Raw genomic sequence first — 55,182 nt, 5'->3', positions numbered from 1 at the left:
CCATCGCCACCGCTGGTTCCCGGCGACGGGCCGATTGATTTCGAACATCTCGACCGCATGACGTTCAGCGATGCTGGCCTTGAGCGGGAGGTATTGACGATGTTCTCGGCCCAATCGGCAAGACTGGTGCACAGGCTCACCGCCATGCCTGCGGATGCCGGCGCGCTGGCGCACACGCTCAAAGGTTCGGCCCGTGCGATCGGCGCTTTTGCGGTCGCCGACGCCGCAGCCCGGCTGGAGGCGGCAATCGCTGGTGGCTCCAACGCATCAGCGCCGCTCGCCGAACTGGATGAGGCGGTTGCGCAGGCGCGGGCAGCGATCGAAGCGGTTCTGCATCGTTCCTGATCGGAAAGCAGTCCGGATCGGCCAAAATCCCGGTAAAATGCTGCCTCAGGTTTTCGTCCCGACCGCTGGCGCTGCGCGGATCGACCCGTTATAGGACTGCCGGGACTCCTTACCTATTCCGGCAGCACGAGTGATCATGGCCAAAATCCACTTTATCGACCACACGGGCGAAAAACGAACCATTGAAGTCGAGAACGGCGCGACCGTGATGGAAGCCGCGATCCGCAACGCCATTCCAGGCATCGAAGCCGAATGTGGCGGAGCCTGCGCCTGCGCAACCTGTCACGTCTATGTCGACGAGGCCTGGCGCGAGAAGGTCGGCGCGCCGACCCCGATGGAAGAAGACATGCTGGATTTCGGCTTCGACGTGCGGCCGAACTCGCGCCTGTCGTGTCAGATCAAGGTGAGCGACGATCTCGACGGCCTCGTGGTCTCGACGCCGGAACGGCAGGCCTGAACTCCGGAAGACGTCACCGCGCGCATCATGTCGGTCTTGCTCCGCGGCGAATCCAGCGCTGAAAATTGGCCAGGATCTCCGGCGTCAATGGCGTTGGCCTGCGCGTAGCTTCGTCAAGCAGCACCGAAACCGATTGCGCCGATGCAACGCATTTGCCTTCGGAGAAAACCACCTGATCGAAGGTGACCGAAGTTCGGCCGAACTTGACGACGCCCAGTCCCATTTCGATCGTACCAGGCCAGCGCAATTCAGCGCGGAAATGCATGTCGAGCCGGACCATGATCCAGGTGACGCCGTCCGGCATCAGCCCGTAGCTGCGGTCCTTCATCAGCGTGACGCGGCCGGTTTCGAAATAGGTCGCGTAGACTGCATTGTTGACGTGCTGGTTGGGGTCGAGGTCGGCAAATCTCACATTGTCCGACAAGCGGTACGGAAAGTCTTCCAGACGCGGGGTTGCATCGGGACGCAAGTGGGCATTCACGGGGCCATCTCCGAAAGTCTCGTTTCGTTACAGCCCACTTGTCGAGTGACGGCAAGGGGTTGCCGCGGCCAGGAGCGCGATATTTGGCTTTCCTGTTGCCGCTGCCTTGGCTAGACAGATGCGGCATTTCGCCAGGTTCAACCGAAAAGAAGCTGAGATGAGCGAAGCGATCAAAACCGATGTGCTGATTATTGGCGCAGGTCCGTGCGGCCTGTTCGCGGTCTTCGAATTGGGCCTGTTGGACATGAAGGCGCATCTGGTCGACATCCTCGACAAGATCGGCGGCCAGTGTGCCGAACTCTACCCGGAGAAACCGATATACGACGTTCCCGGCATTCCCTTCGTCACCGGGCAGGGCCTCACCGACGCGCTCTTGGAGCAGATCAAACCGTTCGGTGCGACCTTCCATCTCAACGAGATGGTGGAGACGATCGAGAAGATCGGCGATCCGGTATTCCGCCTGACCACCGATGCCGGCAAGGTGTTCGAGTGCAAGGTGGTGGTGATTTCCGCAGGCGGCGGTTCGTTCCAGCCGAAGCGTCCTCCGGTGCCGGGCATCGAGGCCTATGAAGGCACCTCGGTGTTCTATGCCGTGCGCAAGATGGAGCAGTTCCGCGACAAGAGCATCCTGATCGTCGGCGGCGGCGATTCCGCGCTCGACTGGACGCTCAATTTGCATCCGATCGCCAAGCGCGTGACGCTTCTTCACCGGCGCGACGATTTCCGCGCCGCGCCGCACAGCGTCGAGCAGATGCGTGCACTGGTCGCGAGCGGCAAGATGGATCTGAAGATCGGTCAGGTGACGTCGCTCGAGGGCGAGGGCGGCAAGCTGTCCGCGGCGATGATGAAGGGCAACGACAACGCGGTCTCGAAGATCGAGTGCGATACGATGCTGCCGTTCTTCGGGCTGACGATGAAGCTCGGTCCGGTTGCGAACTGGGGCGTCGCGCTCGAGAACAATCTGGTTCCGGTCGACACCGCGGCGTTCGAAACCAATGTTCCCGGCATCTTCGCGATCGGCGACATCAACACCTATCCCGGCAAGCTCAAGTTGATCCTGTCCGGATTCCATGAGGGCGCGCTGATGGCGCAGAAGGCGCACCGCTACGTCTATCCGGACAAGCGGCTGGTGTTCCAGTACACCACCTCGTCGTCGAGCCTGCAGAAGAAGCTCGGGGTCCACTGATTCCCAAAGGGACGTTCGCGGAACTGGGGCGCGCGCGTGGCGATCGTCACTGGAACCCTCCGCGAAATGGCCTTAGTCTGCGGCCATTCATCTAGGGAATTGATCAGGTGATGACGATGCGCAAGCTGGCCGGATTTCAACTGATACTCCCGCTTCTGATCGGGCTCGTGTTTGCCGGTGAACTCGCCGCGCAGCCGGCCGAACCCTCAGCAGCCGGGCTGTGGGAGAAGGTCGAGAAGGGCAAGCCGGTCGGATGGTTTCTCGTCGTCGATCGCAACGGCGCTTTCGAGGGCGTGTTCGCCAAGCTCTTTTCCGAACCCGGCGATGCTCCCAATCCGACCTGCTCGAAATGCACTGACGACCGAAAGGATGCGCCGTGGCTCGGGCTCTCCTTCATACGGGACATGAAACGCGACGGATTGAAATACGAGAACGGCAACGTGCTCGATCCGCGCGATGGCAAGATCTACAAGGCCAAGATGACGCTCAGCCCCGATGGGCAGACGTTGACGATGCGCGGCTATCTCGGCATCTCCCTGCTAGGCAGGGATGAGGTCTGGACGCGCCTGCCGGATACGGCGCTGGCGCAACTCGATCCCGCGATCATCGCAAAATATCTGCCGGCGCAGGCCGCTGCGATGAAGCAGCCCACCGGTGCGGCAAAGACCCCCGCAGCGCCCAAGAAGACCACTGCGCCGGCACCGGCTCCTGCACCTGCGCGCTAATTCAATCCGGTTCTGCCTGGTGGGCGCGGCACGTCCGGCAAAACCGGTATCGGCTGCATTGGCTGCGATGTGACTTCAGGCACCGCCGCATCGAGCTGCAGCACGGCGGCGGCGGCCGGCACGGCGGCATCCGCCATTGCGGCGTGGCCCTCGGCGCTCGGATGCACCGCGCCGCCATAGACCGCGGACAAGACGCCCCAGGTCGCATCATGAATATCGGATGGCTGCTGCGATGCCGGCAGGCCTTGCGGATAGGTCATGGCGGCGAAGTAGCTGTCGTTGGCGTCGCGGATCCAGCGCGCGCGCGGCAGATAGGCGCGGTACTCGCCGGCGCTGCGGCCGCACAGCATCGGCTGGTTGGCGGCCGTGACGAGATCGGGATCGAAACTGTCGCCGGTCGCCGAGAAACATTGCCGGTCGAATTCGGGATCGCTTTCGGCGCGTGCGCAGAAGCCGTGGTTGGCAAAACTGGCTTGATGGCTGTCGACGAAGGTCATGCGGTCGGCGCGCGGATTGCGGCACAGGATGCCGCCTTCACAGAGCGCCAGCGCCCGCAACTGCGGCAGGAATTCGCTTTCGACGAAGTTCGACACGGCCGCCAGCCGCTGCGGCTGAGCGTTGAACGAGGGATGAATGTCGAAGCCGGCGCGTCCGCCGGGGCAGGGCGCGCCGCCATTCGACAGCGTCGGATTGGCGTAGGCGGTGTAGACCACCCGCGACAGGTCGCCGCCGAGAAGTGGCTTCAGCGCCTCGCGCAGCTTGGCAAAGCCCTGCGGCAGGTCCCGCGTCATCGCACTGCGTGCGTCGTCCACCGAGGCCATCACGCCGCTGCGCCGAAACAGCGCGCGCTCGGTCGCCGTGTCCACGATGACGTCGGCGACAAGGCCGGAAAAGTAGATGTCGTTGGCGCCGATCGACAACAGCACCAGGTCGAGCTGGCGGTCCGACTGGCGGCGTTTCGCGGCGGCGACGGCTTCACGCAATTCGGCCAGTTGCCCGTTGACGGTGCCCTGGCACGCACCGCCCGATTTCGACGGCAGGCAGTCGCGGGCGCGCTGCGAGCCGAACAGCCCATCGGCAATGGTGGCGCCCGTGCAGGCCAGCGGCAGATAGGTCACCGCGATATGCGGATATCGTACGGCAAGGGCCAGTGCGGTCCGGGTCTGATAGCTGTAGAGCGAACGGTGGCAGGCAGGGTTGAACCAGAGCGCGCTCTGCCGCTGCCAGACCGACAGCAAATCGGGCGCCTCGCACGCGCGCCCGCCCTTGTAGCCCGCGCGGCTCGGCCGGTAATATTGCGAGGCCGCTGTTCCGAGGTAGGAGCGGAAGCAAAAACCTTCATCGGCGAGCGCAATGGGACGGTCCGGATTTCCCTCGCCGGAAGCGATGCTGTCGCCGAGGCCTGCGATGAAGATGTCGCGCACCGCGATCTCGGTGAAGACGCGCTGAGTGCCCTCCGAGCTGGATACGTCGGCGGTCACGACTGTGGTGCGGCCGTAGCGGACCCGGAGATTGACCGGTTCGGCGCAGTCGAAAGCGGAAGTTTGCGGGCCGTCGCCGTCGTCGACCGTCCAGGCACAGGTCGCGCCGACCGGCACCGGGCCCGTCAGGCGGATAACGACCGGATGATCGATCGGCGTCAGATAGCTTTCCTTGACGTTGTCGCGCGTGCAGGGCTCGCTGACGCGGCCCGCAAGATCGATACAGAGCCGGTTCACGGTGTTGCGCGCCCAGCCGCGGCCGTCACTCTGGATCGCCAGCACCTGCTCCGAAGCCAGCACACTGCGGCCGCGTCCGCTTTCGGCATGCAGCAGGAAATCTCGCTCCTCGCGGAACAGGCGGAAGCGGTTACGCACCTCCCAGGAAATCTGCAGCGGCCCGTAGCCGCCGGCGGTCTGGGCTTCCGCAGCGGACGTGATCATTCCAATCAGCACGCCGGCAAGCAGCGCGGCCGACATCATCGAACGTAGGAGAATTCCAGCCATGGCGTCGTTTGACGTTAGTGGTAAGGCAGAAATAAGAGAATGAGGCAGCTCGGGCCCAAAACACCAGACGGCGCAGATAACGACGCCGTTACCAGCTTCAGGATTGCCGGCCGTTGATCGGTTGCCGCACCCTGGCCTTGGCCGTACAGGCTTCGCTGAGCCGGCGCCGTTCCTGCCAGGGCTGCACCACGCTGAGCCAGACTTCGCGCGTCCCCATGATCGAAATCGAGATGCCGAACGGGATCAGGAAGTAGAGGATCCGGAACACCACCAGCGTCGCCAGCAATTCTTCCCTGCCGAATTGCGGCAGCGCCACCAGCATCGCCGCGTCGAACACGCCGATGCTGCCGGGCGCATGGCTGGCAAAACCAAGCAGCGTCGCCAGGATGAACACCACCGCCAGCGAAACGAAATCGATGTGCGGCGCCATCGGCATCAACAGATACATCGCCAGCGCGCAGAAGCCGAGATCGACGACGCCGATGAGGACCTGCAGCAGTGTCAGCCGGGCGGAGGGCAACACGACCTTCCAGCCGTTCTGGCCGAGTTCGCGGCGGCCCTCACCCATCAATAGCCAGATGAAATAGGCGGCGATGCCGGCAAGGCAGCCGATCGCGATCAAGCGGTTCATGGCCGGCGGCAACAGGTCCATCGCCGACGCCGCCTCGGGATGCCAGGCCATGCCCAGGCCGAGCACGAACAGATTGCCGAGCCAGAAGGTGAGGCCCGAGAGGAAGCAGATTTTTGCGACATCGATTGCCGTCAGGCCGTAGTCGGAATAGATCCGAAACCTGATCGCGCCGCCGGTAAACACGGTGGCGCCGATATTGTGGCCGATGGTGTAGCTCGTGAAGCTCGACAGCGCGGCGATGCGATAGGGCACGTGCGTCTTGCCAATGGTTCGCAAGGCAAAGAAATCATAAAAGGTCAGCGTGCAAAACGCACCCGCCACGCACAGCGCAGCCAGCGCGATGCGATGCGGTGCGATTTCGGTCAGCGCAGTCAGAATGACCCCGGTGTCGACGCCCTTGAGGGTGCGCACCAGATGGGTGATCGCAAGAGCTATGATGAGAAGACTCGCGACGATTCCCAGCCGTTTCCAGCCGATCTTCTCCTTGAAGCCACGCCTGAGCGCGGTCAGCAGCCGATGCATTCATCCTCCCGGCGGGGCGGCAATACGTAAAGATGGGGCCTGTCACGACGGGTGACAGTCGACGGTCAGAGGCACCGTGCGCGAAACCCATAAGCCAAAACCAGGCCGTTGTGCAGCCCTTGACAAGCATGCCTTTTGGCGTCGTTCGCCGCCTTTGTCATACGCCATACATATGTCGCGACGTTAACGAATTTGAGTCGCAACGAGGTCCGTTCCGCGGGCGCTTTTTGCCGCGCCGTTCCGTCCGTTCCATCGCGGCGTTTTCGCGGCTTTCAGGAACGTCCTTTTCGCAGGCAAGTTAGCCTCCAAGCACTCAACATGAAGCGCGCGCCCGGCCAGCACGAGGCCTGTGCCTGCGTGTTCCCAAATGAAGGAGAACCGCAATGGGACTGTTCACGAAAGACATCAAGACGATGAACGATCTGTTCATCCATCAATTGCAGGATATTTACTATGCCGAGAAGCAGCTCGTGAAAGCGCTGCCAATAATGGCCGAAAAGGCTACCGACAAGCATCTCAAGCAGGGTTTCCTGAGCCATCTCGACGAAACCAAGACGCATGTTCAGCGCCTCGAAGAGGTATTCCGCATGCACGGCGCCGAGGTGAAGGCGGTCGATTGCCCGGCGATCGACGGCATCATCGAGGAAGCCGACGATGTCGCGGGCGAAATCGCTGATAAGTCCGTGCTGGACGCGGCCCTGATCAACGCCGCCCAGGCTGCCGAGCACTATGAAATCACCCGTTACGGCAGCCTGGTCGCGTGGGCGCGGCAGCTCGGCCGCAACGATTGCGCCAGCATCCTGCAGAAGACGCTCGACGAGGAAAAGACGGTCGACAAGAAGCTGACCTCGCTGGCGGAAGGCAAGGTCAATTTGCGAGCCGCAAGCTGATTCATCGCGCCATTGAGGCAAAACGCCGCGCCGGCACGTAGCTCGCGCGGCGTCTCCGTGCCGGCATGCCTGGCATGCCAAAAAGCGTTTGTTCACCATCCGCGCAATTGCGCCGCGGCGGTTACGCCAAATATACCAATAGGGATGCTGTTACAGGCCTTCGGGGGGTCTGTATGTACCGCGTCCTAACTTGCCTCACTTCCGAGCATGACTGGCGTCTGGTCGTGCTTGCTGGTGCCATTTGCTGGCTCGCCAGCGCAGTTGCCATCAGTCTGTTTCATCGTGCCAGGGCCTCGCGCGGCCGTACGCGCGCGATCTGGATCGGCCTCGACTCAGCGGTCGGCGGCTGCGGAATCTGGGCCACCCATTTCGTCGCGATGCTGGCCTACGATCCCGGCGCCGGAGCCGGATACAGCATTCCCGTTACGCTGTTGTCGCTGGTCTTCGCGATAGGCATCGTCGCAGTCGGTCTGTGCATTGCGCTGTCGAGCGCACGTTGGCCGGTGGTTGCGATTGGTGGCGCGGTGATCGGCGCGGGCGTCGCAGCGATGCATTATACCGGCATGGCCGCACTCGAGCTTCCGGCGTTCATTGTGTGGTCGCCCGGCATCGTTGTGGCCTCGATCGTGTTTGGCAGCGTGTTTGCCGCCATGGCGCTTCTTGTTGCCGTGCGTCGCGACAATCCCGCTCATACCGTGGGCGCCACGGGGCTGCTGACGATTGCCATCGTTTCGCATCATTTCACGGCGATGGGCGCCGTCACGCTGATTCCCGACCCGACGCTCGGGACCGACGGGCTGTCGATTTCACCGACCGCGCTTTCCTTCCTCACAGCGGTGGCGGCGTTCGCCATCCTCGGGCTGTCGCTGCTGGCGGCCATGATCGATCGCCGCGCCAAGGGCGAGCTGCACCAACAGAAAGTCCTGCTCGATACCGCGCTCGACAACATGTCGCAGGGACTTTGCATGTTCGATGCGGACGGCCGCATCCTGCTATTCAACCAACGCTACGTCGAGCTGATGGACCGGTCCGGCATGCCGCTGCAAGGCCGGTTGCTGATCGACGTTCTGCGCGAACTGAAATCGGTCGGCGAGTGGGACGGCGATCCCGATGAATTCTTCGCTGCGGTGGTAGCGGATGCCAAGGCCGGCAAAACCGTGACCAAGTCAATCGGCCGCAACGGACGTTTGCTCCGCGTCGTCGACCAGCCGATGAAGGGCGGCGGATGGGTCGCGACCTTCGAGGACATCACCGAATGGCAGGCTGCCCAGGAACAGATTTCCCACATGGCGCGCCATGACGCGCTGACCAATCTGCCGAATCGGAGGTTGTTCCGCGAGCAACTCGAAAAGGCGTTGCGGCTCGCCAAACGCAGCGATCAGCTTGCGGTGCTCTGTCTCGATCTCGACCACTTCAAGGATATCAACGATTCGCTCGGCCATCCGGTCGGCGATGCGCTCTTGAAAGAAGTCGCCCGCCGTCTCGGCGAATGCATCACCGAGAATGACACGGTGGCGAGGCTGGGTGGAGACGAATTCGCGATCGTGCAGTTCTGCAACGATTGCGACCCGTCCGCCGTTTCCTTGCTCGCTAGCCACGTGGTCGAGAAGGTTTCTGCGCCGTACGAGATTGCCGGCCACCACCTCGTCATAGGGGTCAGCATCGGCATTTCGCTGGCGCCGGAGGACGGCAAGAACCCCGACGAGCTCCTCAAGAAGGCCGACCTCGCGCTTTACCGCGCCAAGGAGGACGGCCGCGGCACCTACCGCTTCTTCGAGACCGGGATGGACGCCCGCGCGCAGGCCCGGCGGCTCTTGGAGCTCGACTTGCGCGCCGCGCTGCAGCGTGGAGAATTCGAAGTCTATTACCAGCCGATCCGCGACGTCGCCAAAGATGTCGTCGTCGGTTTCGAAGCGCTGGTGCGATGGAATCATTCGCTACGCGGCATGGTCTCTCCGGCCAACTTCATTCCGCTCGCGGAGGAAACCGGCCTGATCGTGCCGATCGGCGACTGGGTGTTGCGCCGAGCCTGCATCGACGCGGCCCAGTGGTCGCAGGATGTCGGCGTCGCCGTCAATCTCTCGCCGGTGCAGTTCAAGAATCCCAATCTGGTATCGACGGTGATGGAGGCGCTGAAAGCCTCGGGTCTTCCGGCGCACCGGCTCGAGCTCGAAATCACGGAATCGGTGCTGCTGCAGAGCAGCGAGGCGACGCTTTCGGTTCTGCACGAGCTTCGCGCTTTTGGCATCCGGATTTCGCTCGACGACTTCGGAACCGGATATTCGTCCCTAAGTTACCTGCGCAGCTTCCCGTTCGACAAGATCAAGATCGATCGCTCGTTCATCACCGAACTGGCGACACGCGATGATTCGATGGCGATCGTCCGCGCCGTGACCGGCCTCGGCAAGAGCCTGGGTATCATCACCACGGCTGAAGGCGTCGAGACCGACGCGCAGTTCGACCTCTTGCGGCAGGAGGGCTGCACGCAGGCGCAAGGCTATCTGTTCAGCCCGCCGCGTCCCGCTGCCGAGGTGGAAACGATGCTATCGAAGCCACGGGCGCGGGTCGTCGCTTAGTTTCTCGGGTCTTGCTTCTTTAAGCCTTGCGCAACGCAAAATGCGCGCCGCAGAATGCCATCAGGGCGCCGAGGCATAAGGCCGCAAGGCCGGCGAGCACGCCCGACACGGTCGAGACCGGGCTCCGCGCCGAGGCGGCTTGTCCGGCGCCGGCAACGATCAGTACGCCGACTGCGATCAGGAACTGTCGCATCCGCTGCGGAATTTGGCCCGAGGCCGCGCTGTGCATCAGGTTGGCGGTAAAATAGCCGCCGGAAAAGCCCACTGTCGCGATCAGCCACCACGCGATTGCCGCGCCCGCGGGCATGAATTCGCTTGTGTCGGTTCGCCACAGGCCGCCGAGATCGAGCCCGTAACCCGCGCCCAGCATGTGCACGGCCAGCGCCAGCAGCACTCCGGAAACAATCGCGCCGGCCAGGATCAGGCGACGCGGAAAATAAGTCGTATCGGCCATGGCCCGCTTGTAAGGTAAAGCCAGCTCGCCGCGCAAGCAGGCCGCACTCAACCGACAACGGGATTTTCGAATTGTCCCCTTCACCAACGGAACAGGCCACGACAGCAGGGGAGGGCACGCCCGGAACCCGCTATGTTTACAAGGCATCGCTGGTCGGATCGGCGCATGAATTCGAACTCAGGGATGAAGGGCTGTCGTGGCAGGCGAGGGGAAAGGCCGGGATCTGGCCGTACGCCGATATCGTGGCTGTGCGTCTCTCCTACCGGCCAATGTCGATGCAGTCGCGCCGCTTTCGCGCAGATATCGAACACAGGAGCGGCCAGCGCATCACCGCTTTTTCGACAAGCTGGCACACCGTCGTGCTGATGACGCCGCAGGACCGCGATTACCGCGCCTTCATCGAGCAATTGCATGCGCGCCTGAAGGCCGCGCGCGGCACGGTCGCGTTGGTCGGCGGCATCGGGCCGATGACCTATGCCGGCGGCTGTCTGCTATTAGCGTTGGTCGCGATCGCGATCGCAGGATTGCTCGCGCGCGCAGTCGCTACCGGTGAATTCGCGGGCGCCTTGTTTCTGGTCGGGTTCGCCGCCCTGTTCGGATGGCAGATGGGCGGCTTCGTCTGGCGCAACAAGCCGCGGCTCTACACCTTCGATGAGCTGCCCGCGACATTGCTCCCGCCGCCGCCTCGCAATCCCGCGAAATGAGGCGAAATGAAATGTGACTTCGCCGGACGCCTGACGCACGGCATCATGATCGGACCGTTTTCGTTAGCAGACGAACTGCCGTGACAGATCGAAACAGGCGATCGCCAACCGAGGCCGAGATTGCCGCGATCAACGTGCGGCATCTGATCGAGACGCCGTTACGGCCGGCCGATCTGCTGTTCGTATTCGGAACGCGCGTGGATGTCGAGGAGCGCGTCGATGAAGCCTGCAGGCTGTGGCGCGACGGATATTTTCGCTGGGCGATCGTGAGCGGCGGCGCGACGCCGGGATCGGATCTGTCGGAATGCGAGGTCATTGCGGGTGCCATGATCGCTCGGGGCGTTCCGGCCGACATCATCCTGAGAGAGGACCGCGCGATGAACACCGGCGAAAACGTGATCCTTTCGCTGCCGATCATCGACGCTGCGCTCGGCCTCGCCAACATCCGCAGCGTCATCTGCCTTGGCAATACCTGGACCGCGCGTCGCTATCCGATGACGCTGCACCGGCACTGGCCGGAAGCGGAGAAGATGCTGGTCATGGTCGACAGTTTCAAGACGCCGCGCGCGCTCTGGCACACCGACGCCGAATTCAGCCGCCGCATGCTCCACGAATGGGACAAGATCGAGCCGTACAAGGCGAGGGGCTTTATCGCGGAGTGGCCGGCAAGCCCGGCAGGCGACCGATAGTTCTACTCGGTCGTATCGACATCTTCTTTCGCCGTCAGCATTCCCGACAACGTGCGCAGCGCCAGATCGAGCTGTTCGGTGCTGGGGGCGCCGAGCGCCAGGCGGACCGCGTTGGGGGCGTGGCCTGGACTTACCGCGAAGGTGGTCGAAGGCGTCAACGCGATGTCGCGTCGGGCTGCGGCCGCGACGAATGTCTGCGAGCGCCAGTGCTGGGGCAAGGTCAGCCAGAGATGGTAGGATTTGACGTTGGCCTGAACATCGAATCCGGCGAGGTATTTGGCCGCCATCTGCTGGCGCCGTGCCGCATCGATGCGTTTCAGGCGTGACAGCTCGGCAACGGTGCCATCTGCCATCAGCCGCTGTCCGGCGGCAAACGCAAATCCCGAAGCCGTCCATCCGCCCGACCGAACCGCGGACATGACGCGTTCGCGCAGCCGCGGCGGCGAAACGATGAAGCCGAGGGCAAGGCCGGGCGCCACCTTCTTCGACAGGCTGTCGAGCGTGATGCAGCTATCCGGCGCGAGCGCGGCCATCGGGGTTTCTTCGTCAAGAAAACCGTAGACCGTATCCTCAATGACGGTGAGGCCGAGCTTCTCGACCACGCGCAGCAAATCGGCGCGGCGCGCCGCTGGCATGGTCATGCCGAGCGGGTTTTGAATCGTCGGCTGAACGTACAGCGCCGACAAATGCGCTTCCCGATGAGCCTTCTGCACGGCGTCCGGGCGAACGCCGTTCTCATCCATCGCAAGCGGCACCAGCGTCACGCCAAGCCTGACGGCGATGTCCTTGATGAACGGATAAGTCAGCGCCTCGACGCCGCAGCGGCCGCCGCTCGGCACCACTGCCGCTAGCGCAGCGGCGATGCATTGCCGCCCGTTCGCCGTGAAGACGAGTTGATCGGGGGCGGGAGACCAGTCCTCGCGGGAGAGAAACTCGGCGGAAATGGTCCGCGCCGCCAGCGTGCCTGCCGTGGTCGAGTGCCGTAACGCGAGATCGAGCACTTCGGGCCGCTCCAGTCCGGCCAGGCTTCTCGCGATCATCGCCGATTGCGTCGGCAGTATCGGATAGTTCACTTCCAGATCGATACGCGCGCCGCGCGGCTCTGCCGGCATGGCGATACCGCGCCGCGTCTCGCCCGAAACGAACGTGCCGCGTCCGACTTCGCCGACCACCAGGCCGCGGCGCAAGAGCTCGGTGTAAACGCGGCTCGCGGTCGAGACTGCGATCTTGCGCTGATAGGCGAAGCTACGCTGCGGCGGCAGGCGATCGCCAGGCTTGAGCGCGCCATTGGCGATCTCGGCGGCGACGGTATCGGCAAGCTTCAAATACTCGAACTTCGACATTATTGCACCGAGAGCAATGTTTTTCTTGCACCGAGAAATGTATCGGATCATTTTGAACCCATCAAGCCCGTGATTGCACTGAGAGGGGTGCAAGCAATCAGAACATCACACGGTGCAGGCGCTATCCGCAGCGTTTGCGCCCGCGGCAGCGCTTTGCCGCGCGAAAGCAAGGAGAAGAACGATGACGACGATATCCCACACGGCAGGTCAATCTGCGTCCCGAGCCTTCGCTGGTGGCTTTTTCCGCCTGCTCGGTCACTGGGTAGACGCCGTCGTCACCTACTTTGCGCGCCGCCAAGCCATCAAAACGCTCAGCGAGCTGGACGATCGCGCGCTTCGCGACATCGGTGTTGAGCGCAGCCAGATAGCGTCGGCCGTGCGCGGCGTCATCGATCCGATGTACGGGCGAATGATGTGAGGCGTCGGAATTAATCGCTGGTAGATCAAACGGCCCGGTCCATCGATCGGGCCGAATTTTTTGTCGGTCGCATGCGGCGCACGTCCGATCATTCAGCGTGACCAAAATAGCTCACTATCCGGAATAGAAAGGAAGCGGGTCATCATCTCCTAGGTTCGTAGGACGCGGATTTCGTGCGCGACCTCAACGAACAGCGCGGAATCGAACGAATCTGGAGATGGAAATGACTTGGAGGGAAAGCGGCGGGGTTTGTGAAGTCCACAATCTCCCATCGGAAATTAGAACAGGACGAGATCAGGTTGGGAGATGACGGCAGACCATTTCTGCCCGGACGCAAGCGACGTGAATGCTGCGGACCCGGCCCGTCCTACTTTGCATGGGGTTGTTTTCGATTTTTTGTGTCTGGGCCCTGCGGTGCAGCGCCGACGCGCATCTGCACGGCGTCCGGGATAGGAGATCGTTAGTGCTTTGCACTCCAACTAGTGGCGGACCACCAGCACCGAGCACTTGGCATAGCGCACCACATGGCCGGCGTTGGAGCCGAGAAAATAGGTCCGCATCGCCGGCCGGTGCGACGTCATCACGATCAGGTCGGCCTTGACCGCCGCCGCCTCTTCAAGGATCTCGTGATAGATGCCGCCTTTCCGCACTGCGGTGGAAATGCGCGGCGCCTCGATGCCGGATTCCTGCGCCACGATCGCGAGCGCTTCCTCCGAGGTCGCGCGCTGCTGGGCGTCGAAATCGGCCGGCACGTATTCCGCCAGCATCACCGGCGTCATCGGCAACACATTGAGCAATCGTACCGAGCCGCTCCAGGTTTGCGACAGCGTTGCGGCAGTCGCGATCGCGGGCTTGGCCAGATCGGTATCAGCCAGATCGATCGGCACGAGAATCGACTTGAACATCTGAGCCCTCCGCTGCAGCCCGTCCGGTTCTGATTTGTCAGAACCCGACTCCAGCCCTTTGTTTTGACGCGCTTTCTTCTACGCGAACTTGTTCTTAGTTCGCTTGAAAATTGCATCGTGGCGAGCTTAGCACGGGAGAGCCTCGATGTCCGCGCACCTCAATCGTCCAGCGCCTGCTTCAGCAGTTTCGGGCTGGTGAAGCGCACGAGCTTGCCGCGGCGAAACGCCACCTCGCTCCAGTCCTCGGTGGCAAAGTCGAGGATCGCCAGTCCCGCAGTCGGCAGATTGTCCTCGAGCGCCTTCTTCGCTGCCGCGTCGCCGCTGCCGGCGAGCATCAGCGCCAGCTCATGCATGCCGGGATTGTGGCCGATCAGCATCAGGCGCGTGGGGTCGGTGACCTCGGCCATGCGGATGATCCGCAGGAGCTGCGTCGGCTCGGCGCCGTAGAGTTCATCGAGCAATTCGACCTGCGGCTTCGGCGGCCGTTCCCGCACTGCATCCTTAATCGCGTCGCGTGCGATTTCCCAGGTCTGCCGCGCCCGCACCGCGGTCGAAACCAGAACTGCGTCGGGAAAAGGCGGATGCCGGCCGATCCAGGTTCCGATAGCGACGGCATCCCGCCGTCCGCGCTCGTCGAGTCGGCGGTCGTGGTCATGGCCCGAAGGCGCTTCGTGTTCGGTCTTGGCGTGACGCAGCAGCATCAAACGGCGCATTGGCGCGATCTCGATTCCGTCTTAGTCTGGACCAATCTACAAGCTCATGTCTGGGACGAGGTGACAAGCGCTGCAGCCGGCCGTAAGAAACGCTATGCCCGAGACTTTCTCAAGTGCGACCAACCGCCCCGACGACGGCCCTTTTCGCTCGCGTCTTTCGTTCGACCTCGATGTCGACATTTGCGTGGTGGGAGCCGGACTTGCCGGTCTTACGGTGGCGCTGGAGGCCGCGCGACGCGGCGCCAGCGTGGCCGTACTCGAAGGCCGGCATGTCGGCTGGAACGCGTCCGGCCATCAACTCGGTACGGTCATGCCGGGCTACAGTCTTCCGATCGGCGACCTGATCGAGCGCGTGGGCATCGAAGACGCGCGCGAATTATGGGCGCTGTCGAAGGAGGGCGCCGATTACGTTCGCGCCGCCGCAACCGAAGAGGCGATGCCGGGAATTGCGCTCACTGAAGGCGCGCTGGAGGTCTCCAACGTCGATGTCGGCGAGACGCTGATCAGCCGGCTGCAGACGCTGAGCGAGGATTTCGACACCGAAGTCGAGGGATGGCAGGTCGATCGCGTTCGCGATCAACTCGGGACGGCACGCTATTTCCACGGCATTTACTATCCGCGCGCGTTCCAGATCGACGGCCGCAAATACATCCATGGCCTTGCCGCGCAGGCAAGGCGGGCGGGCGCGCGCATCTTCGAGGATACGCCTGTCGTCAGCATCGATCCGTCGGGCATTCGCAAGCGCATCGTGACGCCGTCGGCGCGGCTGCGCGCCTCTCATATCGTGCTGGCCGGCAACGTTCATCTCGGCGCCCCGTTACGCCGCCTTTCGGAGACGCTGCTGCCGGTCTGGCGCTATGCCGCCGTGACAGAGCCGCTCGGCGACCGGCTCGGCGAGGTGATCGCCTTCAGGGGCTCGGTGGCCGACAGCGACGGCATCGATCATTTCCGAATCATCGACGGCGACCGGCTGATGTGGGCGAGCCCGGAAACCACCTGGGAAGCGCGGCCGCGCCGCTTTGCTCCCCTCATTCAGCGTCGCATTGCCACTATCTTCCCAAGGCTCGGCAAAGTCCCGATATCAGACGTGTTCGGCGGCGCGGTCGGGGTGACCGTGCACGGCATGCCGCAGATCGGCCAGTTGCGCAAAGGGCTGTGGGTTGCCAGCGGCTTCGGGCGCCACGGGCTGAACACTTCGGCAATGGCGGGGCAGGTCATCGCGCGCAGCATCCTGTGGGGTGAGGACCGGTGGAAACTGTTCTCGCCGTTCGAACTGGTCTGGGCGGGCGGCGCCACCGGCCGCGTAACCGGCCATTTGATCGGCCTATGGGGGCGGGGCCATTCCGCCGCGGCGGGCGCGCTGGCCCGTTACCGCGAAGGCGCCCGCGCCCGGGAACGGGTGCGCGAGGCGCGGTTGGCGGAGGCCAACCGGCAGGCCGGAACCAGACCGCCGCGCCGTCCGCCGGTCGCGCCGCGCCCCGTGCGTCCACAGTCGCCACGGCCGTCAGAGGCCCAGGACGGCGGGATGCCGGTCGCTTCCTCGCAGGAAAGTGAGAAGGTCCGGGATGGATCGGTGTAACTTCGGCGCTTCCGGGCCGTACTTGATGGCGAACCGTTAGGCCCGCCTCGCACGGAGAATTCCATGTTCGACCGCCGTATCCTGCTCGCATCCGTAGCCGGCCTGTTTGGCTTGGCCGCTTTCCGCTGGCTGCGCACCACGCCGGCGCAGGCCGCCGAGAAATTCGAGGTGGAAAAGACCGACGCCGAATGGCGCGCTCAGCTCACGCCGCAGCAGTATCAAATCCTGCGCAAGCACGGCACCGAGCGGCCGGGCTCGAGCCCGCTCCTGAAGGAAAAACGCAAGGGCATCTTCGCCTGCGCCGGCTGCGATCTGCCGCTGTTCTCTTCGGATACCAAATATGACAGCGGCACCGGCTGGCCGAGCTTCTGGCAGCCGCTCGACAATGCCCTGGGCAGGACCGAGGACCGCACTTTCGGCATGTTGCGCATCGAGGTGCATTGCCGCCGCTGCGGCGGCCACCTCGGACACGTCTTCGATGACGGGCCAAAACCGACCGGCTTGCGCTATTGCATCGACGGGTTTGGGCTGGTGTTCCACCCGGCCGGGCCGTCGGCATCATAGCGGCCGCCGCTCGGCAATTGTTGCCCGCCCGGCAAATGTGCCCCGGTCTTTGGACCGGGGCTTTTTTCTTAAATGGTTGATTTGTATCGGTTTTGTTGTTTGGCACAACGCTTGCGACATCTTCTCCCGACGCGGCATGGGTTTACGTGGACCGGCGAGCCGCCCGGATCGAATTTGGAGAAAATGTCATGGGTATCTTCGGCGCTCTCACCACCGCGGTCGGCGGTCTCCGCGCCAACTCCTACGCATTGGAAAACGTCTCGGGCAACATCGCCAACTCGCAGACAACGGCGTTCAAGCGCGTCGACACCTCATTCCTCGATCTGATTCCGCAGACCTCAGCGACCGCGCAACTCGCCGGCGGCGTCACCACGCAATCCCGCTCCACCAACTCGGTGCAGGGCGACGTGCAGACGGCCTCGGTTGCGACCTTCATGGCGATCAACGGCAACGGCTTTTTTGCGGTGCAAAAGCCCGGCAACTTCACCGACGGCACGCCGGTGTTCGACGGCGTCGACCGCTACACCCGCCGCGGCGATTTCCAGCTCGACAAGAGCGGCTATCTCGTCAATGGCGCCGGCTATTATCTGCAGGGCGTGCCGATCGACCCGACCACCGGCAACCCATCCGGCAGTTCGCCGCAGGTTCTCCGATTCCAGAACGACTTCCTGCCGGCGCAGCAAACCACCAGGATCGACTATCGCGCCAACCTCGCCAGCTATCCGCTGACGACCAAGCACGACGTTTCCGTTCCGGGATCGGAATTGATCGCGCCCGGGTCATACAGCGCCGGACATAATCCGCTGGCGCTCGGCACGCCTGCGGCGCCCTATACCGACGCCTCCAGAAGCGGCACCACTCAGAACAACAAAGCGACGCCGTCGGTTGCGAACACCGCGGCGACCTTGCTCAGCGGCGCGGCCGGCACCGACTCGATCTCCTCCAATTTCATTGCTGGCGACACCATTACGGTCAACGGCCAAACCATCACCTTCATGGCGTCGGGCGCCGTCGGCAACAACCAGATCAACGTCGACGACAGCATCGGCACCTTGCTGGGCAAGATCGACGCTCTCCAGGGAACGTCAGCCCCGAATACGGCCACGATCGCCTCGGGCTCGATCACGCTGCATTCCGGCACCGCCTTCAATCTCTCGGTATCGAGTTCAAACAGCACGGCTTGGGCCGCGCTCGGCTTTACCGGTACCGTGACGGCGACGCGCGGCGGCGGCGGCGGCCCCGGCACCGGTCAGGTCGTCGGCAACGACAATTCGACGTTCCTCGCCGAGTCGATTGCGGGTGGAGCGGTCACGACCTACGACATCTCGGGCGCGCCGGTGAACCTGCAGTTCCGCTGGGCCAAGGTCGACAGCGCTTCGCTCGGCGCCGGCCATACCGACACCTGGAACCTGTTCTACCAGGTCAATCCCAATGCGACCGGCACTCAGGTTGCGTGGCAAAACGTCAACACCAATTTCACCTTCTCTGCCTCAGGTCAGATGACGCCGGCGATCCCTTCGATCGAACTCACCAATGCCGTCGTCAACGGCGTCGCGCTGGGCAGTCCCGTCATCAACTTCGGTACCGGCGGCGTCACCCAGTTCGCGGACGCCAACGGCAACGTGCAGGTCAACCAGATCCAGCAGGACGGCTTCCCCGCCGGCCAATTGCAATCCGTCGGCGTCGGCACCAATGGCCGCATCGTCGGCAACTATTCAAATGGCCGCAACCTCGACCTCGCCGAAATCTCGGTCGCGACGTTCAACGGAACCAACTTTCTCAAGCGCGTCAACGGTGGCGCGTTCGAGGTAACCGACGCGTCCGGACAGGCGCTGTTCGGCAAGGCCGGAACGATCGTCGGCTCCTCGCTGGAAGGGTCCAACACCGACATCGCCGACGAGTTTACCAAGCTGATCGTCACCCAGCAGGCTTACTCGGCCAACACCAAGGTGATCACGACTTCCAACACGATGGTGCAGGATCTCCTGAACGTGCTGCGCTGATTGTGCGCGAGCCGTTCGCGATACGTCTTGAGATGGGCAATTAGTCATGGGTTTGAGTCAGGCTCTCTCTATCGCGATGTCCGGCTTGCGCGCGACGCAAGCCGCGATCTCCCTAGTGGGATCGAACGTCGCCAACGCGGAAACGCCGGGTTACGTCAGGAAGTCGATCATCCAGTCCGCTGGCGTGACCGGCGACTACGGTTCGAGCGTTCTGCTCCACGGCGTCGACCGTCAGCTCGATCAATATCTGCAGGCGGCGTTGCGGACGGAAACCTCCGGCGCAGCCTATGCCGATATTCGTTCGACCTTTCTCCAAAATCTGCAGAACGTCTACGGAAATCCGGCTGAAACCGGCACCATCGAAGATGCGTTCAACAAGCTGTTGACCGCATTTCAGGGTCTGTCCACCAGCCCGGACTCGCAGTCGGCGCGGATCGGCGCCGTCAGTGCCGCGCAGACGATGGCGCAAACGCTCAATGCGACGACGCAGGGGATCCAGGCCCTGCGCGCCAACGCCGAGATGGGCATCAACGATTCCATCGTGACCGCGAACAACGCGATGGCCCAGATCGCGTTCATCAACAATCAGCTCCAGAACAATGGCAAGACGGACGCGGCGACGGCATCGCTGCTGGATCAGCGCGATCAATACATCACCCAGTTGTCGAGCCTGATGGACATCAGAACGGTCGTCAACGACCTCAACCAGGTGACCGTGTTCACGAATTCCGGCGTGCAACTGGTCGGCACCGAGGCGGCGCAGCTTTCGTTCAATCCCCAGGGCACGATGACGCCCAACACACTGTACAATCCCGACCCGACCAAGAACAACGTCGGCACCATCACCATCAACTTCCCGCACGGCGGCAGCTACGACCTGGTGTCGACCAACTCGATTCGTTCGGGCAAGATCGCCGCTTATCTCGAGCTGCGCGACAATACGCTGGTGAAGGCGCAGGCGCAGATCGACCAGTTCGCGGCGGCGATGTCGAGCGCGCTGTCGGACAAGACGACGGCCGGTACCGCTGCTCCGGCGTCCGTGCTGCCGCAGGCCGGCTACGATCTCGATCTCACGGGCCTGCAATCCGGCAACGTCATCCACCTCAGCTACAAGGACAACACCACCGGTGTTACGCGCAATCTGTCGATCGTGCGCGTCGACGATCCGAGCGTGCTGCCGCTGAGCAATACTACGACCCTCGATCCCAACGATGAGGTGCTCGGCATCAATTTCGCCGGCGGCATGGCGTCGGTGGTTGCCCAGCTCAACGCCGCACTCGGGTCGAGTGATCTGCAGTTCTCAAACCCGTCGGGATCGACCCTGCGCGTGCTGGATGATGGCGCGCCAAACCGCTCCGACGTCCTCGCGGCGTCGGTCACAACGACCATGTCGTCGCTCACCAGCGGCAACCCACAGCTTCCACTGTTCACCGATAATGGCGGCCTGTTTTCCGGTGCGGTCACCGCCAATGGTTCGCAGCTGACCGGCCTTGCCGGCCGCATCAGCGTCAATCTCGGGCTGCTCGGCGATCCCTCGCGCACCATCGTGTTTTCCACCAGCCCGCTGACGCCTTCGGGCGACACCACGCGTTCCGATTTCATTCTCACGCAACTGCAGTCGGGGAACTATCGCTATTCGCCGCAGACCGGCATCGGGACCACCGGCGCGCCGTTCACCGGCACGCTGGTCAACTTCGCCAAGCAGTTCATCAGCCAGCAGGGCGAAGCCGCAACCGCCGCGAAGCAACTCGCCGACGGTCAGTCTGTAGTGCTGAACACCCTGCAGAAGAAGGTGACGGATGCCTCAGGCGTCAATATCGACGACGAGATGGCGCATCTGCTCGCGCTGCAGAACGCCTATTCTGCCAATGCGCGTGTGATGTCGTCCATCAAGCAGATGTACGACACGTTGATCCAGGCCATGTGAGGGTTTCATGTCTATCGATGGCGTTAGCGGCAGAACATCCTACATCGGGACCTCGATCCTCAATATCCGCAAGCAACTCGATGATCTGACGCAGCAGCTTGCCAGCGGCCGGGTCTCGACGACCTATGCAGGGCAGGGCGCCAATCGCGGCTTTGCGCTCAGTCTGCGCGCGCAGGTCAGCAGCATCGACGCGTTCAAGGACACCGCAACCAACGTCAACACGAGACTCAACGTCGTCAACCTGGCGCTGCAGGGATTGGCCGATATCGGCACGTCGGTAAAGAAAGCGGCCAGCACGTCGACCATCGTGCTCAACGACAACGGTCAAACCTCCGGTCAGATCACGGCGCAGGCGGCGTTCTCGAATGCGGTGTCGCTGCTGAACAGCCAGACGGGCGACCGCTATCTGTTTTCCGGACGCACCACCGACACATCAGCGACGGTGCCGGCCGACGTCATGCTCGACGGTGTGGGAACCCAGGCCGGGTTGAAGCAACTTATCAACGAACGCCGTCAGGCCGATCAGGGCGTCGGCAACATGGCGCATCTGACGGTCTCGTCGCCGCCATTGACGACCACCGTGACCAGCCTCGCCGAGGACGGTTCATCGTTCGGGTTGAAGCTCGGTGCGATCAGCTCGTCACTGACCGGAGCGACCGTGACGCAGCCGACCGGCGCGCCGCCGGCCGCCACCGTCGACCTCGGCGCCGTCAATCCGAATGATGGCGACAAGATCACGTTCAACTTCAACCTGCCCGACGGCACCACGGAGTCGATCGCGCTGACCGCGACGACCACCAATCCGCCGCCTGCCGGCTCGTTTCTGATCGGCGTCGATACGATCGCAACCACCGCGAACCTGCAGGCAGCGCTGACTTCTTCGATCCAGACGCTGGGCGACACGGCGTTGGTTGCCGCGTCCGCCATCGCGGCGTCCGACAATTTCTTCAATCCGTCCGCAACCGTCACCGGGAGCGCGGTCAACAACCAGGCCGCGGTGCTGGCGCCGATCACCGGTGCTACGCTGCTGTCCGGCCTGGCAGGAACGGACTCGCTGGCTGCGAGCTTTGCGGCCGGCGACACCATCACGGTCAACGGCACGCCGATCACCTTTGTCGCATCCGGCGCGACCGGCAACCAGCTCAACGTCACCGACAGCGTTCAGACCTTGCTGGCCAAAATCGATTCGATCACCGGCACCGGTACGCCGTCGACCGTCACCGGCGGCGTGATCGCGCTGCATGGTGGTGACGGCGCGAGCCTGACTGTTTCCAGTTCGAACGCGGCCGCATTTGCAGCGTTGGGCTTCAGCGCCACGGCGAGCGCAAATCCGGCGCCGCTGCGTGTGAACGGTCCGCCGTTTGCCACCGCCACCAATCTGATCGGCGGCACAACCGCCAACACGGTCTCGTGGTACACCGGCGAAGTCGGCACCGATCCGGCGCGCGGTACCGCGATCGCGCGCATCGACCAGTCCATCACGGTGCAATATGGCGCGCGCGCCAACGAACAGGCATTGCGCTACCAGTTGCAGAACATCGCGGTGTATGCCGCGGTCACGACCAATGCCGCTAATCCGAACTCGAAGGCGCAGGTGAATGCCCTGCAGCAGCGGATTTCGGCAAACCTGGCGCCGCAGAACGGCCAGCAATCGATCCAGGACATGCAGGCGGAGTTCGCCGGCGCTCAGAACGCCATCAAGGCGTCGACCGACCGCCAGACCCAGCTCAAGGGAATGGCGCAGACCATGCTCGACCAGATCGAGGGCATAAACCAGGACGAGGTTGCGACCAAGATCCTGGCGCTGCAGACCAGTCTGCAGGCTTCGTATCAAACGACGTCCATGCTCTACCAGACCACGCTGACCAAGTTCCTGCCGATCTGAAGAAAACCTGTTCGCTTCAAAACAAAAGGCCTCCTTACGGAGGCCTTTTACTTTGAGCGATGCGATGGCTACGCGGATTTGCGATCGGGCTCATTGGGCGATTGCATTTTCCGGGCACTTTCCAGAATCTGCTCTTCATGGCCGATCAATTTCTTCGCTTCCTTCAGCGCGTGGTAAAGATCGCCGTTCAGAGTGTAGTTGTTGATGCCCTCGATGAAGGGCCATGCGCTCGGCATTGTCGTGAGGATGTCGCGCACGAGGCTGAAATAGGTCGGATGGTGGGCCATCGGATCCGGCGATAGGTACATGAGCTGCACTGCGAGGTAGACCAGCTTGGCCGGCGTGTCGGCGGTCTCAGGTGTGAGAATATCTTTCTCGCGCAGGATCGGAATCCTGTCGCCGTCGATCAACAGCCTGGCGCGCTGGTCGGTATTGGTGATCACGCATGAGCCGATGATGATTCGCTCGTGCGGTTTGAGCTCGACTTTCAAGGCCATGCCTGTTCTCCGTTTGACGCTTTCGCCCGTTGTCGATTGCCCGCCGGCGGATTCGCATCCTTCCCGATGATGGTTAACCAATGGTGAACATGCGAATAGTGCCCATTTGGCGGGAGTTTCTTTCGCCCGACCAGTAGGAATACGGAGCAGATTCCAGCCCGGCGAATTAATTTCACCGGCTTCAACGCGGCCGGTGTCGGTCTCGCCAATTTCATCGACAACGCGGCGACTAACAATATCGTAGCCAACCCGGCCAGCGCTTCGACGTTGCTGCGCACGCAGGCGTCAGTCTTGGGTTCGAACCTGTCGATCGTGCAGATCCGTCACGAAACTTTTCCGCTCGAGAAGAAAAATCCCGGCATGAAGAAAAGCACCGAAGGTGAGAATTTGGGCTTCGATGTTAATTCCATCAGAACTTGATGGCCGGCATGCTGACGAAAATGTGGATTTCTGCCGGACTGCCGACACAATCGGTAACACCTGCTAACCATATTTAAAGGCGCAACCTGTATGAAAGTTGGGCAGTTTTTCTGCAGTCCCACGTCAACACGCTCCCATCGAGGTTAGTGAATGTCTAATGCAGCCCAAGCCTACGCGCGTACATCGCAAACGACGACGTCCCCCCGTGAAATTGAAGCGCAGGCGCTGCTGAAGGCCGCACGGCAACTCCAGGAAGTCCAGTCCAATTGGAATGGCCCTGATAAAGCCATGCACAACGCGTTGCTGTTCAACCGCCGGCTCTGGTCGATCTTCATGAGCGCCGTGGAAGCGAACGAGAACCCTCAACCGATCGAAGTGCGGCAGAACATCGCGAACATCGGCGTCTTCGTGATGAAGCAGACTGTCGACATGCAAATGAATCCGGATCCGGCCAAGTTGAAGTCGCTGATCGACATTAATTGCAATCTCGCCGCTGGCCTCTCCGGCCGCAGCTAACGGCCGAGTGTGCCAAGATGGCTGACCTCTGGAGCATCATATCGGCCAACTACAAGACGGTGGGATTGACCGTTCCGTCGAACACCCCCTATGTGCCGGTCGAGCCCACTCTGTACGAAGGCAACTGGACCGGAAAGTATCCCGACAACAAGACGTTCAAGATCACGATCTCGAACGTCACGGGCTTTCGCGCCAAGGTGCAGTACCAGAGCGGCGGCACCAACAAATTCCAGGAAGTTCTGATCAAGGACAATTCGTTCCGGATCGGCGATACCAAGTTCACGCTGACCGCCCTTGGGAAAGCCCAGATCAAAAACGTCGTCACCGATCCGTCCAGCGGCCAGACCTATCTCGACCAGGCCTACGCGTCGCGCTCCAGCTAATTCGGCTCGCTTCTTAGGCCTTCCGGTCGGTTGCGAGAAGCCGCGTCGGGGCGTCCTTGGTCAGGTCGAGCGTGTGGAAATAGGCCCGCCGGCGCAGCACGGCTTCCTCGGGAAACTGCTTCACGACCTGGCTCGTCTTGACGTCGACTACCTGATAGACCACGGCGCGCGCATCGCGGTCGATCACGACCTGGTTCGATACCGCAGGATTTGAAATAGAGACGCGGACCGCGGCGGAATCGGTGCTGGCGCGCGCGCTTGAGTCGACTGCCGAGACGCTCTGGCTCGCCGGCAGTTCGGTTGCGACCGCATGTTGTGCCGCCTCGCTGACGTGCTGAACGATCGGCGCGGCAACCGGTGCCCCCACCGGTTTGACGTTGAAATCTGTACTCATGGCAGCCTCCAGGCTTGCTGCGAGTCAAATCCAACCCCTCATCAATCGCAATATAGCCGGGCACCTCTCAACACGGTGTTAGGGAATACGCTGAATCCCGCTCTGATGCGGGCGCGCAAATTTAGTGAAAATTGTAGCGGACCGAAGATCGCGATCGCTTACAGCGAACGGCTGACCGAGAGCGGGGTGATGTTGCGCGGTCCCGGCGCGGCGCGTTGTCCCGAAGCGGTATAGGTATTCGGAATGTTCTTGCGCTGGATCTCGGCGTTGACGCCGCGCACGATGCCCTCCGATACCGCGTGCGCGGTCGCAAGCACGGTGAGGTTGATCTGCAGCATCGCGCGGAAGGTGTCGTGATGGCGGCGCAACGTCGTCAGCAATTCCGGCGATACCTGCGCCAGATATTTTTGCGCGTTCTTCAGATTCTCGACCGCGACCATGTAGCGACGCGACAGCTCGCCCTTTTGCTCTTCCAGCCGTATCGCCTCGCGCACGTTGCCGACACGAACCAGTTCAGTTTCGCGCTCGATGATGCCGAGCAGCCCGCTCATCACGTCCATCAGTTCTTCCGCGAGCTTGCGCGCCTCGGCTGGCGTGGAGATCGCTCTTGCTGGCGCGGGGGCCGGTGCGGGCTTGGCCTGAGGACGCTGATTCATGTCGGGGGTTTCCTTTGGATCAGCCGACGCGGTTGGCTTGCTGGAGGATCAAGGTGCGGAAGACATCGTTGGAGATGCCGATGCCGCCGGATTTGGCGAAGGATTTCGAATACTCGTCCGTCAGCATCGAGCGCCAGACGCCGGTGCCGGTCGTGTCACCGAACGGTCCTTCGCCTTTGACGCCGGTGGTCATCTGCGACAACATCGAGTTGAGGAACATCGCCTCGAACTCTTCGGCCTTGGCGCGTGTCTTCTTCTGCGCTTCCGGCGAAATCTTGGTCAGGGCGTCGGCCAACAGCGGGTCCTTGCGGCCGTTGATCAGCGAGATCTTGTCGTAGGAATTGGCGATGCCGTTCATCACATCACCTCGATGTCGGCCTGGATCGCGCCGGCGGCCTTGATCGCCTGCAGGATGCCGATCAGGTCGCGTGGGCCGATACCGAGACCATTGAGGCCGTCGACCAGTTGCTGTAGCGACACGCCGTCCTTCACGACCGCGAATTTCTTGCCGTCTTCGGAAACGCTGACCCCGGTCCGCGGCGTGACGACAGTTCGGCCGCGCGACAGCGGATTGGGCTGGCTGACTTGCGGGCTTTCGGAAATCGAGACGGTGAGATTGCCCTGCGCCACCGCGACGGTAGCGACGCGAACATCGCGGCCCATCACGATGATCCCTGAGCGTTCGTCGATCACGATCTTGGCAGCGAGATCCGGCTCGACCTGCAATTGCTCGATCTCGGTCAGGAAGGCGACGACATTGCCCTTGAATTCCGCCGGGATCGCCAGCTGCACCGTGGAGGGATCGATCGGCTCGGCGGTCTTGACGCCGAGGAAATCGTTGACCGCGGCCGCAATGCGCTTGGCAGTGGTGAAGTCGGCATTGCGCAGCGCCAGCCGCACATTGGGCAGGCGATTGAGCGCGAATTCGATCTCGCGCTCGATGATGGCGCCGTTGGGGATCCGGCCGTTGGTCGGCACGCCGCGCGTGACGCTGGCGGCAGCCCCTTCGGCTGCGAAGCCGGAGATCGCGAGCGAGCCCTGCGCGACCGCATAGACGTTGCCGTCGGCCCCGAGCAGGGGGGTGACGAGCAGGGTGCCGCCCTGAAGATTCTTGGCGTCGCCGAGCGCGGAAACCGTGACGTCCATCCGCGTGCCCTGAGTGCCGAAGGCCGGCAGGTTGCCGGTGACCATGACGGCGGCGACGTTGCCGGTGCGGATGGTGGCGCCGCGGATGTTGACGCCCATGCGTTCCAGCATCGCCTGCAGCGACTGCTTTGTGAAGGGAATGTTGTTCAGCGTGTCGCCGGTGCCATTGAGGCCGACGACGAGGCCGTAGCCGATCAACTGGTTCTGTCGCACGCCTTCGATATTGGCGAGATCCTTGATCCGCGACGTCGCGCCCGCGGACGAGGGCGTTAGCGCGAGCGCCAACAGCGCGGCGCAGGCCACCCAAATCAGTCTTGCTGAACGGATGCCGGGCATCCTGTGCTCCCCTCGAGGTCTTCCACCGGACCGCAGGCGCCACTCCCATGACGACGGTCCGGCATTAACTATGCGAGCGCCGTGCCACACTGCGTTTCCGATGCAATGCATTGATATTGCTGGATGTTCGTTGGAGGCGCGAGGTCGCGGCGGCTTCACCACGATGGGCGAAACTGCCGCATGTCGGCAGAATTTGCCGGGCCGTTTACGCGTCATTAACCATAAGAAGGCGAAGGTCGCTTTATTCTCAGGGCGAGATCACCACGATGCGAATCTACGGACCGAACGGCACCACGCTTGGATCGCCCGCAAGTCATACGCGGCGAACCAGTTCGACCGGCTTCTCGCTGCCGGAGACGCCGACCACGCCCGAGGAGCCGCGCGCGGCTGTAGCGCCCAAAGCCGCCGGTAACATAGACGCGCTGCTCGCCCTGCAGGGCGTCGAGGATCCGACGGAGCGCCGCAAGCGTTCGGTGGCACGGGGCAGGGGCGCGCTCGACGTGCTCGACGAACTCAAGATCGGCCTGCTCTCCGGCAATCTCGATGCTTCCACGGTGAACCGGCTGCGCGATGCCGCTGCCAAGCTGAAGTCGTCCTCCGGAGATCCCGGCCTCGATGCGGTGCTGGCCGAGATCGAGCTGCGGGTTGAAGTCGAGCTCGCGAAGGCCGGACAGTTCTAAGATTTTCTCCGCCTGTCCCGGATGATGTGGTGGATTGATTCACGCCGCCATATCCTTGCGCGCCGCGTCGTAACGGCGCTGCGCGTTCAGCACCTCCTTCAGGTTCTTCTCCGCCCAGTCTCGCAATGGATCGACCGCGTCGGCGAGCGTCGCGCCGAGCGGTGTGATCGAATACTCCACCGTGACCGGCACGGTCGCGATCGCTCGGCGTTTGATCAATCCGTCGCGTTCGAGCGATTTGAGAACCTGGCTCAGCATCTTCTGCGAGATGCCTTCAATGGTGCGGCGTAACGCATTGAAGCGCATCGGCTCGTGCCTGATGAGAAGCAGGATGAGTACGGCCCATTTGTCACCGACGCGATCGAGAATCTGCCGCGTCGGGCATTGAGCCGAATAGGCGTTCGGGGTTTTGGCGCTGGCTTTCACGGCGGTTACTCCGGCGTAATCAGGTGACCCAAAAGTGCTCTCTTAACACTTACATTCATTTCGCTATCTAGTCACCATTGGATACCACAATCGTCAATTCGCAGAGAGACCTCCATGAAAATCGTTGTCATCGGCGCGTCCGGCAATGCCGGTTCGCGCATCACCGCCGAACTCGCCCGCCGCGGCCACACCGTGACCGCCATCGCCCGCAATCCCGAAAAGATCGTCGCCCAGGCCAATGTCACGCCCACCGCAGGCGATGCCATGGACCAGGCGGGACTGGCCCGGCTGCTCGCCGGTCATGATGCCGCAATCAGCTCGATCCACTTTCTCGCCAGCGACCCGGCCAAGCTGATCGGCGCTGCCAAGGATTCGAAGGTTGGCCGCTACCTCGTGGTCGGGGGAGCCGGCAGTCTTGAAGTGGCTCCGGGCGTTCGGCTGGTCACTACCCCGGGTTTTCCCGTGGTATACAAGGCGGAAGCCGAGAAGGGCGCCGCCTTCCTCGATCTGCTCCGGGCTGAAAAGGAACTCAACTGGACCTTCCTGTCGCCCTCGGCCCTGTTCACCGCCGGCGAGCGAACTGGCAAGTTCCGCCTCGGGACCGACCAGCTTTTGACCGCTGCCGACGGCAAAAGTTCGATTTCCTTCGAGGATTTCGCAGTTGCACTCGCCGATGAGATCGAACGTCCCGCCCATATCCGCCAGCGCTTCACAGTCGGCTACTAGCGCCAGGCGGTCCCGATAACTTTGCCTGTGCAAGGCCTTGGGGGAGGTACCCCCAAGGAGACGGCCTATATTGTCTGTCACAACCCGCCGCTATATAAGGCCCGCGCGGACGGACAATTTTCCGCCCCGCCTTGCACGTGAAGATGGGCTGGCCTTGGAAAAGTTGAAGAATTATCGACCCTCCGAAAAAGAGCCTTTCATGAACGATCGCCAGCGCGAGTATTTTCGCGCCAAGCTGCTGGCGTGGAAGGACGAGATCCTGAGGGAATCGAAGATCACTCTGCAGACCCTTCAGGAAGAGAACGTCAATCATCCGGATCTCGCTGATCGCGCCTCTTCCGAAACCGATCGCGCCATCGAACTGCGCGCCCGCGACCGCCAGCGCAAACTGATCTCCAAGATCGACGCGGCGCTGCAACGCATCGAGGACAACACCTACGGCTATTGCGAGGAGACCGGCGAACCGATCTCGCTCAAGCGGCTGGAGGCTCGCCCCATTGCAACGCTGTCGGTGGAAGCGCAGGAACGTCACGAGAAGCGCGAGAAAGTTTATCGGGACGAATAGGGCAGGGCCTGGCGGCTGACCGCGAAGGGCGGTCAGTGCAGCAGCCCGCAACCATGAAAGCCGCCGCTGATGGACAAGATTCTCGCGGCCGCACAGAACATCGCTACCGCCCGCCGCAATCGCGCGCCGCTGGCTGCGCTGCCGCCTGAGCTAGCGCCCGCCGATGAAGCCGAAGGCTATCAGATCCAACGCGCCGTTCACGATCTGCTGCTACCGCAGACCGGCGCGCTGGTCGGCTACAAGATCGGCTGCACCAGCCCGGTGATGCAGGAATATCTCGACATTCCACATCCTTGCGGCGGTGGCGTTTTCGCCAAGGGCGTGCATGACTCCGGCGCCAAGCTGCGCTTCGGCGATTACGTCCGCGTCGGCGTCGAATGCGAGATCGCGGTGCGGCTGGCACGTAATCTCGCGCCGTCGGAAGCCCCGTTCACCGCGGAGTGGGTGATGGAGGCAATCGAGGCGTATCACCTGGCAATCGAGATCGTCGACGACCGGTACGTCAAATGGGAGACGATGGGCGCGCCGACGCTGGTCGCGGACGATTTCTTCGCCGCCGGCTGCGTGCTCGGCAAAGCGGTTGCGCGCACCAAGGCGCCGGACCTGCTCACAGCCAAGGGCCGTGCCGTCGTCAACGGCAAGGAGGTGGGCCGCGGCACCGGCGCCGACGTGCTCGGCCATCCCCACAACGCGCTGGCCTGGCTTGCCAATCATCTCGCCGAAGAAGGCGCGGGGCTGCATGCCGGGCAGATTGTTCTCACCGGCAGCCTTGTGAAAACCGTGTGGCTCGACCAGGGCGATTCCGTGAAGATGGAGTTGGAGGGGCTAGGGACGGTAACCGCGACATTTGCGTAGATCTCGTAGGTGGGCAAAGGCGCGTTTGCGCCGTGCTCACCATTTTTGTGTCGGTGGCCACGCGGAGCCTGTCATTGCCCACCCTGCAGTCCGAGTGAGAGTGATGGCTGAGAGCGTTCCGTCGGTTCTCGAATCCGAAGCGAGAGGCGAAATCGCAGACATTTATGCCGACATCCGCAAGGTGCTCGGCACCAGCGTGGTCAACCTGATCTGGCGCAATCTCGCGACCATGCCGGGCGCGCTGGAATGGACGTGGGCGACGGTGCGACCGCTCTATCTCGGCGACGCGCCATTGCATGCTGAAGCCATCAGACGAACGATCGCGCTGCCGGATTGGCCCGGCTTCTCTATCGACACTTTGCTCGCCGTCGGCGTGGACGAGACCGAACGCGCGCTGATTCGTAACGTGCTCGACAGCTATCAATATACCAATGCGCTTGCTCTCGTCGTGCTCTCGGCGTTGCTGGCGCATTACGAGCCGCGCGCGGCCGATGCCGCGACGGCCGCCGATAAGGCGCCAACGGCGCCCGGCACAAAAATTCCGGAGCTGCCGCCGATGGAGGCGCTGGACCCCGAGGTGGCGGCGCTGGTTGCCGAATTGAATTCCTTTGGAGAGGACACCGAACCGCAACTGATTGCGAGTATGTACCGGCACCTGGCGTACTGGCCGTCCTATCTGGCGCTGGTGCGAACAATGCTGGCGCCACTGCAGCGGGAAGGGCGGCTGAACGCGCTGACGCTTTCGACTCGCGCGCTCGGGCACGCGCATGGTGCGACTCTCGCAAAGCAACTGAAGCCGCCGGCGCCGCCGGACACGCTGAAGGGCGCGCTCGCTTCCTGCCGCCTGTTCGTCGAACATCCGATCGCACGGATGACAGGGCTTTGCGCCCTGATCCTGCGCGCGACGCCGGAGTGAGCATCAGCCGTCGGAGCACTTCAACTCGGACTTATCCCAGAATGATTTGATTGCATGGAAGGGGACGGTGACCCGTTCCCGAGCCCCCCTTAATCGCAGCAGGACATCGAAGCGGTCATCCCTTACGTTCAACTGCTCGAAGTCATTCTGCAGGATGATGGTCATATCGTCGGGATATTTCGACTTGAGGCCGATCGATAGTTTCACGCCGTCGGCGCCGGTGCGAAACGTGAGATTGACTGGCCGCTGCTCCGAGGCGAGACGGAGCGTCTCGGCGATCTTGGAACGCGCTGCCGGCTTGCTGCACGGCTCGGCGAATGCAGGCGAGGCCGGAATCAGGATCACGAGGAAGAGGAGCATGGCCCCACAAGCAATGGTCACACCCCGCACTTGCGGGGTAGCTGGTACGCCGCGACCTGTCGTTCCCATCACTGCGGTCTCTGGAATAATCGATCGCCTGCTTCTCGGGCGAATGATGACTGGGTGTTGCTCGCGTCCCCGCGGCTTGCCGGATCATGCTAACGGGTTCCCTCAAAAAAGAAAGAGGGAGCGGGAGCGCCAGATGCCCGCAGCGTCCGCCGTCCGTGTGTATTGGTAGTAAGCATACGGTAATCATCGCAGGTGTGGCGATCCACCGGCGGTGCCCTGCGCAATGAGTTTAACGGCTTGTATCGTGCTTTCCCCGGCCATGAATCCATCATGAATCCATCTTGCCATCGTCGCCTGCGAATTAATGGTTAACTAGAAACTTTGCCGGGCTCGGAGCACCTTCGCCGTTCGTCCGCGCGATTGCTCGCTCAGTTGATGCCGCCCTGCGACAAACTTGCGCACCCGAGGTGATGCTACCGGCGGTAGCCACCATGAAGGACGGCGCACAACGACCAGCAACTCCAGGCCCTCCTCCAAGGACGCCGGCACGCAGGGCGTGGGGACTGCAGGCGCCGTGGACAAGAAGGGCGATGCTACTTTCTCCGCGGGAACCATGAAGAAGTAACGTTCGGGCGGGAACGATTCCTGGCCGGGAAAATTATGCAATCGTGTTTTTGAACACGCGGCAATCTCTCAGGCTCTGGCGCAATCTTCCCCCCGAGAGGCGCCGGGGCCTGCTTTTTGGCTGACCAGTGGCCGATTCCACGCCGCGCGCTGTTTGATCGCACTGTTTGGCAGGCCGCATCGCTGTCACAGGCTGATGACGTAAGCGCTCATCGCCAGCAAAACGGCGACGCTGACAGCGATAACGATCAAGAAGAACTTTCCCATTGCTCCGCCTTTCGCAGATCACAACGCAAGGCAGCAGGAATGGTTCTCTGCTGACAGGCGAACGCAGGCCCTGCGTTCGCTGCTGTCAGGCAAAGAAAAGCCCGCTACTGAGCGGACCCCAATGAGCAACCACGATCAGATCGCGACGCCGTAGTAGTCGTTGACGGCGCGGGTCCGGGTCGGATCGCTCCAGTTCCAGGCGTTGTCATTGCCGTAATGCGGTGCGCTCTTGAGCTGCGCTTCCGTCACGCCGGTGACGTAGCCACCGAGCGAGGTATCGTACTTCAACGATTGCCAGGGTAGCGGATAGTGGTCGTCGCCGATACCGAGAAAGCCGCCGAAGGAGAGCACGGCGTAAGACACCCTGCCGCTCTTCTTGTCGATCATAACGCGCTCAATCGAGCCGATCTTGTTGCGATCGGCGCCATAGACTGCAGTTCCCTCGACCTTGTCGCTGCCGATCAGGTTGCCGGTTTCGTCTGCGTCCAGTGCCATCGGATTCTCTCCTGTTAGATGGATGAACGAAAAACGAGGGGCGGGGGGAGACGTTCCGGAGTATGGCAGCTACCCATCGACGCATCGATGTGGATATGGCGTGTCCAGGCGCATGTCGGTTTGCCCACAAAACCGACATCAGTCGGTCTGGTAGACATCCGCTAAGGGCCACTGACATCCTCGACGAAACCTCCTGGTTGTTCCCGGGAATGCAACATGCGGGTTTGATGGCTCTCGTGCGGGCGCAGCAACATTCGCCGAGGTCAGCGCTGCGCTTGTGCGGGTGGCGAAAAACCTGAATAATTTCCGTCGCTCCGACGCACGGATCGGAGGATTGCGGTTGCATGCCTGCAGCCGCTTGTTGGAGCTATCCACATGTCGACGCTCACCGCGCACGGCGCGTGCTTACTGTGGAAGCCGGAACTGATCTGGCTGAATGTCATTTCCGACGCGATGCTCGCCGGAGCCTTCTTTGCTACGGCGTTCGTCCTCGCGTTCTTCGTGTGGCGACGCCACCGCGAGCTTATGTTCCGGGGCGTATTCTTCGCATTCGCAATCTTCGTCGCGGTCTGCGGAGTGACCCGCCTGCTGTCGATCTACACAATGTGGGTGCCGGCTTATGAAATCGAGGCCCTGACCAAAGCTTTCCTGGCGCTGATCTCGGTCGCGATCGCGGCAGCACTACTGCTGCTGTTGCCGCGGATCCTGGTGCTGCCCACGCGCATCCAGCTTGCGAGCGCCTATGCGGCACTTGAGGAGGAAGTCAGGCAACGCCGCGAAGCCGAGGCCATGGTCAGGCGTTTTGAGGAGAAAGAGGCCACCGAATCCAAGGTTCGGCAAGCGCAGAGGATGGAAGCCATCGGCCAGCTCACCGGTGGCGTCGCGCACGACTTCAACAACATTCTGACTGTGATCACCGGGACCATCGAAATCCTCGGCGATGCGGTCAAGGATCGTCCACATCTCGCTCAGATCACCAATCTGATTAGCGGAGCCGCAGCAAGGGGAGCTGAGCTGACGAAGCATCTGTTGGCCTTCTCCCGTCGACAGCCGCTGCAGCCGCGCAATACCGATGTCAACGCGTTGGTGATCGATACAGCGAGTCTGCTACGACCGACCCTCGGCGAACACATCGAAATTGAATCGATGCTGGCGCACGATTCCGCGCCGGCCCTGATTGATCCCAGTCAGCTCTCGACCGCGATCCTGAACCTCGCCCTAAATGCGCGTGACGCCATGTCGAACGGCGGGAAGCTGACGTTAGAAACCAAGAATGTGGTGCTTGATGAGAACTACGCTCGCCTGAACAGCGAGGTTAGACCGGGCAACTACGTAATGATTGCAGTGAGTGACACAGGGGACGGCATCCCCAGCAGCCTGCTCGAAAAGGTGTTTGAACCATTCTTTACCACCAAGGAAGCCGGGAAGGGATCGGGGCTCGGCCTCAGCATGGTCTATGGCTTTGTTAAACAGTCGAATGGACACATCAAGATCTACAGCGAACAAGGCCACGGCACGACCGTGAAGCTATACCTGCCGCAGGCCACGGGTGGTGGCCCGGAGGCGCCCGCCGGCGAGACTGGCGGGTATGCGGGTGAACATGGCGATCAGTCTATCTTGATTGTCGAGGACGACCCGCTGGTTCGCGAATACGTCGTGGCGCAGATCACCCGTTTCGGGTTCCGCACGCTCGCCGCCGGCAATGCTGCCGAGGCGCTGGCAATCATCGATGGACCCGAACGCATTGACCTGCTGTTCACTGACGTAATGCTCCCCGGTGGAATGAATGGCCGCCAGCTCGCGACCGAGGGGGTCAAAAGGCGCCCAGGGCTCAAAGTGCTTTATACCTCCGGCTATGCGGAGAATGCCCTTGTACATCACGGCCGTCTCGATGCTGGCGTGCTGCTGCTGCCGAAGCCTTACCTCAGCGCCGATCTCGCGCGGATGCTTCTAACCGCGCTGGCATCGTGAGTTCTTCTGGTTGAGCAGGCGTTCCTTGACTTCGACGCACGCGCAATGTCAGGCGAAGGCTTCGGGCCGGCGCTCCGCTGATCCACACCCAAGCCCGTCGATGAAACCATCAGGCCTGGTTCTTAAATCGATCGGCGTTGCCGGCCGGCGAAGAGGCCGTAGACGAAGAGCACGATGATGGCGCCGACCACCGCACCGATCAGGCCCGCGCCTTCTCCGGGCCGATACCATCCGAGCGACTGGCCGAGGTAGGTCGCCACGAAGGCGCCGACGATGCCCAGTATGGTGGTGAGAATGAAGCCCGAGGGCTCTTTGTCTCCGGGCATAATGAATTTCGCAATCACGCCAGCAATGAAGCCAATGATGATCGTCCAAAGTATGCCCATCTCGATGCTCCCTGTTGTTTGCCTCAACGTCACGTCCATTAACTCATGCTGCGGGCAAACGGCCGTCCGGTGTGTACTTGTCGACGGCTGCCGGAAGCTCGCGAGACAATCTCGCCAGGATCTCTTCCTGCGAAAGTCCGGTCTGCTGTTCGAGTTGTGCCAGAACGTCGGACCCGATCGCTTGCTTCAGTTCCGGAGGCGACACATCCTTGTTCGGGCCTTGGTTGATCCAGGATTCGGCCTTGTCGCCCTGGCCGTTTTGCTTGAAACTTTCGAGCAACTCGCCGATCCCGCCGTTGAGCAGGCCGCCAACCCCGGCGCCGCCCAACATTCCGCTCAAATTGCCCAGCAAGCCGCCCGGCGGCTGCTGTCCCCCGCCTGTGTTCGGCTGGCCCCCAACGCCCTTGAGAAGTTCTGCCAATTTGTCGCGATTCTGATATCCCGCAATGGCGAGCAGCCCCAGTAGAGCAGTCATCGATGGCATTCCGCGGCCCATGATTAGCCTCCGTGCAGATTGGTTGCTGTCAGGAACGCCGGCGGGTAGGTTCGGTTCCAACGCGAAGACTACGAGGGGTAGGCGGCTTGCGCTGGAGCAAGCTCTAAGGCTCCTTGGATCACAAAGCGACCACGGCCTCCGCCAGGGGAGCTGACGGAGGCCGCGTTGATACACTTCATCGCGCCTAGGTTCGCGATGGAGTGTGGGAGCTCGGGAGAAACTAGAACGGCAGCAGCACGTCCATCACCTGTTGCCCGTAACGGGGCTGCTGCACGTCGGTGATCTGGCCGCGGCCGCCATAGGCGATGCGGGCCTGCGCGATCTTGGTGGAATCGATGGTGTTGTCGCTCTGGATGTCCTCAGGGCGGACGATGCCGGCGACGATCAGTTCGCGGATTTCGAAGTTGACGCGGATCTCCTGCTTGCCTTCGACCACGAGATTGCCGTTCGGCAGCACCTGCGTGACCACGGCCGCGACGTTGGTCTGCAACGCTTCCTGGCGGTTGACCGAGCCCTTGCCGTCGCTCGACGACGTCGAGTCCGTGGTCAGCAGGCGGCCGGGCAGGATCTTATTCGGCTGCGTGATCGTTTGGGCGCCGATGAAGTCGGTGATTCCTGAGTCTTCCTTGCTGGTGCGGCTGCGCTGGGTCTCGTTGGCGATGTTGGCCTTGTCGGTGATGTTGACAGTCACCGTCAGCAAATCGCCGACGCGCGCCGCGCGCTGGTCCTTGAAAAAGGCACGCGAACCATTCCGCCACAGCGAGTTCGCATTGTAAGACGCCTGCTCCGGCTTCGGCATCGGCATCTGCACCGGCTTGTAGCCGGGCTGCGTGGTCGGGTTTTCGATCTCCGTCAGCTTCGGCTTTTCGCCGATCTGCGAAAGACGGTCGATCGAGGAGCAACCGCTCGCCAGGGCGGCCAGCGACAGCATGACGCCGGAGAGAGCGAGGCGGTTGAGACGGGTAACTGACATTTACATTACTCGGCTTTTGGAGCGACTGGCGAACTGACGGTAGCTACGGCGACGGGTGCTTTGCCGAGCGAGGAGGTGGCATCGCTGGTCTGCGGCAGGCGAGACGCCGGCGGTGAGATCGAGACCTGCCCACGGCCAGTCACGGTGCCGGACACCGTGCGCTTCGACTGCAGGTTCATGACGGTGACGACGTCGCCTTCGGTGCCGCTGTCCAGCGCCTTGCCGCGCATGGTGAGGTAGATTCCGGGCGTCTCGTAGATCAACATGACGTTCTGGTCGCGCTGTACCAGATCGGGCTTGGCGAGATCTGCGGTCCTGATGGCCTGGCCGGCGCGGAGCTGGCGGCGGGCCTGCATGCCCACCGCGCGATCGCGCGCGGCGGCATCAGGGCCGACTTCCGCTTTCGGGCGACGCTCGATCATCACGTCGGACGATTTCAAGACTTCATTGCGCTCGACGTTGCGCGCCAGCACCGCGGCCTCGACGGTCTCGATCGCCGTGCCGGTAAAACGCAGCTTGGCGGCAGCGGCGCCGTTCTCGTTGGCGATCTCAAAGGTGACGTCGAAGCGGCCGTTGCGGTTGTCGTAGCGCACGATGGTCGCCTGGAGGCTACCGCTGAAGCCAGCATCCAGCCTGACGTCGCCGGGATCGCGGTCGAAGGTCATCGACAGATTGGCGGCGTCGCCGAGACCATTGCGGCGCTCCAGCGCGCGCGCAACTTGCAGCTCGATGTCCCTGCCTTCGAGCGTGCGGGCCAGACGCGTTACCGAAATTTCCCTGAGGTCGCGGGTATCGACGCCGATCACATGATGGGCACGAAGGGTGTTGAGCACCTGCGCTACCGGCAGCGAGCCGGTGGTGCCGAGATCCGGGGCGCGATAGATCGCGATCCGCGCGGCGCTGCCGGCGTTGTCGATCACGTCGCCGATCCGCACGAGGTCGCCCGATACCTGCACGTTGCCACGCAGCACGGGCGTGGCGATCACGTTGCGGTTCGCGAAGCTTTCCTGGGTCTGCGCGACAGCGGCCGTGCTCGATGCGGCGATCAGGGTGGCGGCGGCCAGGAGGAGGGCGCGGGCGATCATGACCAGTCCTTTAGCGGAACATGTTGGCGGTGGATTGCAGCATCTGGTCTGCCGCGCTGATGACCTTGGCGTTCATCTCATAGGCACGCTGCGCGGCGATCAGGTCGGAGATTTCGGTCACCACCTCGACGTTGGCTTGTTCCAGGTTGCCCTGCTGCATGTCGCCAAAGCCGTCGGTGTTGGCGATGCCGTCTTGCGGCGTGCCGGAGGCCGGCGTGTCGGTGAATAGATTGTCGCCGATCGGATTGAGGCCGGCCTTGTTGATGAACCGGGTCAGGCCGATCTGGCCGACGAGTGTCGGCGTGGTCGAGCCCGGCAGCATCACCGTGAGCTGACCCTGCGCGTTGATGGTGATCTGCGAGGAATTCTGCGGGATCGTGATCGTCGGCTGCACCGGGTTGCCCTGGGCGGTGACGACGCGGCCTTGCGCGTCCATCATGAACGAGCCGTCGCGGGTATAGGCATAGGTGCCGTCGGGCACCTGGATCTTGAAGAAACCTTCGCCGCGGATCGCGACGTCGAGGTCGTTGCCGGTTGGCGACAGTGTGCCCTGGCCCATCAGCCGCGGCGTGCCGACGGTCTTGACGCCGCCGCCGATGTCGACGCCGACCGGCAGGATGGTGCCCTGGTCGGAAGCCTGCGCGCCGACGCGGCGCACATGGTCATAGATCAGGTCCTGGAACGCCGCGCGCTGCTTCTTGTAGCCGGTGGTGCGCATGTTGGCGATGTTGTTGGAGATCACCTGAACGTTGAGTTCCTGTGCCGCCATGCCGGTCGCTGCTGTGTAAAGTGCGCGCATCGATCTATGCCTTAAGCGTTATGCCGGAACGTCGGCGAGTTTCTCGACTGCGGTTCGGTGCAGGTCGTGCTGCTGCTGCAGCATCGCCGAGATCTGCGTGTAGGTGCGCGTGATCTCGATCATGCGGCTCATTTCGTGGACCGAATTGACGTTCGACTTTTCGATGAAGCCTTGGCGCACCCGCGAAGTGGTGTCGGGCTGGGCGGCGACGCCCTGGCCCGCCGAGTAGAGGTTGCCGCCTTCCTTGACGAGCTTCTGCGGGTCGGCAAAGGAGACCAGCCGCAGCTTGCCGCGAATGGAGTCGATGCTGCCGATGCCTTCGAGGACCGTGATATTGCCGTCGGCTGCGATGTTGATCGCCTTGTCGGTCGGCTGGAACACGATCGGGCCGGAGGTCCCCAGCACCGGATCGCCGCTTGCGGTTACGAGCTGGCCCTGATTGTTGATCTGCAGGCCGCCGTCACGAGTGTAGCGCTCGCCGGCGGCCGTCTGCACCACCAGAAAGGCGTTGCCGTCGATCGCGACGTCGAGCGGGTTCTTGGTCTGCTCGGAGGGGCCGGCTGAGAAATCGTGGAAGGTGGCGCGGTCATGCACGAAGGAGACGCGGCGGTCGGCGCGCATGAAATTATCTTCATGCGCCGGCGAGCGCAGATATTCCTCGAACAGCGAGCGGTCGGCCTTGAAGCCCGTCGTGTTGATGTTCGCGACGTTGTTGGCGACGACATCCAACTGCCGTTCCAACGTCATCTTCCGCGAAAGTCCGACGAGAAGCATATTCTCCATCGGTGGTTCTCCCCTTGATCGATCCGAAGCAGGCTCTCCCAAGCCCGTAATCCGGATCCGTCGTAAACCTTTCGGCTCTCCCAAGCCGGCGGGTCCACGCCGTTTACTCAGCGAAAGCCGTGCCAAGTACGGAAATGCTGATTTTTTAAGGGGTTAGGCATTCTTCTGCGGGCGGAGGGGGCGGCAGAAAGGTCTTGTTGACCATGTTTGCCCGGCAGATTTTTCCCAGTTGGGCGCGAATGGAAAGGTTCCGTTAACCATTATTACCCTAGCGTTGCACGTGTAGAGGGCGCGTGTGCGCTGGCGGCTTTTGTTTCGCGTTGTGGGGGAATCGTTACCCAGGCTGGTGGCAACCGCGTTCGTTCCCAGATGGAAGCGGGCGGGGCAATGGCTGACAACGAGCAGGCGGAAGGCGCGGACGGCGCAGAAGCCGCATCGTCGAAAAAGGGCAAGCTCAAGCTGATCATTGCGGTCGCCGGATTCCTCGCTATCCTTGGCGCCGGCGCCGGCTGGTTCTTCCTGATGCGCGGCCACGGCGAGGAGAAGCACGCCGAAGCGCCGCCGCTGAAGCCGCCGTCCTTCATCGAAGTGCCCGATATGATGGTCAACTTGGTTGGCGCGCCGGGCGAGCGGGTGCAATATCTCCGCGTCAAGGTCGTTCTCGAGATCAAGGAAGAGAAGCAGGTCGAGGCGATCAAGCCGAACCTGCCGCGCGTCACGGATCTGTTCCAGACCTACCTGCGCGAATTGCGTCCCTCCGACATCAATGGTTCGGCGGGCCTGTTTCGTCTCAAAGAAGAACTTACCAAGCGCGTCAACAACGCGGTGGCGCCGCAGCAGGTGAGTGCCGTGCTGTTCAAGGAAATCGTCGTGCAGTGATGGGGCGGATTTAGCATCATGGCCGGCAACCAAGACCAGATGGACCAGGACGCCATTGCCGCGCAATGGGAAGCCTCGCTGGATTCCGAAGATCCCGCGGCGGCTGCGGAAGAGGCTGCCGCCAATGAACTCTCCGAGAGCATGGCGCTGCAATGGGCGGCCATGGTCGAGGATGGCGGCCGCGAGTTCGGCAACAAGAATTCCGGCGAGCGGGTTCTGTCGCAGGAAGAAATCGACAATCTGCTCGGCTTCACCGTCGGTGATGTCAATCTCGACGACCATTCCGGCATTCGCGCCATCATCGATTCCGCGATGGTGTCCTACGAGCGTCTGCCGATGCTCGAAATCGTGTTCGACCGCCTGGTGCGGCTGATGACCACGAGCTTGCGCAACTTCACCTCCGACAACGTGGAAGTCTCGCTCGACCGCATCACCTCGGTCCGCTTCGGCGACTACATGAACTCAATTCCCTTGCCGGCCGTGCTCAGCGTGTTCAAGGCCGAGGAGTGGGAGAATTTCGGCCTTGCGACCGTCGATTCCAGCCTGATCTATTCGATTATCGACGTGCTGCTCGGCGGCCGCCGCGGCCAGACCTCGCTGCGCATCGAGGGCCGGCCCTACACCACGATCGAAACCAACCTCGTCAAGCGGCTGGTCGAGGTGGTGCTTTCAGACGCCGAGCAGGCGTTCCGGCCGCTGTCGCCGGTGACGTTCTCGATCGACCGGCTGGAAACCAATCCGCGCTTCGCCGCGATCTCCAGGCCCGCCAACGCCGCGATCCTGGTGCGGCTGCGCATCGACATGGAAGACCGCGGCGGCAACATCGAACTGCTGCTGCCCTATGCGACCATCGAGCCGATCCGCCCGGTTCTGTTGCAGATGTTCATGGGCGAAAAGTTCGGCCGTGATCCGATCTGGGAAGGGCACTTCGCCACCGAAGTGGCGCAGGCCGAGATATCGGTCGATGCCGTGCTCTATGAAGCCGACATTCCGCTCAAGCAATTGATGAAGCTGAAGGTCGGCGACACGCTGCCGCTGGAGATGCGGCCCGATGCGCTGGTGTCGGTCCGCTGCGGCAACGTCACCCTGACCGAAGGGCGGATGGGCAGGGTCGGCGACCGCGTCGCCATCCGCGTCACCAAGCAATTGCGCAAACCGAACACCACCTTCGCGATGTTCGAGAAGGCCGACGAGCAAACCAAGTTGATGGAGGCACAATGAGTCATTTTCTTGGAATTGTGATCGAGAGTCTGGTGGCGGTTTTGCTACTGCTCACGATCGGTTACTGCATGCTGCTCAACAAGCGGCTGAAGCGGCTGAAGGCGGACGAGCATTCGCTGAAAGCCACCATCGCGGAACTGATCACGGCAACCGAAATCGCCGAGCGGGCGATCGGCGGCCTCAAGCATACCGTGCGTGACGTCAACGAGAATCTCGGCAGCCAACTCGCCGCCGCGACGCAGATGGCGGGGCACCTGAAGGGCATGCTCGCCGAAGGTGACGGCGTCATTCGACGGCTGTCCAAGATCGCGATCGCGGCGCGGCCGCCGCAAGAAGCCGAACCCGCAGCACCCAGGGTCTCAACAGCCAAGGCGCTAGCCGCGGCGGCTGAAGCATTCTCCGAACGCCGAAAGGCCAGTGGCCTCGCCGCATGAAGTCGTTTCGCGATATCCGTGTCATTCCGGTCGTGCTGGTCGCGATCTTCGGCCTTGCAGTGCTGAAGGTCGCCGGCCTCGTGATCGATGGCGGATACGTGTTCGATTATCAGGTCAGCCAGCCGGCCAAGCGCTCCTGGGCGCAGGACAATCTGGGCTACCCCGGTGGCTCGATATCGGATACCGCCGACATCACCGGTTCGGTTAAAAAGGAAGAAAAAAAGGAAGAGGCGCCGAAGCCGGCCGCGCCGGCTACCGAGGCGCCGAAGCCCGACGGCGTCGTGGTGTTTCCCGACCAGAACCCGCAATCGGTGTCGCCGTCGGAGCGCGCCATCCTGGAACGGCTGCAGGCGCGGCGCCAGGAACTGGAGCAGCGCGCGCGTGAAATCGAAATTCGCGAAAGCCTTCTGAAATCAGCCGAGAAGCGCATCGAAGGCCGCGTCGAGGAAATGAAGGCCACCGAGGCGCGGATCTCGACGGCGAGCGGGCAAAAGGCCGAACAGGACGCTGCCCGCTTCAAGGGCATCATCACGATGTACGAGGGCATGAAGCCGAAGGACGCCGCCAAGGTGTTCGACCGGCTGGAAATGTCCGTGCTCTACGAAATCGCCTCCCAGATTGCACCGCGGAAGATGTCGGACATTCTGGGTCTGATGCAGCCGGAAGCGGCCGAACGGCTGACGGTCGAACTGGCCCGCCGCGCCGCCGGCACCGATAAGTCCACGTCCACGGCCGAGTTGCCGAAAATCGAAGGTAAAATCCTGCAGCAAAGGCCGAACTGACGCAGGATGGCTGCCCGGCGAAGGATACTAACGCGTCCGGTCAGAATCTGCGCGGCCCTGACGAGACAAACGAGCGGTGGGCTACGGCGAGCGCGCCACGCTCGTTGGTTTCAAGGGCGATTTTCTGCGCCAGCATGACATCGCCGGCGACGAGGTCGCCATCGGGAACAAAGCACCATTTGCAAACATGCTGGCCGGTGCCGCTGATTTCCTCGATGTTCGTCTGCGTCCCATGATGGATCCGATAGCGCGTCCCGGTGTGGCTGCCGACGACGTCGAAATATCGGAATCGCTCGTAAGAGGCCCGCTGCTTCGGCGACAGCCAATCCTTCAAGAGCGTAAGGGCTCGCGCCTCAGTCTCGAAGCGAAACGATTTGCTGCAGGAGCCGGACCGCGCCACTGCCAGCGAAAGTGCCGACAGCAGCACCGTACCGAGTAAAGCCAGCACGAACGAGCATATCGCAAGGACGATCTGCTGGGTCACTGCCGTCAGCCGCCAACGAGACGCGGATAAAACAGCGTTTCTTCCGCCCTCGGATCGAAGGAGCGGATAACCCGTTGCTCGCCGGGTCCCGTTCGGACCGCTGCGGTAAATCCCGCGCCCGTCAATTCCATAAAGCGCCGCTCGGCCTTTTCGACCTCCGCGCGGTCATGGACGTCGAAAGTATGCCGGGTGTCGCCAGTACGATCCATCACGATCTGGGTTGCCATTTCACGCACTCCGAATTGGCTGCCTGAGGCAGGTTGGCGACCCGGGGGAGCGTTGGTTGATCGACTGCCGGCCCCGCTTCCCGGGTCCATTGTTTCCCTAAGACGGAACCGCTGATGTTAGTTCCAACGCTGCGTGAGATAAATAATGCAGCTCAATCATGGCACGGGCGTGATGATGAGCGCGGCGGCCCCGAGGCTCGCGACGTTTGAGCGGTGACCCCGGGAAAGGTCCGGATACCGACCCATTGTGATGTGTGATTGCTCGAGGCCGCAGTCCCATCGTCCCTTCAATGAAATCAATTGGTTGACGTTAACAAAGCCTTAAGCCGGCCAATCCAAGATTTAAACGTGCGGGCGAGAGCGCTTCGCCGAAGAATTCATTGAGGCACGAGATCTTCTGGATGGGGCGAAGGGCTGCCGCTGAAACCGGGTCGCCGGGCCGCGCATTGGCGCGGGCGGCGCGGCGTTGCCTTCACAACTATCTTGGCCAGCCCCTTGCTGTTGCTTTGTTATTTGCCGGCCTGACGCTCTCGCAGCCCTGCCGGGCCGATCCCGTGCGCGGGGAGGCCACGTTCACGTCCGGAGGTGGCTTCGCGCGGCTGGTATTGAAACTGGCCGAGGACGTCGAATCCGACGTTTCGACCGCGGGTTCGATCATTATCATCCACTTCAAGCGCCCGGTGGACATTCCCGTCGACAAATTGTCGGACGCCGTCCCCGATTATGTCGGCTCGGCGCGGCGCGATCCCGACGGCACCGCGATCCGGCTGTCGCTGGCGCGGCGGGCAACTGTCAACACCATGACGGCGGGGGAGCGGATCTTCGTCGACTTCCTGCCCGAGAGCTGGACCGGGCCGCCGCCCCCGCTTCCTGCCGCGGTCGTTCGCGAACTGGCGGACCGGGCGCGGGCCGCCGAACGCGCGCTCCGCGCGCAGCTTGCGGTGGCGTCCGCGAAAAAGAAGCCGCCGGTGCGTGTCCGCGCCTCGGTGCAGCCAACCTTCGTCCGCTTCGTGTTCGAGATGCCCGACGGCGTCAACGTCTCGTCGGTGCTGAACGATCAGAAGCTGACGCTGCAGTTCAACAGCGTGCTCAATTTCGACCTGGCGGATGCGAAGGTGGCGGCGCCGCCGAACATCGCCTCGATCAACCAGCGCGCCGACGTCGATTCTTCCGCCGTCGACATTCTGCTGATCGGCGAGGTCGACGTGCATTCCTTCCGCGAGGAAAAGAACTATGTGATCGATGTCGCCTTCCAGCAGCCGGAAAAGCCCGCGCTGGCCGAGCCGCAAGCCGCGGCCAAACCGGTCGTGCCGGCCAAGCCAGGACCTGCGTCGCGGATCGCGCGCGACAAGGCCCTGAAGGAATCGCCGCCACCACAGCAGCCGGCCGAGATTCCGCCCGTCACGTCGGAGATGATTGCCGAACAGGCCAGGATCGAAATCAAGCCCGCGCAGGTGAACGAAGCACCAGCCGCTGCGGAGGCCGCAATGCCCGGCGTCGAAAAGGCGCCGCCGGCCAATGGCAACGCTATTCCTCTGACCGAGGAGATCGCCGCTACACCGGAAAAGACGTCGCCCGCCGAACCGGTGCAGGCCGCCGCGGCGGAAGCGCCAAAGCCTGCGGCGCCCAAGCAGGCTCAGTCTTCCGTGGAGCCGCCGGAAAGTGGTGCCAAGGACAAGACACCCGCCGTCGAGGCAAGGCGTGACAGTGACGGCCTGCGCGTGACGTTCTCCTTTGCCGCGCCGACCCCGGCTGCGCTGTTTCGCCGTGCCGACACGGTATGGCTGGTATTCGACCAGACCAAGCCGTTCGATATCGAGCCGATCCGTAGCAAGGGCGGCGCCATCATCGGCGATGTCAGCCGGCTGCCGTTGGAAAAGGGCCAGGCCGTCCGCATCCGCCTCAACCGCCCGCAGATCCCTTCGCTCGAAAGCGAAGGGCGCGCCAACGGCGGCGAGTGGACGCTGACCTTCGCCGACCGCGGCCAGACACCGCCGCTCCCGCTGATGGTGCTGCGGAATATCACCGATCCCGCGCTTGCCAATGTCACCGTGCCGCTGGCCAATCCCGGCGCGATGCACCGGCTGGTCGATCCCGACGCAGGCGATACGCTGTGGGTCGTGACCGCGCCGCCACCGACCCGCGGCCTCATCAAGCGGCAGGATTTCGTCGAACTGTCGCTATTGGAATCGGCGCACGGCGTGGTGGTGCATCCGAATTCCGATGATATCAACGCCGAGGTCGGCGCCGACAAGGTGATGCTCGGCCGGCCCGGCGGATTGACGCTGTCATCCGCCGACGTCGCAGCCGAACGCGCCACCGCGGCGGTCAGGCCGCTGTTCGACGCCGATGAATGGCGCAAGAACCGGGAAGAAAAATTTCTTACCCGGCTGGATGCGCTGATCAAGGCCGCGGCCGCCGCGAGGCCCGAGCAAAAGACGCACGCTCGCCTCGAACTTGCGAACTTCTACATGTCGCGCGGCATGTATCAGGAGGCGAGAGGGGTGACCAACCTCATCCTCTCCGAAACCAATCCGGGGAACGAAGACGGCGCCGTGCTGATGGTGCATGCGGTCGCCAGCATCTTGATTGGTCATCCCGAGCACGCGCTGAAGGACCTTGCCAATCCGGCGATCGGCAACGGCTACGATTCCCAATTGTGGAAAGGGTTCGCGTTCGCCCGCCAGGAAAAATGGGTGGACGCGCGTGAAAAGTTCAAGAACGCCGAATTCTCGATCGCCGCGCTGCCGCTGGAACTGCAGCGCATCATCATTACCGACGCGATGCGGGCCTCGCTCGAGGTAAAGGATTATGGCGGGGCCTCGCGGCGGCGCAGCGAACTGGAAGTGATCGGCATTCCCAACGAGATGAAGCCCGAGATCGCCGTGCTGCGTGGGCGTCTTGCCGAGGCATTGGGGCACGACAAGGACGCGCTCGACGCCTACAGGTTCGCGGCGCAGTCCAGCGACCGGAAGGCATCGGCGGAGGCGAGTCTGCTGCAGACCCTGCTGCGGCACCGGCGCGGCGAACTCGGCCAGGCCGAGTTGATACGCGAACTGGAGACCTTGTCGGTGATCTGGCGCGGCGACGCGATCGAGTTGAAGGCATTGAACAAGCTGACGCAGCTCTATGCCGAAAATGGGCGCTATGCCGAGGCGCTCTCCGCCGCCAAGACCGCGACGAAGCTGCAGCCCAACTCCGAACTGTCGCGGCAGGGCCAGGATGCGGCGTCCGCGCTGTTCACGGACCTCTATCTCGGCCAGAAGGGCGACGACATGAAGCCGGTCGATGCGCTCGCCATGTTCTATGAATATCGCGAATTGACGCCGATCGGCCGGCGCGGCGATGAAATGATTCGGCGCCTCGCGGACCGGCTGGCCGCCGTCGACCTGCTCGACCAGGCCGCCGAACTGTTGCAGTACCAAGTCGACAAACGCCTGGAGGGCGCCGCGCGCGCGCAGGTGGCGGCCCGGCTTGCCATGGTCTACCTGGCCAACCGCAAGCCGGACCGGGCGATCACGGCGCTGCGCCTGACGCGGATCTCCGATCTGTCCGGCGAATTGCGTCAGCAGCGGCTACTCCTGGAGGCGCGGGCCCAGAGCGATGTCGGTCGCCACGACCTCGCGCTCGATATCATCTCCAACCTCACCGGCCGCGAAGCGATCCGGCTGCGCTCCGACATCTATTGGGCGTCGCGGCAGTGGCGGGAAGCTTCCGAACAGATCGAATTGTACTACGCCGACCGCTGGCGGGATTTCAAACCGCTGAATGCAGCCGAGAAGAGCGACATAATCCGTGCCGTGGTCGGCTATGCGCTGGCCGAGGATGCGATCGGCCTGGCCCGTTTCCGCGAGAAATACGCGCCCTTGATGACCGGCGAGGCCGATCGGTTCGCATTCGAGACCGCGAGCAAGCCGGCCGCCGCCAATAGCGCCGAATTCGCTCTGATTGCCAAGATGGCCGCCAGCGTCGACACGCTCGACGGCTTCATCCGTGACATGAGGATCCGCTTCCCGGATGCCACCGCCCGTGCGCCGCTGTCGCCGGAAATCTCCCGGGGCGAGCCGGTTCACACCGGCGCCTTGCCGCCGATTGCCGGCATCAGGCGGATCGACGCGGCAAGATAGCGCCGACTTCGTTCCCCCGGTGAATTGCTCGCAGTCTGAAGTCGGAGACGGCTTGCTCGCCCGAGCACCGATGCATTTTCTGTGGCGTGGACCCAATGCCATTCCGGCACGTTATCGCAGGGCAGGGTCGGTCGAAGCCAGCCATGGAAACACTTGAGGCTTATCTCGACAGGAAATACGAGGAAATCACGTTGCTGAACGGTTTCCTCGACACTCCTTTGGCGCTGCGGCATCCGACCTCGGTGGTCGAGGTGATTGAACAAAAATTTCACATCGCCGCAGCACTGAAGGCCCAGCATGCGCTGCACGATTGGGCGTTCACGGAAACAGCCTGGGCACATCCGGGCCGGCTGCGCGCCGGGCCGTTCACGTTCAGCTACGATTATCAGCGCGCAGACCTCGAAGTGCGCGGCCCATCCTTTTACGACCATTCGACATCGGCGAACCAGACCATCTATACGTCCTCGGGGATGGCGGCGATATCGGCACTGCTGCTGGCCTTCGCACGCTTGGTATCTGAGGCGGACATCCTGGTTTTGCCTGGCGCCTATGGTGAGACCCTGGAGCTGATCGAAAATCATGTACGTCAGTTTCGCTTGGTCCGGCTGAAAAGCTCTCCCGACGAGGTCGCCTTTTGTGCTGATCGACCGCGAATTCTTCTGTTCGATTCGTGCACGCCCGCTGCCGCATTCGAGGCGACCCTCGGTTGCGCAAGGCCGCGCCTCGATCTCGTGATTTTCGACACGACCTGCTTCTCGACGGGTTCGGGGCGGATCCGCCGGGTTGTGAACTGGGCGCGACGTTGGAAAGTCCCGATCGCGCTGGTGCGCAGCCATACCAAGCTCGACTCCCTCGGGGTGGAGTACGGCCGGCTCGGCTCGGCGGTTTTCGTCGCTTGCGAAGAGCTCGTCGCCCCGGCCAAGCAGGAGCGGCTGGAGGACCTCGCCAACGAAACGCGCAATGCCGTGCGATTGTTCGGCGGCGCGGCGGTGCCTGCGCATTTCCCGCCCTACGTCGGAACGAAGGCCTATCGGGCTCTGACTGACAGGCGGATGGCGGCCATTTTGCGCAACAGCAGGCGGACGGCGCGCCGGTTTGCATCCGGGCTTGCCGGCTCGTCGGCGGAGCTGCATTTCGCGCACGGTCTCTATGTCACACTGGCGCCGAAGCGAATGCTCGACGAGAAGCAGACGAAGCAAGTGGCGGCGGATTTGTGCGACGACTTGAGAAGTGCCGGATTGCCGCTGCGGCATGCGGGGAGTTTCGGCTTCGATTTCGGCGCAGCGGAGTGGTTTCGCGATACCTCATGCAATCGCCACGTGGTCAGGATCGCGGTGCCCGATCTTCCGACGCTGCTGTGGGACCAGGTCGCTCGAGCTGTGGTGGAATGGTGGTCGACGCACGAGGGGGAGCCTCAACAGCCATACCGCGCAGACGACCACGCCTATTCCCAATGAGCCCGAGGACGTAGCGATGTAGTGGATTTGGCCGCAGCTTCGGCCAATTTTTGACGTGTTGGCGCATTACGAAAGCTCTAGCGCCTCTTAACCCGCTTTCAGCCACGCCTACCGTTCAAAACAGATCGTCGGATGCCGTTGACCCGGGACAGAATTGTTGGACATGACAGAGAACGCCTTGCGTTCAAGTTCACCATGCTGAATGACGGCGAGACGGTCGAATGCCAGATCAGCGATGCTGCGATCGATGAACTCGGAGGTGTCAGGGGCACCGAGAGCATCGCAAGGCAGGCGCAGTTCGTGGCATTGCGGGACGCCGTGGAGGAGATCGCGTCCGATCTCTTCGACAAGCTGCCGCCCGTCAAAGGCCGCGTCATTCGGATATTCACCAAGCATATCCCGACACAGCCGGCTCCGGACAACTTGCCGGCCGGGCCGCCACCTGCTGCTGCGGCCGACGATCATCTCGGCATCAGTTCGTAGAGCTGACGCTCGATAAGCGACCGCCAAACGCCTTCACACCGTAAAAATTCGCCCCGGGTTCAGAATATTCTTCGGGTCGAGCGCGCGCTTGAGTGTGCGCATGGTTTCGATCTCTTCTTCGGTGCGGCTCATTTTCAGATAGGGTCGCCTGAGGATGCCGATGCCGTGTTCGGCCGAGATCGAGCCGCCGAACTCACCCGTGAGGTCGTAGACCAGCTTCTCGAACTCATCGTGCTTGTCAGGCGTATGTTCGTGATACACGCTGGGATGCAAATTGCCGTCGCCGACGTGCCCCATCACGATGGTGAAGGCTTGCGGATCGATCGCTTTGACGCGTGCATCCAGCGTATCCGCATATTCCTCCATCCTGTCGATGGCCACACTGACATCGAACCCCATCCGTGCCGTGAATGGAAAGCTGCGACCGAGTTCGACGCTGGAATCGCGGATGCGCCAGATCGCAGCCACGGACGCGTTCGAGGTCGAAAGCGTGGCGTCGAGGATCAAATTATCTCCCATCGCCGTCTCCAGCATCTTCTCGAGGCCGTCCCGAATGCGTTCAGCGTCGCTTCCTGAGGCCTCCAGCAGCACATAGAAGGGATGGTGGGTCGGCAGCGGGCGAACCACCCCCTTCACACGCTCGACGGTCTGGCGGTAGTAGGCATTCCACATCACCTCGAACGCGGTCAGATCGCCGCCGAGCGATTTTCGCGCCAGCTTCAGCAAGGCCATGACCTGGCCGAACGAGGGCAGGGCGCACAGCGCCACCTGCCGCTCCGCCGGCGCCGGAAAGACACGCAGCGCAGCACGCGTCACGACGCCGAGGATGCCTTCGCTGCCGATGAAAAGCTGCTTTAGATCAATGCCGGTGTTGTTCTTGATGTATTTGTGCAGCCCCTTCAGCACGGTGCCGTCGGCGGTGACGACCTCAAGGCCGAGAATCAGGTCACGCGTCATGCCGTATCGGATGACGCGGTTGCCGCCGGCATTGGTCGAGATGTTGCCGCCGATGGTGCAACTGCCGCGCGCACCGAGATCGAGCGGAAACATCAGGCCGTCCTGCTCGACACGCCCCTGCAGTTTTTGCAATGGCGTGCCGGCCTGCGCGATGGCGACGCCGGCGGAGGCATCGACCTCTTCGACGCTGTTCATGCGCTCCATCGACAGCACGATTTCGTTCGCATTCGGCAGCGCGCCGCGCACCAGTCCGGTCATGCCGCCCTGCGTCGTAACGGGGACGCCTTCGCGGTGACAGAGTCTCAGCAGCACGGAGACGTCCTCCGTCGTTCTGGGGCGGACGACTGCGCGCGGTTTGGGTACCGGATTGCCGGCGAGGTCGTGGTGATAGCGCGCGTCGATGTCGGCGCCTGACAGCACCACGCTCTTGCCGAGCACGTTGTGCAGTTCGTCAATGAAGCCCTCGGACATGCCCTGCCTCTTCTTCATGTGGAGTTTGGCCGAAGCTATACATGCGGCATTCCTGAGATGAAACCCGGTCCAGCCGCAATCGCGGCGTTTTCAGGGACGAAAGCCTTTTCGGTTCTGATTGAATCAGAACCGGGCTCTGGATTCTTGTTTTGACGCGTTTTCTTGACGCGAACCGGTGTCCACCCACGGATCAGGTCCGAGGGCATGCTTCGCGGGAAAACGCTCTAGGAAAGTCGCGCTCTGAAGCCGACGATCAGTGTGGCTGTCGCCGGGGAGTCTTGTGCAAGGCCTTCTTGACGCGAGAATTCGGCATCGGCGGGGTCACGGTAGGGCTGATGGTGGGACTGTCCTGCCGCTCGGGCTCGATCGAAGTGATCTGGTTGCAGGCGTCGCACTTGTAAACGTAGACGAGAGGACGCAGTCCGATCCGGGGTAGCTTTCCGATCTGGATCGTACCCCCGCCGCAGATCTCGCAGCGCGGCGGCAGACCGGTTTCTGAAGGCTGGGCGGGCATATCGAACTATCGCTGAAGCAACAAACGAATCAATTCAGCAATGCTGGGTGCCGATTGCATCCTAATCGTGGACAGAAAGTCCGTAAGACTACGAGGTCGCGCCACTCATTCGCCCCCGGCGTCCGTGTTTGCCACCAAATCGACCCCGGCCGGGCATCCAACCAACACACTGCAGGGTGCAAACTCGCAACGCCGGCGCGTCACTCCACGGAAATTACACCGGACCGGGTCCAGCCGGATTTGCGCATTAGTGAGGCGTGCAGAAGTGTCTTCCACCAACGTTCACGACACATCGATGCGAGCGGCACTTTCGGCCGCAGAAGCCGCGGGGTCCGGTCCATCGCCCGCCGACAGATTTAATATTGATCGGGATGGGCCGGCGAAACGCGCCGTCAAATTTTTGGCGCTGCAGCAACGATTCCAGAAGTTGAACGAGTATTGCGACGAGGCGGCCGCTGAAATTCGCGCTTCGCTCGGGCGGTCGCCGCGCTAGAGCGTTATTTGCGGCAGATCAAGGCACACCTGCCGGATTGCTTTGCTTTCTATACCGAACGGCTCCTTGTTCCGGATGGGGCGGTTGCGTGACGAGGCTTGGACTCCCCAAAGCAACATGACGTTTTGAAGAAGCGTCATTTTGCCTTGGGGCACTCCAGGCCTCGTTGTTTTTGCATCGAAGCGGGACATCGACGGTTGGATGTCGCTTCGCCAATACCTCATTTCTTCTCGATCTTGGTGACCGCGTCCGTCTTGTCGATCTTTGTGATGGTCTTGGTCCCCGGCGTGTCGTTCACGGCGAAGGTGACTCTGTCGCCGGCGTGCAGGGCGTTCAGCCGCGCGCCATCCTGGATCTTGAATTCTTCGGCTGCAGCGCCGGTATTCGCGCCGGTGGTGCCTTCAGGCATATCCCTGATGGTGATGGTGCCGCTGATCCGGTCTATTCTCGTCACCATTCCCGTACGCGGTTGCTGGGCAAGAGCCGCCGACGTCCCGGCGATGCTGAGGGCCGCGGCGGCAGCCATAATCATCCCTGCGATCTTCATGGAATACTCCCGGCTGTAGGGCGTCCACGATAAGCCGGGATTGCGGCAATAGTTCCGCGCCGGAGCGGGATAGCGACTTTTTCTCCCGTACGAATTAAGGCAACTCTGCAAACGACACAGGATGAAGGCGCGGTTCTGTATAGTCAGAACGGATAAAGCCTTAGGCCGCGCCGGCCTCGGGCTCGAGCTCGGTTTCCGCCACCGTGCGGTTGCGGCCGAGTCGCTTGGCTTGATAAAGCCCGCGGTCGCAGCGCTCGATCATGGCTTCCGCGGATTCGGCGAGGCGGAATTGCGACACGCCTATTGATACCGTAATGCTGCCGATCTCCTTGCCTGTCGCACGGCGTGTCAGCTTCGCTTCGGCAATGCGCCGGCGAATGCGTTCGGCAACGGCCGTGCAAGCCTGCAGATCGGCGCCCGGCAGCACCGCGATCAACTCCTCGCCGCCGTAGCGGGCGGCGAGATCGACTTCGCGAACGCCTTCCTGCAAGACCTTGGCGACCAGCCGAAGCACCTGGTCGCCGACCTGGTGGCCATAATCGTCGTTGAATTTCTTGAAGTGATCGATGTCGATCAGGAAGACGCTGAGCGGCTCGTCCTTTTCCATCGCCGCGATCTGGGCAAGGCGAAGGAATTCATCCATCGAGTGGCGGTTGGCCAGCCCGGTCAGCGCATCGGTGTTGGAGCGTTGCTCGGCCGCTTCGAGCGAGTCGCGGATGCTATCCAGTTCCTCCGACGTTGCGGCGAAATTCGCCTCCAGCTTGGCGGCCCGGGCCGTCGCCCTTGACAATTCATCAACCAGTTTTGCAATGATCGCCCGGGGGTCGCCGGTAGCAGCGGCCTCGGAAGACACTTCACCGAGCGCCTCGATGTGGCTGCGGTTGTCGGTGACGGCAGTGTTGAGGAATTGTTGCGCGGTCTCGATCAGCCCGCCCAATTGATCGGGAAGGTCGCCAAACGGATCGGTGCCGGCCTGCGCCACATAGGTGATGTAGAGTCCGTGGTTGGTTGCGGGGTCGAATTTGCGCTTGCCCGCAATCAGAATGTCGATGGTCTTTCGCAGCGCCAGCGAGCTGCCGAGCGAGTATTCGAACCAGACGGCGAAATTGGTGGGGGTGGGAGGGACCGACTGCTGCGACATCAACCGCATAGCCCGGTCGGCAATCGTCGCGGCGTATTCGACGTCCATCTCGCCGATCGGCTGGCCTGCCATCTCTAATCCGGTGATGCGTTTGGTAAGTCAGTTCGTGGCATCCATTGTGCATGAAGGAGCTAATCTCACCTTAATTTCCCTGTGAAACTCCGCTGCAAATACGTAAGCAATATTGGCCTATTTGCGCGGAAACCGGCAGAAATCGGCCGCTAACTCCCGCCGTAGCTCTGCACCAAGCTTCCTGCCACCAGCGACCAGCCGTCCACCAGCACGAAAAAGATCAACTTAAACGGCAGCGACACCACGACGGGTGGCAGCATCATCATACCCATCGACATCAGCACCGATGCAACTACGAGATCGATGATCAGGAAGGGGAGGAACAGCAGGAAGCCAATCTCAAAGGCGCGTTTCAGTTCTGAGATCATGAAGGCCGGGACCAGAATCCGCAGCGACAGGTCTTCCGGCGTCGCCGGCGGCGGCTCGCCGGAGAGGTCCAGGAACAGCTTCAGATCCTTCTCGCGGACATTCTTCTGCATGAAGCCGCGCAGCGGCACAGAGGCCTTTTGCAGCGCTTCCTCGACCCCGATCTGGTTGGCGACCAACGGCTTGATGCCGTCGTCATAGGACCTCTGCAGGACGGGACCCATTACGAAAGCGGTCAGGAACATCGCAAGCGCAATGATCACGGAGTTGGGCGGGGCGGTTGCGGTTCCCAGCGCAGTGCGCAGCAGCGACAGCACGACGACGATCCGTGTGAACGATGTCATCATGATCAGGATCGAGGGCGCGATCGACAGCACCGTCAACAGCGCGATCAACTGAATCGCGCGCTCGGTCACCCCGCCGCCGCCCTGGCCGAGACTGATGCTGATGTCCTGCGCCGTCGCCGGATCGGCGAGCGATCCGGCGACGGTAAGGATTAAGAAAAATAAAACTCTACGCGGAGAAGTCGCCGGCCTCACGAAGGGTTCTTCGGACGGCCCAGCAATGACGCCATCTCGTCTTCGAGATTCTCGAAGCCGCTCTTCTGCGGAGCGGGTGTGGGAGCGGGGGGTTCGCTGCGGGAGGTACGGGCGGGCGGCGTTTCCGGCGCTACCGGCGGCGCCACCGGTTCGGCCGGCCGGCGCAGGGCGGCTTCCAGCCGCTGCGCCATCTCGGCGAGATTCTGGTCGGCGCTCGACGGCGCGGGGGGAGGGGGTGGAGG

At 62.5% G+C, this 55,182-nt stretch carries 56 protein-coding genes and 1 pseudogene (1 of these 57 only partly in view); 29 read left to right on the top strand and 28 right to left on the bottom strand.

From position 1 onward, the window contains the following. Together CQ13_RS16935 and CQ13_RS16930 are read left to right on the top strand one after the other, a co-directional pair. Positions 1-345 carry the 3' portion of an Hpt domain-containing protein gene (locus CQ13_RS16935; RefSeq protein ID WP_057843989.1) on the top strand. Its footprint begins 33 nt before the window's first position, so only the last 345 of its 378 coding nucleotides appear in the window; its start codon lies off the left edge, out of view; its stop codon occupies positions 343-345. Between the two features lie 136 nt (positions 346-481). After that, positions 482-802, top strand: a complete 321-nt coding sequence (locus tag CQ13_RS16930) for a 2Fe-2S iron-sulfur cluster-binding protein (protein WP_028348595.1) — start codon at positions 482-484, stop codon at positions 800-802. 25 nt (positions 803-827) lie between these two features. On the opposite strand, the gene CQ13_RS16925 is transcribed toward CQ13_RS16930, so the two are convergent. Then, positions 828-1,283: an acyl-CoA thioesterase gene (locus CQ13_RS16925; protein ID WP_057843988.1), complete on the bottom strand. Its 456-nt coding sequence runs from the start codon at positions 1,281-1,283 to the stop codon at positions 828-830. Positions 1,284-1,440: 157 nt separating this feature from the next. On the opposite strand from CQ13_RS16925, the gene CQ13_RS16920 reads away from it, so the two are divergent. Next, positions 1,441-2,469, top strand: a complete 1,029-nt coding sequence (locus CQ13_RS16920) for an NAD(P)/FAD-dependent oxidoreductase (protein ID WP_057844035.1) — start codon at positions 1,441-1,443, stop codon at positions 2,467-2,469. Positions 2,470-2,585: 116 nt separating this feature from the next. Further along, positions 2,586-3,194: a DUF2147 domain-containing protein gene (locus tag CQ13_RS16915; RefSeq protein WP_057844034.1), complete on the top strand. Its 609-nt coding sequence runs from the start codon at positions 2,586-2,588 to the stop codon at positions 3,192-3,194. Here CQ13_RS16915 and CQ13_RS16910 read toward each other — a convergent pair. Both CQ13_RS16910 and CQ13_RS16905 read right to left on the bottom strand, forming a co-directional pair. After that, positions 3,191-5,179 carry an SGNH/GDSL hydrolase family protein gene (locus tag CQ13_RS16910; RefSeq protein ID WP_057843987.1) on the bottom strand — a complete coding sequence of 663 codons (1,989 nt, stop codon included), beginning with the start codon at positions 5,177-5,179 and terminating at the stop codon, positions 3,191-3,193. The genes CQ13_RS16915 and CQ13_RS16910 overlap by 4 nt on opposite strands. A gap of 97 nt (positions 5,180-5,276) precedes the next feature. Next, positions 5,277-6,332 carry a lysylphosphatidylglycerol synthase transmembrane domain-containing protein gene (locus CQ13_RS16905; RefSeq protein WP_057843986.1) on the bottom strand — a complete coding sequence of 352 codons (1,056 nt, stop codon included), beginning with the start codon at positions 6,330-6,332 and terminating at the stop codon, positions 5,277-5,279. A gap of 383 nt (positions 6,333-6,715) precedes the next feature. Here CQ13_RS16905 and CQ13_RS16900 point away from each other — a divergent pair, with 383 nt between their 5' ends. Both CQ13_RS16900 and CQ13_RS16895 read left to right on the top strand, forming a co-directional pair. Next, positions 6,716-7,222: a YciE/YciF ferroxidase family protein gene (locus tag CQ13_RS16900; protein WP_057843985.1), complete on the top strand. Its 507-nt coding sequence runs from the start codon at positions 6,716-6,718 to the stop codon at positions 7,220-7,222. Between the two features lie 173 nt (positions 7,223-7,395). Further along, a complete protein-coding gene (locus CQ13_RS16895) occupies positions 7,396-9,798 on the top strand; it encodes an EAL domain-containing protein (protein ID WP_057843984.1) in 2,403 nt (800 codons plus the stop codon). A 19-nt stretch (positions 9,799-9,817) separates the two neighbouring features. Here the strand turns inward: CQ13_RS16895 and CQ13_RS16890 are convergent, their stop codons facing one another. Next, positions 9,818-10,252, bottom strand: a complete 435-nt coding sequence (locus CQ13_RS16890) for a hypothetical protein (RefSeq protein WP_057844033.1) — start codon at positions 10,250-10,252, stop codon at positions 9,818-9,820. A 71-nt stretch (positions 10,253-10,323) separates the two neighbouring features. Between CQ13_RS16890 and CQ13_RS16885 the strand changes: the two genes are divergently transcribed. Together CQ13_RS16885 and CQ13_RS16880 are read left to right on the top strand one after the other, a co-directional pair. Next, positions 10,324-10,956, top strand: coding sequence for a hypothetical protein (locus CQ13_RS16885; protein ID WP_063800097.1), 633 nt, complete (start codon positions 10,324-10,326; stop codon positions 10,954-10,956). Between the two features lie 80 nt (positions 10,957-11,036). Next, positions 11,037-11,645, top strand: coding sequence for a YdcF family protein (locus CQ13_RS16880; RefSeq protein ID WP_057843983.1), 609 nt, complete (start codon positions 11,037-11,039; stop codon positions 11,643-11,645). 2 nt (positions 11,646-11,647) lie between these two features. Here CQ13_RS16880 and CQ13_RS16875 read toward each other — a convergent pair whose 3' ends face one another. Next, positions 11,648-12,988 (bottom strand): aminotransferase-like domain-containing protein, encoded by a 1,341-nt coding sequence (locus CQ13_RS16875; RefSeq protein ID WP_057843982.1) that lies wholly within the window; start codon positions 12,986-12,988, stop codon positions 11,648-11,650. Positions 12,989-13,169: 181 nt separating this feature from the next. Here CQ13_RS16875 and CQ13_RS16870 point away from each other — a divergent pair, with 181 nt between their 5' ends. Further along, entirely contained in the window at positions 13,170-13,406 is a 237-nt protein-coding gene (locus CQ13_RS16870) for a DUF1127 domain-containing protein (RefSeq protein ID WP_057843981.1), read from the top strand. A gap of 479 nt (positions 13,407-13,885) precedes the next feature. Here the strand turns inward: CQ13_RS16870 and CQ13_RS16865 are convergent, their stop codons facing one another. Continuing rightward, positions 13,886-14,311, bottom strand: a complete 426-nt coding sequence (locus tag CQ13_RS16865) for a universal stress protein (protein WP_057843980.1) — start codon at positions 14,309-14,311, stop codon at positions 13,886-13,888. A gap of 158 nt (positions 14,312-14,469) precedes the next feature. Beyond that, positions 14,470-15,024, bottom strand: a complete 555-nt coding sequence (locus CQ13_RS16860) for a SixA phosphatase family protein (protein WP_057843979.1) — start codon at positions 15,022-15,024, stop codon at positions 14,470-14,472. Positions 15,025-15,118: 94 nt separating this feature from the next. On the opposite strand from CQ13_RS16860, the gene CQ13_RS16855 reads away from it, so the two are divergent. The 5 genes from CQ13_RS16855 (at position 15,119) to CQ13_RS16835 (ending at position 22,982) form a co-directional block, all read left to right on the top strand. Beyond that, on the top strand, positions 15,119-16,603 hold the full coding sequence (locus tag CQ13_RS16855; protein WP_057843978.1) for an NAD(P)/FAD-dependent oxidoreductase: 1,485 nt from the start codon (positions 15,119-15,121) through the stop codon (positions 16,601-16,603). A gap of 63 nt (positions 16,604-16,666) precedes the next feature. Then, the gene (gene msrB / locus CQ13_RS16850; protein ID WP_057843977.1) at positions 16,667-17,167 is read left to right on the top strand and encodes a peptide-methionine (R)-S-oxide reductase MsrB; all 501 of its coding nucleotides are present in this window, start codon (positions 16,667-16,669) and stop codon (positions 17,165-17,167) included. A 188-nt stretch (positions 17,168-17,355) separates the two neighbouring features. Further along, positions 17,356-19,170, top strand: coding sequence for a flagellar hook-basal body complex protein (locus CQ13_RS16845; protein WP_057843976.1), 1,815 nt, complete (start codon positions 17,356-17,358; stop codon positions 19,168-19,170). A 46-nt stretch (positions 19,171-19,216) separates the two neighbouring features. Then, positions 19,217-21,097: a flagellar hook-associated protein FlgK gene (flgK, locus tag CQ13_RS16840; protein ID WP_057843975.1), complete on the top strand. Its 1,881-nt coding sequence runs from the start codon at positions 19,217-19,219 to the stop codon at positions 21,095-21,097. Between the two features lie 7 nt (positions 21,098-21,104). Then, positions 21,105-22,982, top strand: a complete 1,878-nt coding sequence (locus CQ13_RS16835) for a flagellar protein (protein WP_057843974.1) — start codon at positions 21,105-21,107, stop codon at positions 22,980-22,982. Positions 22,983-23,050: 68 nt separating this feature from the next. Here the strand turns inward: CQ13_RS16835 and flbT are convergent, their stop codons facing one another. Next, complete coding sequence (flbT, locus tag CQ13_RS16830; RefSeq protein WP_057843973.1) at positions 23,051-23,479, bottom strand: flagellar biosynthesis repressor FlbT; 429 nt, start codon at positions 23,477-23,479, stop codon at positions 23,051-23,053. Positions 23,480-24,049: 570 nt separating this feature from the next. On the opposite strand from flbT, the gene flaF reads away from it, so the two are divergent. Continuing rightward, the gene (gene flaF / locus CQ13_RS16825) at positions 24,050-24,415 is read left to right on the top strand and encodes a flagellar biosynthesis regulator FlaF (RefSeq protein ID WP_057843972.1); all 366 of its coding nucleotides are present in this window, start codon (positions 24,050-24,052) and stop codon (positions 24,413-24,415) included. A gap of 17 nt (positions 24,416-24,432) precedes the next feature. Then, a complete protein-coding gene (locus CQ13_RS16820; RefSeq protein WP_057843971.1) occupies positions 24,433-24,798 on the top strand; it encodes a hypothetical protein in 366 nt (121 codons plus the stop codon). Positions 24,799-24,811: 13 nt separating this feature from the next. On the opposite strand, the gene CQ13_RS16815 is transcribed toward CQ13_RS16820, so the two are convergent. The 4 genes from CQ13_RS16815 to CQ13_RS16800 all read right to left on the bottom strand — a co-directional run bounded on the left by CQ13_RS16815 (position 24,812) and on the right by CQ13_RS16800 (position 27,330). Beyond that, positions 24,812-25,192, bottom strand: coding sequence for a hypothetical protein (locus tag CQ13_RS16815; RefSeq protein ID WP_057843970.1), 381 nt, complete (start codon positions 25,190-25,192; stop codon positions 24,812-24,814). 158 nt (positions 25,193-25,350) lie between these two features. Then, positions 25,351-25,848 carry a hypothetical protein gene (locus tag CQ13_RS16810; RefSeq protein ID WP_057843969.1) on the bottom strand — a complete coding sequence of 166 codons (498 nt, stop codon included), beginning with the start codon at positions 25,846-25,848 and terminating at the stop codon, positions 25,351-25,353. A 19-nt stretch (positions 25,849-25,867) separates the two neighbouring features. Next, complete coding sequence (gene flgJ / locus CQ13_RS16805) at positions 25,868-26,206, bottom strand: flagellar assembly peptidoglycan hydrolase FlgJ (RefSeq protein WP_057843968.1); 339 nt, start codon at positions 26,204-26,206, stop codon at positions 25,868-25,870. Continuing rightward, on the bottom strand, positions 26,206-27,330 hold the full coding sequence (locus tag CQ13_RS16800; RefSeq protein WP_057843967.1) for a flagellar basal body P-ring protein FlgI: 1,125 nt from the start codon (positions 27,328-27,330) through the stop codon (positions 26,206-26,208). The genes flgJ and CQ13_RS16800 overlap by 1 nt, the downstream gene beginning before the upstream one ends. 266 nt (positions 27,331-27,596) lie before the next feature. On the opposite strand from CQ13_RS16800, the gene CQ13_RS16795 reads away from it, so the two are divergent. After that, on the top strand, positions 27,597-28,010 hold the full coding sequence (locus CQ13_RS16795) for a flagellar assembly protein FliX (protein WP_057843966.1): 414 nt from the start codon (positions 27,597-27,599) through the stop codon (positions 28,008-28,010). 39 nt (positions 28,011-28,049) lie between these two features. Here the strand turns inward: CQ13_RS16795 and CQ13_RS16790 are convergent, their stop codons facing one another. Next, positions 28,050-28,436, bottom strand: coding sequence for a winged helix-turn-helix transcriptional regulator (locus CQ13_RS16790; RefSeq protein ID WP_057843965.1), 387 nt, complete (start codon positions 28,434-28,436; stop codon positions 28,050-28,052). Between the two features lie 114 nt (positions 28,437-28,550). Here CQ13_RS16790 and CQ13_RS16785 point away from each other — a divergent pair, with 114 nt between their 5' ends. The 4 genes from CQ13_RS16785 to CQ13_RS16770 all read left to right on the top strand — a co-directional run bounded on the left by CQ13_RS16785 (position 28,551) and on the right by CQ13_RS16770 (position 31,498). Beyond that, positions 28,551-29,162 (top strand): NAD(P)-dependent oxidoreductase, encoded by a 612-nt coding sequence (locus CQ13_RS16785; RefSeq protein WP_057843964.1) that lies wholly within the window; start codon positions 28,551-28,553, stop codon positions 29,160-29,162. Between the two features lie 199 nt (positions 29,163-29,361). Beyond that, positions 29,362-29,727: an RNA polymerase-binding protein DksA gene (gene dksA / locus CQ13_RS16780; RefSeq protein WP_141686941.1), complete on the top strand. Its 366-nt coding sequence runs from the start codon at positions 29,362-29,364 to the stop codon at positions 29,725-29,727. Positions 29,728-29,796: 69 nt separating this feature from the next. Next, positions 29,797-30,582, top strand: coding sequence for a 2-keto-4-pentenoate hydratase (locus CQ13_RS16775; protein WP_057843963.1), 786 nt, complete (start codon positions 29,797-29,799; stop codon positions 30,580-30,582). Positions 30,583-30,685: 103 nt separating this feature from the next. Continuing rightward, on the top strand, positions 30,686-31,498 hold the full coding sequence (locus tag CQ13_RS16770) for a hypothetical protein (RefSeq protein ID WP_057843962.1): 813 nt from the start codon (positions 30,686-30,688) through the stop codon (positions 31,496-31,498). Positions 31,499-31,501: 3 nt separating this feature from the next. Here CQ13_RS16770 and CQ13_RS16765 read toward each other — a convergent pair whose 3' ends face one another. Then, positions 31,502-31,858, bottom strand: a complete 357-nt coding sequence (locus CQ13_RS16765) for a ClpXP protease specificity-enhancing factor SspB (RefSeq protein WP_057843961.1) — start codon at positions 31,856-31,858, stop codon at positions 31,502-31,504. Between the two features lie 1,035 nt (positions 31,859-32,893). Further along, positions 32,894-33,253 carry a PRC-barrel domain-containing protein gene (locus CQ13_RS16760; protein WP_057843960.1) on the bottom strand — a complete coding sequence of 120 codons (360 nt, stop codon included), beginning with the start codon at positions 33,251-33,253 and terminating at the stop codon, positions 32,894-32,896. Between the two features lie 375 nt (positions 33,254-33,628). Here CQ13_RS16760 and CQ13_RS16755 point away from each other — a divergent pair, with 375 nt between their 5' ends. Further along, complete coding sequence (locus CQ13_RS16755; protein ID WP_057843959.1) at positions 33,629-35,224, top strand: ATP-binding protein; 1,596 nt, start codon at positions 33,629-33,631, stop codon at positions 35,222-35,224. Between the two features lie 122 nt (positions 35,225-35,346). Here CQ13_RS16755 and CQ13_RS16750 read toward each other — a convergent pair whose 3' ends face one another. The 6 genes from CQ13_RS16750 to flgF form a co-directional block, all read right to left on the bottom strand. After that, the gene (locus CQ13_RS16750; protein WP_057843958.1) at positions 35,347-35,610 is read right to left on the bottom strand and encodes a GlsB/YeaQ/YmgE family stress response membrane protein; all 264 of its coding nucleotides are present in this window, start codon (positions 35,608-35,610) and stop codon (positions 35,347-35,349) included. Positions 35,611-35,653: 43 nt separating this feature from the next. After that, a complete protein-coding gene (locus CQ13_RS16745) occupies positions 35,654-36,106 on the bottom strand; it encodes a YidB family protein (RefSeq protein WP_057843957.1) in 453 nt (150 codons plus the stop codon). A gap of 220 nt (positions 36,107-36,326) precedes the next feature. After that, on the bottom strand, positions 36,327-37,079 hold the full coding sequence (gene flgH / locus CQ13_RS16740) for a flagellar basal body L-ring protein FlgH (RefSeq protein ID WP_057843956.1): 753 nt from the start codon (positions 37,077-37,079) through the stop codon (positions 36,327-36,329). A 5-nt stretch (positions 37,080-37,084) separates the two neighbouring features. Beyond that, complete coding sequence (flgA, locus tag CQ13_RS16735) at positions 37,085-38,164, bottom strand: flagellar basal body P-ring formation chaperone FlgA (RefSeq protein ID WP_057843955.1); 1,080 nt, start codon at positions 38,162-38,164, stop codon at positions 37,085-37,087. 10 nt (positions 38,165-38,174) lie between these two features. After that, positions 38,175-38,963: a flagellar basal-body rod protein FlgG gene (gene flgG, locus CQ13_RS16730; RefSeq protein ID WP_057843954.1), complete on the bottom strand. Its 789-nt coding sequence runs from the start codon at positions 38,961-38,963 to the stop codon at positions 38,175-38,177. An 18-nt stretch (positions 38,964-38,981) separates the two neighbouring features. After that, positions 38,982-39,746 carry a flagellar basal-body rod protein FlgF gene (flgF, locus tag CQ13_RS16725; RefSeq protein ID WP_057843953.1) on the bottom strand — a complete coding sequence of 255 codons (765 nt, stop codon included), beginning with the start codon at positions 39,744-39,746 and terminating at the stop codon, positions 38,982-38,984. Positions 39,747-40,133: 387 nt separating this feature from the next. Here flgF and fliL point away from each other — a divergent pair, with 387 nt between their 5' ends. Genes fliL through CQ13_RS16705 form a run of 4 tightly spaced genes read left to right on the top strand, consistent with a single transcriptional unit; the run spans position 40,134 to position 43,062 of the window. Next, on the top strand, positions 40,134-40,625 hold the full coding sequence (gene fliL / locus CQ13_RS16720; protein ID WP_057843952.1) for a flagellar basal body-associated protein FliL: 492 nt from the start codon (positions 40,134-40,136) through the stop codon (positions 40,623-40,625). Positions 40,626-40,643: 18 nt separating this feature from the next. After that, positions 40,644-41,846 (top strand): flagellar motor switch protein FliM, encoded by a 1,203-nt coding sequence (gene fliM, locus CQ13_RS16715; RefSeq protein WP_057843951.1) that lies wholly within the window; start codon positions 40,644-40,646, stop codon positions 41,844-41,846. Next, positions 41,843-42,280 carry a DUF6468 domain-containing protein gene (locus CQ13_RS16710; protein ID WP_057843950.1) on the top strand — a complete coding sequence of 146 codons (438 nt, stop codon included), beginning with the start codon at positions 41,843-41,845 and terminating at the stop codon, positions 42,278-42,280. The genes fliM and CQ13_RS16710 overlap by 4 nt, the downstream gene beginning before the upstream one ends. Further along, a complete protein-coding gene (locus CQ13_RS16705) occupies positions 42,277-43,062 on the top strand; it encodes a MotE family protein (RefSeq protein ID WP_057843949.1) in 786 nt (261 codons plus the stop codon). Before CQ13_RS16710 ends, CQ13_RS16705 begins: the two co-directional genes overlap by 4 nt. 40 nt (positions 43,063-43,102) lie before the next feature. Here the strand turns inward: CQ13_RS16705 and CQ13_RS16700 are convergent, their stop codons facing one another. Both CQ13_RS16700 and CQ13_RS16695 read right to left on the bottom strand, forming a co-directional pair. Further along, positions 43,103-43,546 carry a hypothetical protein gene (locus CQ13_RS16700; protein ID WP_375293125.1) on the bottom strand — a complete coding sequence of 148 codons (444 nt, stop codon included), beginning with the start codon at positions 43,544-43,546 and terminating at the stop codon, positions 43,103-43,105. Positions 43,547-43,551: 5 nt separating this feature from the next. Then, positions 43,552-43,773, bottom strand: coding sequence for a hypothetical protein (locus CQ13_RS16695; protein WP_057843948.1), 222 nt, complete (start codon positions 43,771-43,773; stop codon positions 43,552-43,554). A 401-nt stretch (positions 43,774-44,174) separates the two neighbouring features. Between CQ13_RS16695 and CQ13_RS16690 the strand changes: the two genes are divergently transcribed. The 3 genes from CQ13_RS16690 to CQ13_RS16680 all read left to right on the top strand — a co-directional run bounded on the left by CQ13_RS16690 (position 44,175) and on the right by CQ13_RS16680 (position 49,840). Continuing rightward, positions 44,175-47,900 carry a tetratricopeptide repeat protein gene (locus tag CQ13_RS16690; RefSeq protein ID WP_057843947.1) on the top strand — a complete coding sequence of 1,242 codons (3,726 nt, stop codon included), beginning with the start codon at positions 44,175-44,177 and terminating at the stop codon, positions 47,898-47,900. A 143-nt stretch (positions 47,901-48,043) separates the two neighbouring features. Further along, entirely contained in the window at positions 48,044-49,357 is a 1,314-nt protein-coding gene (locus CQ13_RS16685; RefSeq protein ID WP_057843946.1) for a hypothetical protein, read from the top strand. Between the two features lie 132 nt (positions 49,358-49,489). Beyond that, entirely contained in the window at positions 49,490-49,840 is a 351-nt protein-coding gene (locus tag CQ13_RS16680) for a DUF1488 family protein (protein WP_063800096.1), read from the top strand. 33 nt (positions 49,841-49,873) lie between these two features. Here the strand turns inward: CQ13_RS16680 and CQ13_RS16675 are convergent, their stop codons facing one another. The 5 genes and pseudogenes from CQ13_RS16675 to CQ13_RS16640 form a co-directional block, all read right to left on the bottom strand. Continuing rightward, positions 49,874-51,268, bottom strand: a complete 1,395-nt coding sequence (locus tag CQ13_RS16675) for an FAD-binding oxidoreductase (RefSeq protein WP_156433719.1) — start codon at positions 51,266-51,268, stop codon at positions 49,874-49,876. Positions 51,269-52,495: 1,227 nt separating this feature from the next. Continuing rightward, positions 52,496-52,822 carry a copper-binding protein gene (locus CQ13_RS16655; RefSeq protein ID WP_057843941.1) on the bottom strand — a complete coding sequence of 109 codons (327 nt, stop codon included), beginning with the start codon at positions 52,820-52,822 and terminating at the stop codon, positions 52,496-52,498. 160 nt (positions 52,823-52,982) lie between these two features. Continuing rightward, positions 52,983-53,963: a GGDEF domain-containing protein gene (locus tag CQ13_RS16650; protein ID WP_057844031.1), complete on the bottom strand. Its 981-nt coding sequence runs from the start codon at positions 53,961-53,963 to the stop codon at positions 52,983-52,985. Positions 53,964-54,184: 221 nt separating this feature from the next. Next, positions 54,185-54,940, bottom strand: coding sequence for a flagellar type III secretion system pore protein FliP (fliP, locus tag CQ13_RS16645; RefSeq protein WP_057843940.1), 756 nt, complete (start codon positions 54,938-54,940; stop codon positions 54,185-54,187). Next, positions 54,937-55,182: pseudogene (locus tag CQ13_RS16640) on the bottom strand (flagellar biosynthetic protein FliO); the annotation flags it as partial. The gene fliP and the pseudogene CQ13_RS16640, both read right to left, overlap by 4 nt.

This window comes from Bradyrhizobium retamae (assembly GCF_001440415.1).
GTDB lineage: Bacteria > Pseudomonadota > Alphaproteobacteria > Rhizobiales > Xanthobacteraceae > Bradyrhizobium > Bradyrhizobium retamae.
This window is presented reverse-complemented; position numbering and strand designations above follow the sequence as displayed.

Bases quoted from the DNA above. Each gene is read 5' to 3' on its own strand.
- CQ13_RS16915 (WP_057844034.1), top strand. From the start codon at position 2,586: ATGCGCAAGCTGGCCGGATTTCAACTGATACTCCCGCTTCTGATCGGG.
- CQ13_RS16775 (WP_057843963.1), top strand. From the start codon at position 29,797: ATGGACAAGATTCTCGCGGCCGCACAGAACATCGCTACCGCCCGCCGC.
- CQ13_RS16685 (WP_057843946.1), top strand. From the start codon at position 48,044: ATGGAAACACTTGAGGCTTATCTCGACAGGAAATACGAGGAAATCACG.
- CQ13_RS16820 (WP_057843971.1), top strand. From the start codon at position 24,433: ATGGCTGACCTCTGGAGCATCATATCGGCCAACTACAAGACGGTGGGA.
- CQ13_RS16675 (WP_156433719.1), bottom strand. From the start codon at position 51,268: ATGTCCGAGGGCTTCATTGACGAACTGCACAACGTGCTCGGCAAGAGC.
- CQ13_RS16650 (WP_057844031.1), bottom strand. From the start codon at position 53,963: ATGTCGCAGCAGTCGGTCCCTCCCACCCCCACCAATTTCGCCGTCTGG.
- flaF (WP_057843972.1), top strand. From the start codon at position 24,050: ATGTCTAATGCAGCCCAAGCCTACGCGCGTACATCGCAAACGACGACG.
- msrB (WP_057843977.1), top strand. From the start codon at position 16,667: ATGTTCGACCGCCGTATCCTGCTCGCATCCGTAGCCGGCCTGTTTGGC.
- CQ13_RS16890 (WP_057844033.1), bottom strand. From the start codon at position 10,252: ATGGCCGATACGACTTATTTTCCGCGTCGCCTGATCCTGGCCGGCGCG.
- CQ13_RS16705 (WP_057843949.1), top strand. From the start codon at position 42,277: ATGAAGTCGTTTCGCGATATCCGTGTCATTCCGGTCGTGCTGGTCGCG.
- flgH (WP_057843956.1), bottom strand. From the start codon at position 37,079: ATGTCAGTTACCCGTCTCAACCGCCTCGCTCTCTCCGGCGTCATGCTG.
- CQ13_RS16930 (WP_028348595.1), top strand. From the start codon at position 482: ATGGCCAAAATCCACTTTATCGACCACACGGGCGAAAAACGAACCATT.
- CQ13_RS16750 (WP_057843958.1), bottom strand. From the start codon at position 35,610: ATGGGCATACTTTGGACGATCATCATTGGCTTCATTGCTGGCGTGATT.
- CQ13_RS16875 (WP_057843982.1), bottom strand. From the start codon at position 12,988: ATGTCGAAGTTCGAGTATTTGAAGCTTGCCGATACCGTCGCCGCCGAG.
- CQ13_RS16770 (WP_057843962.1), top strand. From the start codon at position 30,686: ATGGCTGAGAGCGTTCCGTCGGTTCTCGAATCCGAAGCGAGAGGCGAA.
- CQ13_RS16755 (WP_057843959.1), top strand. From the start codon at position 33,629: ATGTCGACGCTCACCGCGCACGGCGCGTGCTTACTGTGGAAGCCGGAA.
- CQ13_RS16855 (WP_057843978.1), top strand. From the start codon at position 15,119: ATGCCCGAGACTTTCTCAAGTGCGACCAACCGCCCCGACGACGGCCCT.
- CQ13_RS16835 (WP_057843974.1), top strand. From the start codon at position 21,105: ATGTCTATCGATGGCGTTAGCGGCAGAACATCCTACATCGGGACCTCG.
- CQ13_RS16745 (WP_057843957.1), bottom strand. From the start codon at position 36,106: ATGGGCCGCGGAATGCCATCGATGACTGCTCTACTGGGGCTGCTCGCC.
- CQ13_RS16895 (WP_057843984.1), top strand. From the start codon at position 7,396: ATGTACCGCGTCCTAACTTGCCTCACTTCCGAGCATGACTGGCGTCTG.
- fliL (WP_057843952.1), top strand. From the start codon at position 40,134: ATGGCTGACAACGAGCAGGCGGAAGGCGCGGACGGCGCAGAAGCCGCA.
- flgJ (WP_057843968.1), bottom strand. From the start codon at position 26,206: ATGAACGGCATCGCCAATTCCTACGACAAGATCTCGCTGATCAACGGC.
- CQ13_RS16845 (WP_057843976.1), top strand. From the start codon at position 17,356: ATGGGTATCTTCGGCGCTCTCACCACCGCGGTCGGCGGTCTCCGCGCC.
- CQ13_RS16785 (WP_057843964.1), top strand. From the start codon at position 28,551: ATGAAAATCGTTGTCATCGGCGCGTCCGGCAATGCCGGTTCGCGCATC.
- fliM (WP_057843951.1), top strand. From the start codon at position 40,644: ATGGCCGGCAACCAAGACCAGATGGACCAGGACGCCATTGCCGCGCAA.
- CQ13_RS16765 (WP_057843961.1), bottom strand. From the start codon at position 31,858: ATGCTCCTCTTCCTCGTGATCCTGATTCCGGCCTCGCCTGCATTCGCC.
- CQ13_RS16795 (WP_057843966.1), top strand. From the start codon at position 27,597: ATGCGAATCTACGGACCGAACGGCACCACGCTTGGATCGCCCGCAAGT.
- flbT (WP_057843973.1), bottom strand. From the start codon at position 23,479: ATGGCCTTGAAAGTCGAGCTCAAACCGCACGAGCGAATCATCATCGGC.
- flgA (WP_057843955.1), bottom strand. From the start codon at position 38,164: ATGATCGCCCGCGCCCTCCTCCTGGCCGCCGCCACCCTGATCGCCGCA.
- flgG (WP_057843954.1), bottom strand. From the start codon at position 38,963: ATGCGCGCACTTTACACAGCAGCGACCGGCATGGCGGCACAGGAACTC.
- CQ13_RS16900 (WP_057843985.1), top strand. From the start codon at position 6,716: ATGGGACTGTTCACGAAAGACATCAAGACGATGAACGATCTGTTCATC.
- CQ13_RS16800 (WP_057843967.1), bottom strand. From the start codon at position 27,330: ATGCCCGGCATCCGTTCAGCAAGACTGATTTGGGTGGCCTGCGCCGCG.
- dksA (WP_141686941.1), top strand. From the start codon at position 29,362: ATGAACGATCGCCAGCGCGAGTATTTTCGCGCCAAGCTGCTGGCGTGG.
- CQ13_RS16920 (WP_057844035.1), top strand. From the start codon at position 1,441: ATGAGCGAAGCGATCAAAACCGATGTGCTGATTATTGGCGCAGGTCCG.
- CQ13_RS16760 (WP_057843960.1), bottom strand. From the start codon at position 33,253: ATGGCACTGGACGCAGACGAAACCGGCAACCTGATCGGCAGCGACAAG.
- CQ13_RS16690 (WP_057843947.1), top strand. From the start codon at position 44,175: ATGGGGCGAAGGGCTGCCGCTGAAACCGGGTCGCCGGGCCGCGCATTG.
- CQ13_RS16655 (WP_057843941.1), bottom strand. From the start codon at position 52,822: ATGAAGATCGCAGGGATGATTATGGCTGCCGCCGCGGCCCTCAGCATC.
- flgK (WP_057843975.1), top strand. From the start codon at position 19,217: ATGGGTTTGAGTCAGGCTCTCTCTATCGCGATGTCCGGCTTGCGCGCG.
- CQ13_RS16865 (WP_057843980.1), bottom strand. From the start codon at position 14,311: ATGTTCAAGTCGATTCTCGTGCCGATCGATCTGGCTGATACCGATCTG.
- CQ13_RS16905 (WP_057843986.1), bottom strand. From the start codon at position 6,332: ATGCATCGGCTGCTGACCGCGCTCAGGCGTGGCTTCAAGGAGAAGATC.
- CQ13_RS16710 (WP_057843950.1), top strand. From the start codon at position 41,843: ATGAGTCATTTTCTTGGAATTGTGATCGAGAGTCTGGTGGCGGTTTTG.
- CQ13_RS16815 (WP_057843970.1), bottom strand. From the start codon at position 25,192: ATGAGTACAGATTTCAACGTCAAACCGGTGGGGGCACCGGTTGCCGCG.
- CQ13_RS16870 (WP_057843981.1), top strand. From the start codon at position 13,170: ATGACGACGATATCCCACACGGCAGGTCAATCTGCGTCCCGAGCCTTC.
- CQ13_RS16810 (WP_057843969.1), bottom strand. From the start codon at position 25,848: ATGAATCAGCGTCCTCAGGCCAAGCCCGCACCGGCCCCCGCGCCAGCA.
- CQ13_RS16910 (WP_057843987.1), bottom strand. From the start codon at position 5,179: ATGGCTGGAATTCTCCTACGTTCGATGATGTCGGCCGCGCTGCTTGCC.
- CQ13_RS16695 (WP_057843948.1), bottom strand. From the start codon at position 43,773: ATGGCAACCCAGATCGTGATGGATCGTACTGGCGACACCCGGCATACT.
- flgF (WP_057843953.1), bottom strand. From the start codon at position 39,746: ATGGAGAATATGCTTCTCGTCGGACTTTCGCGGAAGATGACGTTGGAA.
- CQ13_RS16680 (WP_063800096.1), top strand. From the start codon at position 49,490: ATGCCGTTGACCCGGGACAGAATTGTTGGACATGACAGAGAACGCCTT.
- CQ13_RS16860 (WP_057843979.1), bottom strand. From the start codon at position 15,024: ATGCGCCGTTTGATGCTGCTGCGTCACGCCAAGACCGAACACGAAGCG.